This is a genomic window from Streptomyces sp. ISL-99 (assembly GCF_018614005.1).
In the GTDB taxonomy this organism is placed as follows: domain Bacteria; phylum Actinomycetota; class Actinomycetes; order Streptomycetales; family Streptomycetaceae; genus Streptomyces; species Streptomyces flavidovirens.
The window spans coordinates 1-56,251 of the sequence record NZ_JAGGPC010000029.1 but is presented as its reverse complement, the minus strand read 5'-3'; the positions used below and the strand labels follow the sequence as shown (position 1 = coordinate 56,251).

General features: G+C 70.9%; 53 protein-coding genes (1 of these 53 cut by a window edge). 12 read left to right on the top strand and 41 right to left on the bottom strand.

Annotated elements, in window-relative coordinates:
* From J7E91_RS17840 to infC, 9 genes are all read right to left on the bottom strand, one after another.
* A protein-coding gene (locus tag J7E91_RS17840) for a lipopolysaccharide assembly protein LapB (RefSeq protein ID WP_214905462.1) crosses the window boundary here: on the bottom strand, positions 1-529 show its start. 812 nt of this gene lie to the left of the window's left edge; only the first 529 of its 1,341 coding nucleotides appear in the window; it begins with the start codon at positions 527-529; its stop codon lies beyond the left edge, outside the window.
* Between the two features lie 271 nt (positions 530-800).
* Positions 801-1,838 (bottom strand): PP2C family protein-serine/threonine phosphatase, encoded by a 1,038-nt coding sequence (locus tag J7E91_RS17835; RefSeq protein WP_308376729.1) that lies wholly within the window; start codon positions 1,836-1,838, stop codon positions 801-803.
* Positions 1,839-2,100: 262 nt separating this feature from the next.
* Positions 2,101-4,629, bottom strand: a complete 2,529-nt coding sequence (gene pheT / locus J7E91_RS17830) for a phenylalanine--tRNA ligase subunit beta (protein ID WP_214905457.1) — start codon at positions 4,627-4,629, stop codon at positions 2,101-2,103.
* The gene (pheS, locus tag J7E91_RS17825; RefSeq protein ID WP_214905455.1) at positions 4,629-5,756 is read right to left on the bottom strand and encodes a phenylalanine--tRNA ligase subunit alpha; all 1,128 of its coding nucleotides are present in this window, start codon (positions 5,754-5,756) and stop codon (positions 4,629-4,631) included. Before pheS ends, pheT begins: the two co-directional genes overlap by 1 nt.
* 144 nt (positions 5,757-5,900) lie before the next feature.
* Positions 5,901-7,031 carry an ATP-binding protein gene (locus tag J7E91_RS17820; RefSeq protein ID WP_214905452.1) on the bottom strand — a complete coding sequence of 377 codons (1,131 nt, stop codon included), beginning with the start codon at positions 7,029-7,031 and terminating at the stop codon, positions 5,901-5,903.
* 94 nt (positions 7,032-7,125) lie between these two features.
* The gene (locus J7E91_RS17815; RefSeq protein WP_214905450.1) at positions 7,126-7,980 is read right to left on the bottom strand and encodes an RNA methyltransferase; all 855 of its coding nucleotides are present in this window, start codon (positions 7,978-7,980) and stop codon (positions 7,126-7,128) included.
* A 141-nt stretch (positions 7,981-8,121) separates the two neighbouring features.
* Positions 8,122-8,508: a 50S ribosomal protein L20 gene (gene rplT, locus J7E91_RS17810; protein ID WP_028815427.1), complete on the bottom strand. Its 387-nt coding sequence runs from the start codon at positions 8,506-8,508 to the stop codon at positions 8,122-8,124.
* A gap of 104 nt (positions 8,509-8,612) precedes the next feature.
* Positions 8,613-8,807, bottom strand: a complete 195-nt coding sequence (gene rpmI, locus J7E91_RS17805) for a 50S ribosomal protein L35 (RefSeq protein ID WP_028815428.1) — start codon at positions 8,805-8,807, stop codon at positions 8,613-8,615.
* A 123-nt stretch (positions 8,808-8,930) separates the two neighbouring features.
* Positions 8,931-9,596, bottom strand: a complete 666-nt coding sequence (infC, locus tag J7E91_RS17800) for a translation initiation factor IF-3 (RefSeq protein WP_244283350.1) — start codon at positions 9,594-9,596, stop codon at positions 8,931-8,933.
* Positions 9,597-9,972: 376 nt separating this feature from the next.
* Between infC and J7E91_RS17795 the strand changes: the two genes are divergently transcribed.
* Positions 9,973-10,335 carry a DUF1844 domain-containing protein gene (locus J7E91_RS17795; protein WP_028815430.1) on the top strand — a complete coding sequence of 121 codons (363 nt, stop codon included), beginning with the start codon at positions 9,973-9,975 and terminating at the stop codon, positions 10,333-10,335.
* 35 nt (positions 10,336-10,370) lie between these two features.
* On the opposite strand, the gene J7E91_RS17790 is transcribed toward J7E91_RS17795, so the two are convergent.
* The 3 genes from J7E91_RS17790 to J7E91_RS17780 all read right to left on the bottom strand — a co-directional run bounded on the left by J7E91_RS17790 (position 10,371) and on the right by J7E91_RS17780 (position 13,665).
* Positions 10,371-11,102, bottom strand: coding sequence for an SseB family protein (locus tag J7E91_RS17790; protein ID WP_214905447.1), 732 nt, complete (start codon positions 11,100-11,102; stop codon positions 10,371-10,373).
* 119 nt (positions 11,103-11,221) lie between these two features.
* The gene (gene mycP / locus J7E91_RS17785; RefSeq protein WP_214905444.1) at positions 11,222-12,439 is read right to left on the bottom strand and encodes a type VII secretion-associated serine protease mycosin; all 1,218 of its coding nucleotides are present in this window, start codon (positions 12,437-12,439) and stop codon (positions 11,222-11,224) included.
* On the bottom strand, positions 12,436-13,665 hold the full coding sequence (locus tag J7E91_RS17780; protein ID WP_251015838.1) for a hypothetical protein: 1,230 nt from the start codon (positions 13,663-13,665) through the stop codon (positions 12,436-12,438). Before J7E91_RS17780 ends, mycP begins: the two co-directional genes overlap by 4 nt.
* A 985-nt stretch (positions 13,666-14,650) precedes the next feature.
* Between J7E91_RS17780 and J7E91_RS17775 the strand changes: the two genes are divergently transcribed.
* The gene (locus J7E91_RS17775) at positions 14,651-15,853 is read left to right on the top strand and encodes an amino acid deaminase/aldolase (protein ID WP_214905441.1); all 1,203 of its coding nucleotides are present in this window, start codon (positions 14,651-14,653) and stop codon (positions 15,851-15,853) included.
* Positions 15,854-15,903: 50 nt separating this feature from the next.
* Here the strand turns inward: J7E91_RS17775 and J7E91_RS17770 are convergent, their stop codons facing one another.
* Genes J7E91_RS17770 through J7E91_RS17760 form a run of 3 tightly spaced genes read right to left on the bottom strand, consistent with a single transcriptional unit; the run spans position 15,904 to position 19,467 of the window.
* On the bottom strand, positions 15,904-16,710 hold the full coding sequence (locus J7E91_RS17770) for a 3-oxoacyl-ACP reductase (RefSeq protein ID WP_214905438.1): 807 nt from the start codon (positions 16,708-16,710) through the stop codon (positions 15,904-15,906).
* Between the two features lie 4 nt (positions 16,711-16,714).
* A complete protein-coding gene (locus J7E91_RS17765; RefSeq protein WP_374224734.1) occupies positions 16,715-18,091 on the bottom strand; it encodes an aldehyde dehydrogenase in 1,377 nt (458 codons plus the stop codon).
* Positions 18,092-18,099: 8 nt separating this feature from the next.
* Positions 18,100-19,467: a glutamine synthetase family protein gene (locus J7E91_RS17760; protein ID WP_214905435.1), complete on the bottom strand. Its 1,368-nt coding sequence runs from the start codon at positions 19,465-19,467 to the stop codon at positions 18,100-18,102.
* Positions 19,468-19,544: 77 nt separating this feature from the next.
* Here J7E91_RS17760 and J7E91_RS17755 point away from each other — a divergent pair, with 77 nt between their 5' ends.
* The 3 genes from J7E91_RS17755 to J7E91_RS17745 all read left to right on the top strand — a co-directional run bounded on the left by J7E91_RS17755 (position 19,545) and on the right by J7E91_RS17745 (position 22,614).
* Positions 19,545-20,273 carry a FadR/GntR family transcriptional regulator gene (locus J7E91_RS17755; protein ID WP_214905432.1) on the top strand — a complete coding sequence of 243 codons (729 nt, stop codon included), beginning with the start codon at positions 19,545-19,547 and terminating at the stop codon, positions 20,271-20,273.
* Positions 20,274-20,384: 111 nt separating this feature from the next.
* Positions 20,385-21,860, top strand: coding sequence for an ethanolamine permease (gene eat, locus J7E91_RS17750; protein ID WP_214905429.1), 1,476 nt, complete (start codon positions 20,385-20,387; stop codon positions 21,858-21,860).
* A 31-nt stretch (positions 21,861-21,891) separates the two neighbouring features.
* Complete coding sequence (locus tag J7E91_RS17745; protein WP_214905426.1) at positions 21,892-22,614, top strand: gamma-glutamyl-gamma-aminobutyrate hydrolase family protein; 723 nt, start codon at positions 21,892-21,894, stop codon at positions 22,612-22,614.
* A 391-nt stretch (positions 22,615-23,005) separates the two neighbouring features.
* Here the strand turns inward: J7E91_RS17745 and J7E91_RS17740 are convergent, their stop codons facing one another.
* Positions 23,006-23,449 carry a hypothetical protein gene (locus J7E91_RS17740; RefSeq protein WP_214905423.1) on the bottom strand — a complete coding sequence of 148 codons (444 nt, stop codon included), beginning with the start codon at positions 23,447-23,449 and terminating at the stop codon, positions 23,006-23,008.
* 36 nt (positions 23,450-23,485) lie between these two features.
* Complete coding sequence (locus tag J7E91_RS17735) at positions 23,486-24,364, bottom strand: LysR family transcriptional regulator (protein WP_251015861.1); 879 nt, start codon at positions 24,362-24,364, stop codon at positions 23,486-23,488.
* 226 nt (positions 24,365-24,590) lie between these two features.
* On the opposite strand from J7E91_RS17735, the gene J7E91_RS17730 reads away from it, so the two are divergent.
* A complete protein-coding gene (locus J7E91_RS17730; RefSeq protein WP_214905418.1) occupies positions 24,591-25,730 on the top strand; it encodes a TDT family transporter in 1,140 nt (379 codons plus the stop codon).
* Here J7E91_RS17730 and J7E91_RS17725 read toward each other — a convergent pair.
* The 4 genes from J7E91_RS17725 to J7E91_RS17710 form a co-directional block, all read right to left on the bottom strand.
* Positions 25,669-26,379, bottom strand: coding sequence for a helical backbone metal receptor (locus J7E91_RS17725; protein WP_214905415.1), 711 nt, complete (start codon positions 26,377-26,379; stop codon positions 25,669-25,671). The genes J7E91_RS17730 and J7E91_RS17725 overlap by 62 nt on opposite strands.
* 15 nt (positions 26,380-26,394) lie before the next feature.
* Positions 26,395-26,976 carry a helix-turn-helix domain-containing protein gene (locus J7E91_RS17720; protein ID WP_214905412.1) on the bottom strand — a complete coding sequence of 194 codons (582 nt, stop codon included), beginning with the start codon at positions 26,974-26,976 and terminating at the stop codon, positions 26,395-26,397.
* Positions 26,977-27,159: 183 nt separating this feature from the next.
* Positions 27,160-29,001, bottom strand: coding sequence for an ABC transporter permease/substrate binding protein (locus J7E91_RS17715; RefSeq protein WP_214905409.1), 1,842 nt, complete (start codon positions 28,999-29,001; stop codon positions 27,160-27,162).
* Positions 28,994-30,202: a glycine betaine/L-proline ABC transporter ATP-binding protein gene (locus tag J7E91_RS17710; RefSeq protein ID WP_214905406.1), complete on the bottom strand. Its 1,209-nt coding sequence runs from the start codon at positions 30,200-30,202 to the stop codon at positions 28,994-28,996. Before J7E91_RS17710 ends, J7E91_RS17715 begins: the two co-directional genes overlap by 8 nt.
* Before the next feature lie 239 nt (positions 30,203-30,441).
* Between J7E91_RS17710 and J7E91_RS17705 the strand changes: the two genes are divergently transcribed.
* Both J7E91_RS17705 and J7E91_RS17700 read left to right on the top strand, forming a co-directional pair.
* Positions 30,442-31,347 carry a 5'-3' exonuclease gene (locus J7E91_RS17705; RefSeq protein ID WP_214906011.1) on the top strand — a complete coding sequence of 302 codons (906 nt, stop codon included), beginning with the start codon at positions 30,442-30,444 and terminating at the stop codon, positions 31,345-31,347.
* Positions 31,348-31,408: 61 nt separating this feature from the next.
* Positions 31,409-32,251, top strand: a complete 843-nt coding sequence (locus J7E91_RS17700; RefSeq protein ID WP_214905403.1) for a siderophore-interacting protein — start codon at positions 31,409-31,411, stop codon at positions 32,249-32,251.
* Between the two features lie 52 nt (positions 32,252-32,303).
* Here J7E91_RS17700 and J7E91_RS17695 read toward each other — a convergent pair whose 3' ends face one another.
* The gene (locus J7E91_RS17695) at positions 32,304-32,945 is read right to left on the bottom strand and encodes a MerR family transcriptional regulator (protein ID WP_214905400.1); all 642 of its coding nucleotides are present in this window, start codon (positions 32,943-32,945) and stop codon (positions 32,304-32,306) included.
* 180 nt (positions 32,946-33,125) lie between these two features.
* Here J7E91_RS17695 and J7E91_RS17690 point away from each other — a divergent pair, with 180 nt between their 5' ends.
* A complete protein-coding gene (locus J7E91_RS17690; RefSeq protein ID WP_214906008.1) occupies positions 33,126-34,046 on the top strand; it encodes a hypothetical protein in 921 nt (306 codons plus the stop codon).
* Between the two features lie 146 nt (positions 34,047-34,192).
* Positions 34,193-35,557, top strand: coding sequence for a deoxyribodipyrimidine photo-lyase (locus J7E91_RS17685; RefSeq protein WP_214905397.1), 1,365 nt, complete (start codon positions 34,193-34,195; stop codon positions 35,555-35,557).
* 54 nt (positions 35,558-35,611) lie between these two features.
* On the opposite strand, the gene J7E91_RS17680 is transcribed toward J7E91_RS17685, so the two are convergent.
* The 12 genes from J7E91_RS17680 to J7E91_RS17625 all read right to left on the bottom strand — a co-directional run bounded on the left by J7E91_RS17680 (position 35,612) and on the right by J7E91_RS17625 (position 47,605).
* Positions 35,612-36,253, bottom strand: coding sequence for a TetR/AcrR family transcriptional regulator (locus J7E91_RS17680; RefSeq protein WP_214905393.1), 642 nt, complete (start codon positions 36,251-36,253; stop codon positions 35,612-35,614).
* Between the two features lie 260 nt (positions 36,254-36,513).
* Positions 36,514-39,336 carry an RNA helicase gene (locus J7E91_RS17675; RefSeq protein ID WP_214905390.1) on the bottom strand — a complete coding sequence of 941 codons (2,823 nt, stop codon included), beginning with the start codon at positions 39,334-39,336 and terminating at the stop codon, positions 36,514-36,516.
* A 73-nt stretch (positions 39,337-39,409) separates the two neighbouring features.
* Positions 39,410-40,372 (bottom strand): twin-arginine translocase subunit TatC, encoded by a 963-nt coding sequence (gene tatC, locus J7E91_RS17670; RefSeq protein WP_214905374.1) that lies wholly within the window; start codon positions 40,370-40,372, stop codon positions 39,410-39,412.
* Positions 40,373-40,423: 51 nt separating this feature from the next.
* Positions 40,424-40,714 (bottom strand): Sec-independent protein translocase subunit TatA, encoded by a 291-nt coding sequence (tatA, locus tag J7E91_RS17665; RefSeq protein ID WP_214905357.1) that lies wholly within the window; start codon positions 40,712-40,714, stop codon positions 40,424-40,426.
* 215 nt (positions 40,715-40,929) lie between these two features.
* Entirely contained in the window at positions 40,930-41,127 is a 198-nt protein-coding gene (locus J7E91_RS17660) for a hypothetical protein (protein ID WP_214905354.1), read from the bottom strand.
* A 17-nt stretch (positions 41,128-41,144) separates the two neighbouring features.
* On the bottom strand, positions 41,145-41,399 hold the full coding sequence (locus J7E91_RS17655; RefSeq protein ID WP_214905351.1) for a phage terminase large subunit family protein: 255 nt from the start codon (positions 41,397-41,399) through the stop codon (positions 41,145-41,147).
* A 14-nt stretch (positions 41,400-41,413) separates the two neighbouring features.
* Positions 41,414-42,376, bottom strand: coding sequence for a YafY family protein (locus tag J7E91_RS17650; protein ID WP_214905348.1), 963 nt, complete (start codon positions 42,374-42,376; stop codon positions 41,414-41,416).
* Positions 42,377-42,392: 16 nt separating this feature from the next.
* A complete protein-coding gene (locus J7E91_RS17645; protein WP_214905345.1) occupies positions 42,393-43,349 on the bottom strand; it encodes a YafY family protein in 957 nt (318 codons plus the stop codon).
* A 128-nt stretch (positions 43,350-43,477) separates the two neighbouring features.
* Positions 43,478-43,849: an FKBP-type peptidyl-prolyl cis-trans isomerase gene (locus J7E91_RS17640; RefSeq protein WP_214905343.1), complete on the bottom strand. Its 372-nt coding sequence runs from the start codon at positions 43,847-43,849 to the stop codon at positions 43,478-43,480.
* Positions 43,850-43,893: 44 nt separating this feature from the next.
* The gene (locus J7E91_RS17635) at positions 43,894-44,844 is read right to left on the bottom strand and encodes an FKBP-type peptidyl-prolyl cis-trans isomerase (protein WP_214905338.1); all 951 of its coding nucleotides are present in this window, start codon (positions 44,842-44,844) and stop codon (positions 43,894-43,896) included.
* 118 nt (positions 44,845-44,962) lie between these two features.
* Positions 44,963-46,324, bottom strand: coding sequence for a Pup--protein ligase (gene pafA / locus J7E91_RS17630; protein WP_214905335.1), 1,362 nt, complete (start codon positions 46,322-46,324; stop codon positions 44,963-44,965).
* A gap of 9 nt (positions 46,325-46,333) precedes the next feature.
* Positions 46,334-47,605: an MFS transporter gene (locus J7E91_RS17625; protein WP_214905331.1), complete on the bottom strand. Its 1,272-nt coding sequence runs from the start codon at positions 47,603-47,605 to the stop codon at positions 46,334-46,336.
* Between the two features lie 121 nt (positions 47,606-47,726).
* Here J7E91_RS17625 and J7E91_RS17620 point away from each other — a divergent pair, with 121 nt between their 5' ends.
* Positions 47,727-48,782, top strand: a complete 1,056-nt coding sequence (locus tag J7E91_RS17620; RefSeq protein ID WP_214905329.1) for a LacI family DNA-binding transcriptional regulator — start codon at positions 47,727-47,729, stop codon at positions 48,780-48,782.
* 71 nt (positions 48,783-48,853) lie between these two features.
* Here J7E91_RS17620 and prcA read toward each other — a convergent pair whose 3' ends face one another.
* The 6 genes from prcA to arc all read right to left on the bottom strand — a co-directional run bounded on the left by prcA (position 48,854) and on the right by arc (position 54,938).
* Entirely contained in the window at positions 48,854-49,603 is a 750-nt protein-coding gene (prcA, locus tag J7E91_RS17615) for a proteasome subunit alpha (RefSeq protein ID WP_051338729.1), read from the bottom strand.
* Positions 49,604-49,657: 54 nt separating this feature from the next.
* A complete protein-coding gene (gene prcB / locus J7E91_RS17610) occupies positions 49,658-50,503 on the bottom strand; it encodes a proteasome subunit beta (protein ID WP_214905325.1) in 846 nt (281 codons plus the stop codon).
* Complete coding sequence (locus J7E91_RS17605) at positions 50,455-51,060, bottom strand: endonuclease VII domain-containing protein (RefSeq protein ID WP_214905322.1); 606 nt, start codon at positions 51,058-51,060, stop codon at positions 50,455-50,457. The genes prcB and J7E91_RS17605 overlap by 49 nt, the downstream gene beginning before the upstream one ends.
* 5 nt (positions 51,061-51,065) lie before the next feature.
* Positions 51,066-51,284 (bottom strand): ubiquitin-like protein Pup, encoded by a 219-nt coding sequence (locus tag J7E91_RS17600; RefSeq protein ID WP_214905319.1) that lies wholly within the window; start codon positions 51,282-51,284, stop codon positions 51,066-51,068.
* A gap of 125 nt (positions 51,285-51,409) precedes the next feature.
* Positions 51,410-52,921 (bottom strand): depupylase/deamidase Dop, encoded by a 1,512-nt coding sequence (dop, locus tag J7E91_RS17595; protein WP_355719831.1) that lies wholly within the window; start codon positions 52,919-52,921, stop codon positions 51,410-51,412.
* 250 nt (positions 52,922-53,171) lie between these two features.
* Positions 53,172-54,938 (bottom strand): proteasome ATPase, encoded by a 1,767-nt coding sequence (gene arc, locus J7E91_RS17590; protein WP_214905316.1) that lies wholly within the window; start codon positions 54,936-54,938, stop codon positions 53,172-53,174.
* A gap of 241 nt (positions 54,939-55,179) precedes the next feature.
* Between arc and J7E91_RS17585 the strand changes: the two genes are divergently transcribed.
* Positions 55,180-55,500: a ferredoxin gene (locus tag J7E91_RS17585; RefSeq protein WP_028815463.1), complete on the top strand. Its 321-nt coding sequence runs from the start codon at positions 55,180-55,182 to the stop codon at positions 55,498-55,500.
* 4 nt (positions 55,501-55,504) lie between these two features.
* On the opposite strand, the gene J7E91_RS17580 is transcribed toward J7E91_RS17585, so the two are convergent.
* Positions 55,505-56,074: a hypothetical protein gene (locus J7E91_RS17580; RefSeq protein WP_214905989.1), complete on the bottom strand. Its 570-nt coding sequence runs from the start codon at positions 56,072-56,074 to the stop codon at positions 55,505-55,507.
* Between the last annotated feature and the right edge of the window lie 177 nt (positions 56,075-56,251).

Below are 56,251 nucleotides of genomic sequence, written 5' to 3'. Positions count from 1 at the left end.
GGGTAGCGACGCCGCCCGCCTTCCGGTACATCAGCTCGTAGTGCGCCCTGGCGGCGCGCAGCATCTGTATGTCGGCGACGCTGACGCGCGTCTGTCCCTTGCGCGAGACGTCCGCGTCCTCCGGCGGGTTCTCCCACTCCCACACGGGCATCACCGCCGGCGTCCCGGTCACCGCCGGGGCGCCGAGGATGTGCGGCCGCTGCTGCTCGTCGGAGCGCCACAACGCGGTGGCCCGTTCCACGAAGCCCGTCAGCGGGGAGCCGTGCGGCATGGCCGCCTCGCCCGGCTGGCCGAACCCGATGTCGTCCAGCGTTATGGGCCGGTGCAGCCGGGCCGCGAGCACTTCGCAGATCAGGTCGGGCACCTGGCCGCGCGGCCGCTGGCCCTTCAGCCACCGTGCGACGGCGGTGTGTTCGTACCTCAGCGCCAGACCTCTCGCGCTGCCCGCCTGGTTCACACGGGCGGCGAGGCCGGCGTGGGAGATGCCCGCCTCGTCGAGCAGGGCGTCGAGCAGGGTATTCGGCTGCATGGCCTCTCCGGTGGCTCGGTGGAATCAGCGTAGTGGAGGTTGTTTCACACGGGGTGTGAACCGAGTGCCCGCGTTCGTGCCCCGCGTGCTCTCCCGCACCACACCCCGGGTCCGATTGACTTCACTTCGCCTCTCAAAGAGGTGGCCGGGCCGCCGGCTCCCCCTCGTACAGTGCGGCGGCCCGTTCCCGCACCGTCCGCCCTGCCGGTCTGCCCGACACTCCGCGGCAGGGCGGACGGAGCCCGTCCAGCGGTTCCGGAGCGACGGCCGGTCACCGATTGGAGGATTCCGCGCACGAGCGGCGCAGCCCCTGATCCCCGGGCTGCGCCGGCACGCACCTGCGGTCGTTGCGCAGGACGAGCAGGGCGACGTCGTCGGTGAGCCGCCCGCCCGTGTGCCGCAGCAGCTCCGTGTGAACGCGCTGCACCACCACGGCCGGTGAGACCGGCGAGCCCAGCGCCGCGGCCTCGGTGAGGGCACGTCGCAGGCAGAAGAACTCCCCGGCGGCGTTCCTGGCGTCCTCCGCCCCGTCGGTGTGCAGGACGAGGGTCTCGCCGGGAAGCAGGCGCATACACCGGCGGGCGGACAGGCCGTCGGGCAGCGGGAACAGGCCGAGCGGCGGCAGCACGTCCCCGCCCGCGATCGGCTCGGCGGCCCCGCGCAGCCGGTAGGGCCACGGGTGGCCGCAGTTGAGCGCCTGTACCTCCCCGTCCTCATGGATCTCCAGCAGCAGTACGGTGACGAACTCCTCGGCCAGTGGGTTGTCGGGGTCCGCACCGCTCACCGACGGGTGCTCGGACCGCGACCTCTCCCGCAGATGCCGTTGCAGCGCCCGCTCCAGCTTCCGCATGACACCCGCGAGTTCGGCCTCGTCGTGCGCCGCCTCCCGGAAGCTGCCGAGCAGGGCTGCCACCGCTCCGATGGCGGCGAGCCCGTGCCCCCGTACGTCGCCGATGACGACCCGCACCCCGTGCACGGTGGCCACCGCCTCGTACAGATCGCCGCCGACCGTCGCCCCGCGGCTCACGGACAGCTGTCCCGCGGCGAGGGCGAGCCCGTCGAGCCGGGCCGGCAGCGGCCGCAGCAGCACCTGCTGGGCGGCGCGCGCGATCTCGCGGGTACGGCGCAACTCCCGCACGGGGCCCAGCCGTACGCTTGTCAGCAGATACGCGACCAGCGCGAGGAAGGCCGCGCACGTCACGAAGCGGGGCGCCATCCCGTCGTGGGAGTCGAACGGGCAGGCCAGCTCCCAGACCGTCGCGGCGACGAGCCAGACGGCGGGGAGCCCGAAGACAAGGGCACGCCGCACATGAGGAACGCACGCGCGCCGCACGCCCCGCCAGGTTGTTGTACGGATCATCCCGACGGCCCCCTAGGCCCTGGCCCTGTACGACGCTGCCTGTACGACGCTGCCTGTACGACGCTGGCCCTCGTCGGCCGGAATGATTGTGTCGACGGTACGTACCTGTTTGCCTACCTCATCCCCACTTCTCACCCGAATGAGTGAGGGGCGCACCCGTGACTCCGGACACGCCCCTCAGCACTACCGCTTCACTGCTGCTTCAACAGTGCTACGCCCCGCGCAGCACCGCGCCCGTGCGCTCGCCGGCGAGCGCGACGGCGGCGTCGCGGGCGGCCGAGGCCTCCTCGACGGTCAGCGTGCGGTCGGCGGCGCGGAAGCGCAGCGCGTACGCGAGCGACTTCTTGCCCTCGCCGAGCTGCTCACCCGTGAACACGTCGAACAGCCGGAGCGATTCGAGGAGTTCACCGGCGCCTTCGCGCAGCGCCGCCTCGACGTCCACCGAAGCGACATCGGCGGAGACGACGAGCGCGACGTCCTGGGTCGCCACCGGGAAGGTGGAGATCCGCGGCGCCTGGAGGGCTCCCGTACCGGCCTGCTCCAGCAGGTCGGTCTCGATCTCCATGGCGCAGGTGCGCTCCGGCAGGTGGAGCGCCTTGATGACGCGCGGGTGCAGCTCACCGGCGTGCCCGACGAGGGTCTCCTCGCCGTTCACCGTGACGTACAGCGCGGCGCAGCGGCCCGGGTGCCACGGCGCGTGCTGGTCGCCCCGGACGATCAGCTCGGCACCGGCCTCGCGGGCGAGCGTACGAGCGGCCTCGACGGCGTCCGCCCAGTTGCCCGGGCGGCCCTTGCCCCACCAGCCGGCCTGCTCGCGGGCGCCCGCGAGGACGACGGCGGCGCGGTGCGGCTGACGCGGCAGCGTGGAGTTGAGAGCGGCGATCTCCTCGTCGGTCGGCCGGCGGTCGACGGGCAGCCGCGCGGCCTTGTGCTCGTCACCCGTCGGCCTGAAGACGAGGCCGGTCTCGAAGAGCGCCAGGTCGTGCGAGCCACGGCCGTCGTTGCGGCGCAGCGCGCCGAGGAGGCCGGGCAGCAGCGTGGTGCGCAGCGCCGGCTCCTCGTCGGAGAGCGGGTTGACCAGCTTGACCGTACGGCGGCGGGCGTCGTCGGCGTCCAGGCCGAGCTGGTCGAGCACGGCGTCGCCGATGAACGGGTAGTTCAGCGCCTCGACGTAACCGGCGCCCGCCAGCGCCCGGCCGATGCGGCGGTGCAGCCGCTGCCGATCGGTGAGCCCGCGGCCCGAGGGCGGCGTCGGCAGGGTCGACGGGAGGTTCTCGTACCCCTCCAGCCGGATGACCTCTTCGGCCAGGTCGTTCGGGAAGGCCAGGTCGGGGCGCCAGGACGGCACGGTCACGACCAGCTCGTCCTGCCCGTACACGTCGCAGCCGACCTCCTGGAGGCGGCGTACGACGGTCTCCCGGCCGTACTCGACACCCGCGACGCGGTCGGGGTGGTCGGCGGGCATGGAGATCGTGCGGGGCGCGGAGGGCGCGATGACCTCCGTGACACCCGCCTCGGCGGTGCCGCCCGCGAGCAGCACCAGCAGGTCGACGGTCCGCTGGGCCGCCGCGGAGGTGGCCTGCGGGTCGGTGCCGCGCTCGAAGCGCTTGGACGCCTCGGACGCGAGCTTGTGGCGGCGCGCCGTACGGGCGATGGACAGCGCGTCGAAGTGCGCCGCCTCGATGACGACCTCGGTGGTGCCGCTGACGGCCCCGGTCTCCGGGTCGGTCACGGAGTCCGCGATCTCGGTGTTGGCGCCGCCCATGACACCCGCGAGGCCGATCGGGCCGCGGTTGTCGGTGATCACCAGGTCCTGGGCGTCGAGGACACGCTTGGTGCCGTCGAGCGTCGTGAACTTCTCACCCGGCTCGGCGCGGCGCACACCGATCGGCCCGTCGATGCGGGACCGGTCGTACGCGTGCAGCGGCTGCCCGAGCTCCAGCATCACGTAGTTGGTGACGTCGACGGCGAGGGAGACGGGCCGCATCCCGGCCTTCTGCAGCCGGCGCCGCAGCCAGATCGGGGAGCGCGCCTCGGGCTCCAGGCCGACGACCGTACGGGCGGTGAAGCGGTCGCAGCCCTGCGGGTCGGCGATCTTCACGAGGTAGCCGTACGAGTTGGGCGCGGGTACGTCCAGCAGCGCCGGGTCGCGCAGCGGCAGCCCGTACGCGATGGCGACCTCGCGGGCCACGCCGCGCATCGACAGGCAGTAGCCGCGGTCGGGCGTGACGGCGATGTCGAGGACCTCGTCGACGAGTTCGAGCAGCTCGATGGCGTCGGTGCCGACCTCGTACTCGGGCGGCAGCACGATGATGCCGTTGCTGCCGTCGTCGCCCATGCCCAGCTCGTCGCCGGAGCAGATCATGCCGTGCGAGGTCTTGCCGTACGTCTGGCGCGCGGCGATCGCGAAGTCGCCGGGCAGGACCGCGCCGGGCAGGACCACGACGACCTTGTCGCCGACGGCGAAGTTACAGGCGCCGCAGACGATCTCCTGCGGCTCGCCGGTGCCGTTGGCCATGCCGACGTCGACGGTGCAGAAGCGGATGGGCTTCTTGAACTCCGTCAGCTCCTCGATGGTGAGGACCTTGCCGACGACCAGGGGCCCCTTGAGGCCGGCGCCGAGCTGCTCGACCGTCTCGACCTCCAGGCCGGCGGACACGAGCTTGGCCTGCACGTCACGGCCGGTCTCGGTGGCGGGGAGATCGACGTACTCCCGCAGCCAGGAAAGCGGGACCCGCATCAGATCTCCATCCCGAAGGGCCGAGTGAACCGGACGTCACCCTCGACCATGTCTCGCATGTCTTCTACGTTGTGGCGGAACATGAGCATCCGCTCGATGCCGAACCCGAAGGCGAACCCGCTGTACTTCGCGGGGTCGACGCCGCAGGCGGTGAGCACCTTGGGGTTGACCATGCCGCAGCCGCCGAGCTCGATCCAGCCCTCGCTGCCGCAGGTGCGGCAGGGACGGTCCGGGTTGCCGACGGACTCGCCGCGGCAGACGTAGCAGACCATGTCCATCTCGGCGGACGGCTCGGTGAACGGGAAGTAGTTCGGGCGCAGCCGGGTCTTCATGCCCTCGCCGAAGAGCGCCTGGACCATGTGGTCCAGGGTGCCCTTGAGATCGGCCATGGTGAGGCCCTCGTCGACGGCGAGCAGCTCGATCTGGTGGAAGACCGGGGTGTGCGTGGCGTCGAGCTCATCCGTGCGGTATACGCGGCCGGGGCACACGACGTACACGGGCGGCTCACGGTCGAGCAGCGCGCGGGCCTGGACCGGGGAGGTGTGCGTGCGCAGCACGACACCGGAGTCATCCGTCTTCGCGCCATCTGCGCCCTGCACGAAGAAGGTGTCCTGCATCTGGCGCGCCGGGTGGTCCGGCACGAAGTTGAGGGCGTCGAAGTTGAACCACTCCGCCTCGACCTCGGGCCCCTCGGCGACCTCGTAACCCATGGCGACGAAGACGTCGGCGACGCGCTCCATCAGCGTGGTCAGCGGGTGCCGGGCGCCGGCCGGAACGCGGTCGTACGGCAGTGTGACGTCCACCGCCTCCTCGACCAGCACGCGCTCGTCACGCTCCGCCTCCAGGGCGGCGAGACGGGCGGCGAGGGCCTTGTTCACGGCGCCGCGGGCCATGCCCACGCGCTTGCCGGCCTCGGCCTTGGCGGCCGGCGGCAGGGCTCCGATCTCACGGTTGGCGAGCGAGAGCGGTGAGGTGGGGCCGGTGTGCGCGGTCTTCGCGTGGGTGAGCGCGTCGAGATCCGCCGCGGCGTCGAAGGCGGCGAGCGCCTCGTCCCGCATGCGCTCGATCTCTTCCGGTTTCAGCGCCTCGACCTCAACAGGGTCGTACGACTTATTGGGTGCGGACATCTCTTCCCGTACTTCCGATTGGCTGGTACTGCCTTTGCCGGGGACACCCCCGGACCCCCGTGGCCCCCGCTCGACGACTGAGGACGCAAAGGTGCCAAAGGTCGAGTCTAAAGGCCGCGAGGGGTGAAGAAGCCCGTGGGCTGCTCAGGCGAGATAGGCCGGAGCGCCGACGGGCAGAATAAATCGGAACTGGGCGCCGCCGCCGGGCCCGCGGCCGACGGTGATCGAGCCGCCGTGCGCCTCGACGATGCCCTTGACGATGTACAGACCGAGGCCGGTACCGCCGCGCTTGCTGCCCCGCCAGAACCGGGTGAAGACGCGCCCCATCGACTCCTCGGGAATGCCGGTGCCTTCGTCGCTCACGGTGACGGCTGTTCCCTTCGCTGAATCGTCGGCGGTCTTGATCGGGGCTGCGCTCACCTCGATGGTGACCGTTCCTTCCCCGTGCCGCACCGCATTTTCCAGCAGGTTGCCGAGCACCTGGTCGATCTTGTCCGGGTCTGCCCAGCAATCAGGCAGCGGCTGCTGGATACGGACCAGGAAGCGGTCCGGGGGCTGACCGTTCGAGATGTGCGCCTGGACGTGCCGGCCGACGGCCGTCGGAAGGTCCACGGGCTGCCTGCGCACTTCCAGCCGCCCGGAGTCGATCCGGGAGATGTCGAGCAGCTCGGCGATCAGCCGGGTGATGCGGCTCGCGTCGGCGTCGACGGTCTCCAGCATCAGCTTCTTCTGGTCGTCGGTGAAACGCTCCCATTTGGCGAGCAGCGTCGCGGTGAACCCCTTGACCGAGGTCAGCGGGGAGCGCAGCTCGTGGGCGACGGTGGCTATCAGCTCGGCGTGGCTGCGCTCGGTGCGGCGCCTGGCCTCGGTGCCGCGGATCGAGACGACGACCCGCCGCACGGGGCCGGTCGGCTCGTGGCGTACGTACCGGGCCGAGACCAGCACCTCGCGGCCGCCGGGCAGCAGCAGGTTGCGTTCGGGCTGTCCGGCCCGGATGGCGAGTCCGCCGTACGGGTCGGTGAGGTTCCACCAGCGCCGGCCTTCGAGGTCTTCGAGGGGCAGCGCGGTCTCCAGGGGCCTGCCGAGGGCGGCTTCCCTGGGGATGGCGGTGATCCGCGCCGCTGCGGCGTTGAAGCAGACGACACGGCCGCTCTCGTCGGCGACAACGAGGCCGTCGGGGAGGTCGTCGGGATCGATCCCGTGACCGCCGTCCTGCGCGTACGGACGCGGTAACGCGTCGCCCGCCTTCGACAGACCGCTCGTGCCGACAGCCATCCCCGTATCCCACCTCTTCCGAAGAGCAAGGGGGTACCTCCCTGCTCGAGCGGAGCCGAGAGCTTGGGGGAGGGCCCCCGAGCCCGCCACACTACTAGCTCGGGGTAACGCTGCGGCACCCTCCGGAAGCACGCTGCGCACGAGCGGAGGCATAGAGGCACACGGCGGCGGCTGTGGCGAGGTTGAGGCTTTCGGCCCTGCCGTGGATCGGAACGCGCACCACGGCGTCCGCGAGTGCGCGGGTCTCCTCCGGCAGGCCCCAGGCCTCGTTGCCGAAGACCCAGGCGGAGGGCCCGCCCATGGTACCCGCGTCGAGCTCGTCGTCGAGGTCGTCGTCGCCCGCTCCGTCGGCCGCCAGGATGCGTACGCCCGCGCTCTTCAGCCCGCTGACGGCCTGCTCGACGGGGACGCCGACGGCGACCGGCAGGTGGAAGAGCGAGCCGACCGACGCGCGTACGGACTTGGGGTTGTAGAGGTCGACGGACGCGTCGGTGAGGACGACGGCGTCGGCGCCGGCGGCGTCCGCGCAGCGCAGCACCGTACCGGCGTTCCCGGGGTCGCGGACGTGCGCGAGGACGGCGACGAGCCGGGGCTTCGCCGCGAGGATGTCCTCGAAGGGCGAGTCCAGGAAGCGGCAGACGCCGACGATGCCCTGCGGGGTGACGGTCTGCGAGACCTCGGCCAGCACCTCGTCGGGTGCCAGGTGCACGCGGGCGCCGGCGGCGTGGGCGGCGTCGACGATGCCGGCGTACCGCTCGGCTGCCTCGACGGTGGCGAAGAGCTCGATCAGGGTCGGTTCGCCGTCGCTGCGGTGCTCGACCGCCTCGCGCACGGCCTGCGGCCCCTCGGCGATGAACCGGCGCTCCTTGCCGCGGAAGCTCCGCTTGGCCAGCCGCTTGGCGGCGGCCACGCGCGGGGATCGCGGGGAGATCAGCTCGGGGGTGCCCATGGTCGGCGGCTCACTTCTCTGCGTATCTCTGCGGACGAAAGGGGTCGTTCTCGTCGTGCTCACGTCGGCTCACAACGCACTGGACCCGCAGGCGGCGAACGCCTGCGGGTCCAGTGGACGAAGAGGTGCTGCCTGAGGGAATCAGGCGGCGGTCTTCGGGGCGTTGACGTCGCTCGGGAGCGCCTTCTGGGCGACCTCGACGAGCGCGGCGAACGCGTTGGCGTCGTTGACCGCGAGCTCGGCCAGGATCTTGCGGTCCACCTCGATGTTGGCGGCCTTCAGACCCTGGATGAGGCGGTTGTACGTCATGCCGTTCTGGCGGGCAGCGGCGTTGATGCGCTGGATCCACAGCTGACGGAAGTCGCCCTTGCGCTTCTTGCGGTCGTTGTAGTTGTAGACCAGGGAGTGGGTGACCTGCTCCTTGGCCTTGCGGTACAGGCGCGAGCGCTGACCGCGGTAGCCCTTGGCCGCCTCGAGGATTGCCCGGCGCTTCTTGTGGGCGTTGACTGCCCGCTTGACGCGTGCCACTTGTTAACTCCTTGTAGCGGGGCCGCGGTGGAACTCACACGGCCCGGAAACGAATTGGTCTCGGTCGTTCCGACGGGGGGCTCCGGTCACCCGGAGCCACGACGTCACTTGCCGAGAAGCTTCTTGATCTTCGGGGCGTCCGCCGGGGACACCACGACAGCGCCGGTCAGCGAGCGGGTCTTCTTGGAGGACTTGTGCTCCAGGAGGTGGCGCTTGCCGGCCTTCTCGCGCATGACCTTGCCGGAGCCGGTGACCTTGAAGCGCTTGCTGGCACCGCTGTGCGTCTTGTTCTTCGGCATAGCGCCGTTCTCTCCTCGTCAGTGGCGCTCCCCCGGTGCGTTCACCGGAGAGCGGGAGCGTCAGTAGTTGGTATGGGGCTTCCTGGCCGAACCCCGGGGCCGCCTGGATGGCAGCCCCGCGGATCACGCTTCGGAAGGGGTCTCGGTCTGTGCCTCGGCCGGAGCCTCGGCGACCTCGTCCGTCGACTCGGCCTGCTCGGCCTCGTCCGCGCCGTGACCCTGGCGTTCGGCCTTGCGGGCCGCCTGGGCCTCGCGCGCCTCGGCCATGGCCTCGGTCTTCTTCTTGTGCGGGCCCAGAACCATGATCATGTTCCGGCCGTCCTGCTTGGGATTCGACTCGATGAAGCCAAGGTCCTCGACGTCCGAAGCCAGACGCTGAAGCAGTCGGAAGCCGAGCTCGGGGCGGGACTGCTCACGACCACGGAACATGATCGTGATCTTGACCTTGTCGCCCTGCTTGAGGAACCTGACGACATGACCCTTCTTGGTGTCATAGTCGTGCGGGTCAATCTTCGGCCGGAGCTTCATTTCCTTGATGACCGTGTGCGCCTGGTTCTTGCGCGCCTCACGGGCCTTCATGGCCGACTCGTACTTGAACTTCCCGTAGTCCATGAGCTTGCACACGGGCGGACGGGCGGTCGCCGCGACCTCGACCAAGTCGAGGTCGTACTCCTGCGCAAGCTCCAGGGCCTTCGCAAGAGGCACAATGCCGACCTGCTCGCCGCTGGGTCCGACGAGTCGCACCTCGGGAACGCGAATCCGGTCGTTAATGCGGGGCTCAGCGCTGATGGATCCTCCTCAGTAGCACCACACGACTGTCTGGCAGACAGCCGCGTAACGTCTGTTTCGTGAGACCAACCTCAGGGAGCCATGAAAAATGCCCCGGACGGGAACACAGGCGGGGCTCCTGGATATACCGGAGCACCACCGCGCATCAACCGCGGGGCGCATCATCGAGCGGTGCTCCATCGTCCGTACGGAACGATGGGGACCGCCTGACCGGTGACCCGCCGTCCGTGAGGACAGCCAGGTGGGAGATCGGAGCCTCCACTTGTGGGCCGGGCACACAGGTGTCCGGCCGGTCGTTACACAAGGTTAGCAGCTCCGGCGGGAAGGGGCGAACCCGTGGGGAGAGCCTCGCTCGCCTGGGCATATCGTGTGCGTCATGAGTGACGCGACCTCCCCCAGTGAATCCCCCGACTTCGACGCCATGACGCGCGACATCGCGGAAGTACCGGCAGTCGAGGTGATCGTGACGGTGGCGGTCAACCTGATGAGCGCCGCCGCCGTGAAGCTCGGCCTCACCGAGGACGGCGACCAGCACAAGGACCTCGACGAGGCCCGCAAGCTGGTGCACGCCCTGGCCGGTCTGCTGGACGCGAGCGCGACCGAGATCAGCTCCTTCCACGCGGCGCCGCTGCGCGACGGGCTGAAGTCGCTGCAGCTGGCGTTCCGCGAGGCGTCGGCGGTGCCGGACGAGGTGGGGCAGGGTCCGGGCGAGAAGTACACGGGCCCGGTCTACGGCTGACCGAGCGGTACCAGTCACCCGTTACCCGTTATCAGTTACCCGCGTACGAACAAGGGCTCGCCCGGAGGCGTGACCCCGGCCGGCAGCAGTGCCAGGTCGAGGCCGCGCACCAGGCGGGCCCTCAGCGTTTCGTCGGCGGCCAGTGCCCCGGCGACGCGGCGGGCCGCCTCGCCCGGTTCGGCGCCGGGGGCCAGGACCAGCGCGAGGGTGCCGTCGGCGGCGCCCGGCCCGAGGTGGGCGCGCAGGACCGCGGGCTCGGCGGCGACAGCGGCCCGTACCGCCTCGGTGACGGCCGGGTCGTCGAGCGGCACCGCGCTGGTGCGCCCCTCGGCGGCGGCGAGCAGCGCGGACCCGGTGAGCTGGTACGGCACAGGACCGGCCAGATCGAGGACCAGCGTGTCGGCCCGCTCGTGGGCGACGGCCTGGAGCGCCTGGTGCAGCGGTACGGCGACGGGGCGCGCCTCGGGATTCCAGCGGGCCAGGGCCTCGGTGGAGGTGAACGCGGGCAGGGCGCGGCGCTCCCCCGCCTGGAGGGTCGGCACGGCCATGTCGCTGGTCTTCTCGCGGCGCAGGCCGTTCTCGTCCGTCTCGACTTCACCGAGTACGGCGACGACGGGGACCAGGAGCCGGGCGCCGGCCAGCGCTTCGAGCACCCGCGGCTCGGCCGCCGGGTCCTCCGCCCAGGCGGCGAGCGCCGCGGTCAGCCGGGGGTCGGCGGTGCCGTCGTCTTGGGAGAAACCGGGGTCCGGGATGTTCTTGAGCGCCACTCCACGAGACTAGCCGCCGGGTCGGGGCGGCTTCCCCACGGGGCCCGCGGGCACCGCCGCTGCCACGGATGTCTCCTGCGTCGGCGCTGTGGGCGGGGATCGCGGTGGTGGAGCGGGTGTCAGTGGAAGTGGCGGGGGGCGGCGGGCCGGCTGGTGCGCCAGAGAGCCACGGAGCCGGCGAGCAGGAGTACGCCGATGCCGCCCACTGCCGGGGCGAGCCAGCCCGCCGGTTCGTCGGCGTCGCGCAGGGGGCCGGGGCCGGCGCCGAAGTACTTCTTGCCGTGCGGGGCCGGGGTGGGGCGCAGGCCCGCCGGGCGGAGCTTGCCGCCCGCCTCGATCGCGGCGGCCGGGTCGACGAAGCCGTAGCCGCGGTCGTCGTCGCGACCGCCCTCGGGTGCGTTGTGGGCGGTGTCCGCGAGGAGCTTCTTGACCTGGGCGGGCGTCAGGTCCGGGTGCGCGGAGCGTACGAGCGCGGCGGCGCCGGAGACGAAGGCGGAGGCGGCGCTCGTGCCCCAGCCCTCGTAGTAGCGGCGGTCGGGGTCGGCGATGATCACGTCGACGCCGGGGGCGCTGACGGTCGCGTACCAGCGGCTGGTGGAGAAGGACGCGTGGGTGCCGGAGCTGTCGACGGCGGCCACCGCGATCACGCCCGGATAGGCGGCGGGGTACGAGATGTGGTCGCCGTCCTCGCCGCTGTTGCCGGCGGAGGCGACCACGACGGCGCCCTTGGCGAGGGCGTACTGGACGGCGGCGTCCTCGGCGGGCTCGGGGTGGGCGGACTTGCTGTCGTCGCCGAGGGAGAGGTTGATGACGTCGGCGCCGTGGTCGGCGGCCCAGCGGATGCCTTGGGCGAGGGCGTTGCCGCGGGTGCTGCGGGCGCGCTTGCGCGCGGGGTCGCCGCCTTCCAGGATGACGCGGACCGGAAGGATCTTCGCCTCCGGCGCGATGCCGACCACGCCGTCGGCGCGGCCGGGGCCGTTGCCGTGGCCCGCGATGATCCCGGCCATGGCGGTGCCGTGGCGGGCCCAGGCGCGGTCGCCCTTCCCCGCGCCGAAGCCTATGAAGTCCTTGCCTGCCAGTACGCGGCCTTCGAGGTCGGGGTGGCTGCCGTCCACGCCGGTGTCGAGGACGGCGACGGTGATGCCCTCGCCCTTGGTCGTACGCCAGGCCTCGTCGGTGTGGAGTGCGTCGAGCGCCCACTGCTGGGCCCGGATGCTGTCGGCGTGAGCGGCGGGCGCGGGCAGCAGGGCGAGCGCGGTGGCGACGAGGGCGGCGGCGAGGGCGCGGGAGCCTGTGCGGCGGGCGGCGCGGGGGGTGGCGGCCCTTTCGTTGTTCATCGGGGAGGCTCCGTGGCCGGGTGTGCGGTCCTGCGGAGGCCGCGTTCGACGCGGTCGGCGATGCCCTTGGCCTCATGGCCCAGGCCCGCCTGCGCGGGGGCGTTCGTCGCGCCGGGGACGGTGGCCCGGCCGGCGGGCTGCGGGTCGGCGACGGTGCGGCCGTCGGCGAAGCCGGAGACGGCGTACACGACGACAGGTACGTCGGTGAGCACGCGCACCGTCCAGCTCGCGCGCTGCCGGTCGCCGAAGCCTGCGGCGACGGTCCCCTCGGCGGAGTAGGTGCGCGGCATGAGGTCGGTGCGGTCGGCGAGGCCCTCGTTGCTGAAGCGGGCGCGCAGGGCCTTCATGGCCGGTGCGTCGGCCTCGGTGAAGAGCATGCCGACCGTGGTGACGCTGCTGGTGGTGGCGTCGGTGTAGGTGGCGCGCACGAGGCGCAGGCAGCCGACCGGTTCGAGCGCCTTGAGCAGCAGCGGGTCGAGGGCTTGCGCGCAGCCACTGTCGGGGGCGACGGCGACGCGCGTCCAGACGCGGTCGGCGCCGCCGGGGCCCGCGCCGTCGCCTTTGATGGTCGGCGGGAAGAGCGTGTCGACGGGGGCGCTGTGCCAGAGGCCGCGTGCCTCGGCGTAGCCGGTGGGAGCGGCGGCCCCGGCGTCGGCGCCGCCGGTGAGCCAGCTCCCCGTAACGGCGCCGCCGACCAGGCCGGCTCCGAGTACGAGGCAGGCCGCGGCGGCCACGACGCGTGCGGGGCGGCGCGTACGGACGGGCCGCAGCCGGGTGGTGGTCTCGGCCGGCGTCTCGGGTACCCCCCAGTGCTGCGGCGCGGCAAAGTGGGCCGGCGGCCGGGGCGCACCGGGCTGCGGTCCCAGGTCGACGGCTCCCACGGGCTGCCGCCGGGTGGCGCGGTGCGCCGGCGTTACGGGCGGAGCCACGGGCGGCGGCGGAACCTGCGCCGGCAGTGGCCCCGGCGAGCCGGGCACGGGCCGCAGCCGCGCGGTGATCTCGGCCGGTACGGCGTCACCCCCGCCCGCAGCCCCGGGGCCGTCCTGCCGGGCCCCCTCACCGGCACGGCGCCCGGCACCCTGCGGGCCACCGGCGGCGGCCGGGCTCCCGGCGTAACCCCGCACGTCACCTGCGGCGCGCACGGTGCCAGACGGCGCGGGCGCGCCGGGGAACAGCCCGGTGGCGGCATCGGGCCCGGCCTGACTGCCCGCAGCGGGCGAAGGCATCGGTCCGGGATGGCGCGGCGTGCCGGCAGCGGGCACGGCGGGCGCCGCGGTGGTCGCGGCCTGGTCCCCGGCAGGCCGGGCGGAACGACCCGCCGCACCAGCCGCAGGCCCACTCCCGGCGCCCAGAGCGGCAGCGGGCGAAGGCATGGGGCCGGGGTGGCGCTGTGCGGCACCGTGCGCGGCCGGGGTGCCCGCGTGCGCGGTGCCAGCAGCCGGCCCACCGGGACTGGCTGCGGCGGGCGAAGGCGCTGAGCCGCGATCACGCGGGACGGCACCCGCGCGCCCGGCGCCGGACAGCGGCGGTGCGTGGTGAGGTGACGCAGCGGCCGGGGGCCGGCTCCTCACAGACGCCTGCCGCTGCACCGGGGTCGCGCTGGCGCCGGACGAGAACTGGGGCGCGGTCTGCGCCTGCGTCGCGGACGGGAACTGGCGCGCGGGCTGCGCCTGCGTCGCGGACGGGAACTGGCGCGCGGGCTGCGCCTGCGTCGCGTCTGCGACGGACGAGGACCGGGGCGCGGGCTGCGCCGGAAGTATGCCGGGGGTGGGTGCGACGTGCGTCGCAGGGGTGGCCGGGGCGGGTGCGGGCCGCGCCGCAGGGGTGGCCGGGACAGGTACGCCGTGCGCCGCAGGGGCGCCCAGGGCGGGTGCGACGTGCGTCGCAGGGGTGGGCTGTGGTGGGTGGGGCGCGGTGGCGCCGGAGGTGGGGCGGGGCGCTGGGGTGGCCGGGGGCGGTGGGGTCTTGGGGTGGGGTGGGAGAGGGGCACGGTGTGCCTCGGTGCTCATCCGCCCCCCTGTTCGTGGTCGCCCGGCCTGTGCCCCGCGATGCCCGATCGCCTTTCGGGGCAGGTCCGTTCGAGTCGTCCTCACCGCTTGAGCGTCACTCTACGGGCTGCGGCGGGTCGGACAGGAACCAGTCCCCGGCCTCGCGGCATCTGACCGGATGATCCCCCTACCCAGCGGTAATCCGCTCTGGCAAGCTCTGGCCATGACACCGCGTGCTGCCGACCGGGCCAGGTACGACCGGGCCACCGCTCACCTCGACGCTCCCGTCGCCGTTGTCGACCTCGAGGCGTTCGACGACAACGCCGCCGACCTGGTCCGCCGGGCGGCCGGGAAACCGATCCGGGTGGCGAGCAAGTCCGTACGCTGCCGGGCGCTCCTTGAGCGCGTGCTGGCGCGGGACGGGTTCGCGGGCGTCATGTCGTTCACGCTGGCGGAGTCCCTGTGGCTCGCGCGCTCCGGGTTCGAGGACGTTCTGCTCGCCTATCCGTCCGCGGACAGGGGCGGGTACGCCGAGCTCGCCGCCGATCCCAAGCTCGCCGCCGCCGTCACCGTGATGGTCGACGACCCGGCGCAGCTGGGACTGATCGACCGGGCCAGGGACGGCGGCCGTGAGGAGATCCGGGTCTGCCTTGAGCTGGATACGTCGTGGCAGCCGCTCGGGGGCCGCGTCCGGATAGGCGCGCTGCGTTCGCCGCTGCGCGAGCCCGCCCAGCTGGCCGAGCTGGCCCGCTCGGTGGCCCGCCGTCCCGGATTCCGCCTGGTCGGCATCATGGCGTACGAGGGTCATGTCGCCGGGGTCGGGGACGCGGTCGTGGGGCGGCCGTTGCGGTCGCGGGCGATCAGGGTGATGCAGAACGCGGCGCGCAAGGAGCTCGCGGTCCGGCGGGCGGCCGTCGTGCGGGCGGTACGGGCCGTCGCGCCGGACCTGGAGTTCGTCAACGGCGGCGGCACGGGCAGTGTCCAGCACACCGCCGCCGAGCGCGCCGTGACCGAGATCGCGGCGGGCTCGGGGCTGTACCTCCCCCGGCTCTTCGACAACTACTCGTCGTTCACGGGACGGCCCGCCGCCCTCTTCGCGCAGCCCGTCGTCCGCCGGCCGGGCGTGGGTGTGGTGACGGTGCTCGGCGGCGGCTATCCCGCCTCGGGGGCTGCCGGCCCCGACCGGTCGCCCGTCCCGTATCTCCCGGAGGGCCTGCGGTACGACCCCCAGGAGGGGGCCGGTGAGGTGCAGACGCCGCTGCTCGGCTCCCCCGCCGACGATCTGCTGATCGGCGACAAGGTGTGGTTCCGGCACGCGAAGGCGGGCGAGATGTGCGAGCGGTTCGACGAACTCCAGCTCATCGAGGGCGATGCGGTTACGGCGACCGTACCGACGTACCGGGGAGAAGGGCGGACCTTCCTGTAGGGCCGGAGGCCGGGCGGGCCCAGGGGTCCGCCCGGCCTCCGGTGCGCGGGTTAGAGCGGGGTCACGTACGCGCCCGCGATTCCTCCGTCGACCAGGAAGTCCGTGGCGTTGATGAACGACGAGTCGTCGCTCGCCAGGAACGCCACCGCCGCCGCGATCTCCTCCGCCTCCGCGAAACGGCCGACGGGGATGTGCACGAGCCGGCGCGCCGCCCGCTCCGGGTCGCTGGCGAACAGCTCCTGGAGGAGGGGGGTGTTGACCGGGCCGGGGCAGAGCGCGTTCACGCGGATGCCCTCGCGGGCGAACTGCACGCCCAGCTCGCGCGACATGGCGAGAACCCCGCCCTTGGACGCGGTGTACGAGATCTGCGAGGTCGCCGCGCCCATGATCGCGACGAACGACGCGGTGTTGATGATGGAACCGCGGCCCTGGCGCTGCATGTAGGGGATGGCGGCCTTGCAGCAGAGGTAGACGGAGGTGAGGTTGACGTCCTGGACGCGCTTCCACGCATCGAGGCCCGTGGTCAGGATCGAGTCGTCGTCGGGGGGCGAGATGCCCGCGTTGTTGAAGGCGATGTCGACCGAGCCGTAGGTGTCGTACGCCGTCTTGAAGAGCGCGTCGACCTGCTCGGCGTCGGTGACGTCGACCCGTACGAACGTCCCGCCCACCTCGTCGGCCGCGGCCTTGCCCGCGATCTCGTCGATGTCGCCGCAGACGACCCGCGCCCCCTCGGAGGCCAGGCGGCGCGCGGTGGCGAGGCCGATGCCGCTGCCGGCGCCGGTGATGACGGCGGTACGTCCGACCAGGCGGCGGCAGACGATGGAGTCGGTCGGGTCGGTCGCGTCAATCGCAGTCATGGTCTCAGGCCTCCGTGCTGATGAAGATGTTCTTGGTTTCGGTGAAAGCGGTGAGTGCGTCGGGGCCCAGTTCGCGGCCGAGTCCGGACTGCTTGTAGCCGCCGAAGGGGGTCGAGTAGCGGACGCTGCTGTGGGAGTTGACGGACAGGTTGCCCGCCCGGACTCCCTGGGAGACGCGCAGGGCCCGGCCCACGTCCCGCGTCCAGATGGAGCCGGACAGGCCGTACTCGGTGGCGTTGGCGAGGCGGACCGCGTCCTGTTCGTCGTCGAAGGGCAGGACGACGGCGACGGGGCCGAAGACCTCTTCCGTCGCGGCGGGCGCGTCCGGGCCGGTGCCTGTGAGGACGGTCGGCGCGAACCAGAAGCCGGGGCCTTCGGGGGCGTTGCCCCGGATGGCCTGCGCGCCCTCGGGGACGTACGAACGTACGCGCTCCAGCTGGGCCCTGGAGATCAGCGGGCCCATCTGCGTCTTGTCGTCCGACGGGTCGCCCACGACCACGGCCTCGATCGCCGGCGCGAGGAGCTCCAGGAAGCGGTCGTACGCCGTGCGCTGGACGAGGATGCGCGTACGGGCGCAGCAGTCCTGGCCGGAGTTGTCCAGGAAGGACATCGGGGTGGCGGCGACGGCGGCCTCGATGTCGGCGTCGGCGAAGACGATGTTGGGGCTCTTGCCGCCGAGTTCCAGGGTGACGCGCTTCACGCGGTCGGCGCACTTGGCCATGATCTGCTTGCCGACGCGGGTGGAGCCCGTAAAGACGATCTTCGCTACGCCGGGGTGCTCGACCAGGGCGTTGCCCGCCACGTCACCGGCTCCCGGAAGGACCTGGAACAGGTTCTCGGGGAGCCCCGCTTCGAGGGCGAGTTCGGCCAGCCGCAGGGCCGTGAGCGGGGTCGTCTCGGCGGGCTTGAGGATGACGGCGTTGCCCGCGGCGAGGGCGGGTGCCGTGCCCCAGGCGGCGATCGGCATGGGGAAGTTCCAGGGCGCGATGACCCCGATGACGCCGAGCGGTTCGAGGAGGGTGATGTCCAGGCCGCCAGCGACGGGGATCTGCCGGCCGCTGAGGCGTTCCACTCCCCCGGCGGCGAAGTCGAGCAGGTCGCGTACGTTGCCCGCTTCCCAGCGGGCGTTGCCGAGGGTGTGGCCGGCCTCGCGGACCTCCAGCCCGGCCAGTTCCTCGATGTGTTCGTCGACCTTGGCCGCGAAGCGGCGCAGCAGTCGGGCGCGGTCGGCGGGGGCGGCGGCCGCCCAGGCGCGCTGCGCCCCGGTGGCCCGTACGACGGCCGCGTCGATGTCGGCGGCGGTGGAGGCCGCGACGGTGGCGATGACCTCTTCGGTGGCCGGGTTGAGGATGCGGTGCTCGGATGACAACTCGGATGACAAGGCGGGCCTCACAGTCGTTCGAAGGAGCGGCGGAGCTCCCAGTCGGTCACCGCGGAGTCGAACGCCTGGAGTTCGACCCGCGCCATGTTGCGGTAGTGCGCGACGACTTCGTCGCCGAAGGCGGCCTTGGCGATGGGGCTGTTCTCCCAGAGCTCGGCGGCCTCGCGCAGCGACGTGGGTACGTGCTCGTAGTCGCCGGTGTAGGCGTTGCCCGTACAGACCTCGGGGAGTTCGAGTTTGTGCTCGATGCCGTAGAGGCCGGCCGCGACCAGGCCCGCGACGGCGAGGTGCGGGTTGACGTCGCCGCCGGGCAGCCGGTTCTCGAAGCGCATGGAGCGGCCGTGGCCGACGACGCGCAGCGAGCAGGTGCGGTTGTCGTGGCCCCAGGCGACGGCGGTCGGGGCGAAGGAACCCGGCTGGAAGCGCTTGTAGGAGTTGATGTTGGGCGCGTAGAGGAGGGCGAAGTCGCGCAGGGCGGCCAGCTGTCCGGCGAGGAAGTGCCGCATGACGGGTGACATCCCGTCGGAGGCGGCGTCGTCCGCCATGGCGTTTCGGCCGTCCGCATCCTGCAAGGAGAGGTGGATGTGGCAGGAGTTGCCTTCGAGCTCGTTGTACTTCGCCATGAAGGTGAGCGAGACGCCCTCCTGGGAGGCGATCTCCTTGGCGCCGGTCTTGTAGATCGCGTGCTGGTCGCAGGTGACGAGGGCCTCGTCGTACTTGAAGACGATCTCGTGCTGGCCGGGATTGCACTCACCCTTGGCCGACTCGACGGTCAGGCCCGCCGCGGTCATGTCGTTGCGGATGCGGCGCAGGAGGGGCTCGATGCGGCCGGTGCCCAGGACCGAGTAGTCGATGTTGTACTGGTTCGCGGGCACGAGGTCCTTGTAGCCGCGGTCCCAGGCCTGCTCGTAACTGTCCTTGAAGACGATGAATTCGAGCTCGGTGCCGACGTGGGCCGTGTAGCCGAGCTCGGCGAGGCGCTCCAGCTGGCGGCGCAGGATCTGGCGGGGCGCGGCGACGACGGGGGAACCGTCGTTCCAGGCCAGGTCGGCGATGAGCATGGCCGTTCCGTCGTTCCAGGGAACGCGCCGCAGGGTGGAGAGGTCGGCGTGCATGGCGAAGTCGCCGTAGCCGCGGTCCCAGGACGCCATCTCGTATCCGTCGACGGTGTTCATCTCGGTGTCGACGGCGAGAAGGTAGTTGCAGCCCTCGGTGCCGTGGTCCAGTACGTCGTCGAGAAAGAACTGGGCGGCGAACCGCTTGCCCTGGAGACGCCCCTGCATGTCGGGGAAGGCCAGGACGACTGTGTCGATCTCACCGCTCGCCACGAGGGCGCGGAGCTCCTCAAGAGCGAGCGGGGGTGTGCGGTCTGCCACGGAAAGTTCCTCCTTCGGTCAGCCGGAAGCCATAAGGTATGACCGAAGACCATTGATTGGGAAGGGGAAACCGCAAGGTGGCGAGCGAAATCGATTCTGCGGACCGTTTGACGCCCGTATTGCGGCCCGTGCGGGCGGGCAACGGATTCGAGGAGGCGCTGGAGCAGATCCTCCAGGTCCTGCGCCTGGGCCTGGTGCCCGTCGGGGAGCGGCTCCCCGCCGAGCGTGAGCTCGCCGACCGCCTGCGGATCAGCCGGGTCACGCTGCGCGAGGTCCTGAAGGTCCTCCAGGACCAGGGCCTCGTCGAAAGCAGGCGCGGCAGGTACGGCGGTACGTTCGTGCTGCCGCACCCGGACGCCTCCGGGGAGGGCGAGCTGCGCCGGCGCGTGGAGTCCGTCGACGTGGAGGACGCGCTGCGCTTCCGCGAGGTGCTGGAGGTGGGCGCGGCCGGGCTGTGTGCGGCGTACGGGCTGGACGAGGACGGTGCGCGGCGGCTGCGCGCGGCGCTCGCCGCGACGCACGACGCGCCGCTCGCGGACTACCGCAGGCTCGACACCCTGCTGCACCTCACGCTTGCCGAGCTGTCCGGGTCGCCGACGCTGACCGCGCAGTACGCCGCCGTACGGGCCACGGTGAACGGGCTGCTCGACTGCATCCCGCTGCTGGTGCGCAATCTGGAGCACTCCCAGCAGCAGCACACGGCGCTGGTCGAGGCGGTGCTCGACGGTGACGCGGACGGCGCGCGCGAGGTGATGCGTGAGCACTGCTCGGGCACGGCCGCCCTGCTGCGGGGCTTCCTCACGTAACGCCGGGCGATGCGGATCCGTAACAGCGGCTTAACGCACAGGTCTTGCGCTGGGACCGGCCGGACCACAAAGGTATGGCATCCCACCATTGACCCGAGGCAGGAGCGGCTCATGGCCGACAGCACCGACTCGCGCACCCCACCCATCCCTGCGGCACCAGCCTCCCCCGGTGCCGATGCCGACGCCGGTTATCTGCAACGGCGCACGCTGCGCCGCGGCAGCGCCGGCTGGCTGCTGCTCACCGGACTCGGCGTCGCGTACGTCGTCTCCGGTGACTTCTCCGGCTGGAACATCGGCCTGGCCGAGGGCGGCTTCGGCGGGCTCGCCATCGCCACCCTCCTGATGGGCGTGATGTACGCCTGCCTGGTCTTCTCACTCGCCGAGCTGTCCGCAATCCTCCCCACGGCGGGCGGCGGTTACGGCTTCGCCCGGCGCGCGCTCGGCACCTGGGGCGGCTTCCTGACCGGCACCGCCATCCTCATCGAGTACATCCTGGCGCCCGCCGCGATCTCCATCTTCATCGGCCAGTACGTCGAGTCGCTGAACCTCTTCGGGCTCACCGCCGGATGGCCGGTCTACCTGGCCTGCTTTGTTGTCTTCATCGGCATCCACCTGTGGGGCGTCGGTGAGGCGCTGCGCTTCAGCCTCATCGTGACCGCCATCGCCGTGGCGGCGCTGCTGATCTTCGCGGCCGGCGCGTTCACCGAGTTCAGCGCGGACGGCCTCAACGACATCCCGGTCGACAAGGACGCGCTCGGCGCCAACTCCTGGCTGCCCTTCGGACTGCTCGGCATCTGGGCCGCCTTCCCCTTCGGGATGTGGTTCTTCCTCGGTGTGGAGGGCGTCCCGCTGGCCGCCGAGGAGGCCAAGGACCCGGTGCGTTCCATGCCGCGCGCCCTCGCCATCTCCATGGCCGTACTCGCGCTCCTCGCCCTGATCACCTTCTTCGCCGCCACCGGCGCGCGCGGCTCCGCCGCCGTCCAGGACGCGGGCAACCCGCTGGTCGTGGCGCTCCAGGGCGACGGCGATCCGACGCCGCTCAGCCGGTTCGTCAACTACGCGGGCCTGGCCGGGCTCGTCGCTTCCTTCTTCTCGCTCATCTACGCCGGTTCGCGGCAGCTCTTCGCGCTCTCCCGGGCCGGTTACCTGCCCCGCTTCCTGTCCCTGACGAGCCGCCGCAAGGCCCCGTACCTCGGGCTGCTCATCCCCGGTGCGATCGGCTTCGCGCTGGCGGCGGGGACCGGTGACGGCGCACGGATGCTGAACATCGCGGTCTTCGGCGCCACCATCTCGTACGCCCTGATGGCGCTCTCCCACATCGTGCTGCGCCGCCGCGAGCCCGGCCTCCACCGCCCGTACCGCACGCCGGGCGGCGTCCTCACCTCGTCCGTGGCCTTCGCGCTGGCGCTGTCCGCGCTGGTGGCGACGTTCCTGGTGGACAAGGACGCGGCGTTCATCGCGCTCGGCGTCTACGTCGTCGCTCTCGCCTACTTCGCGTTCTACAGTCGGCACCGGCTCGTCGCCGCGGCTCCCGAGGAGGAGTTCGCCGCCCTGGCCGAGGCCGAGGCCGAACTCGAACGCGACTGACTCTGACCCCGTACGACCGACCGGAGGATCCGTGTCCAAGCCGCTCATCGGCATCAGCACCTACCTGCAGCCCGCCAAGTGGGGTGTCTGGGACATGCCCGCCGCGCTGCTCCCGGCCGGCTATCCGCGCCTCGTGCAGGCCGCCGGCGGTCTCGCGGCGATGGTGCCGCCCGACTCGCCGTCGTACGCCGAGGAGGTGGTGGCCCGCCTCGACGGGCTGGTCGTCGCGGGCGGCGCGGATGTCGAGCCCGTACGGTACGGCGCCGAGCCGGACCCCCGCACCGGGCCGCCGGCCCGCGAGCGGGACGCCTGGGAACTCGCCCTGATCCAGGCCGCCTTGGCGTCCGGTACGCCGCTGCTCGGCATCTGCCGGGGCATGCAGCTGCTGAACGTCGCGCTCGGCGGCACGCTCGTGCAGCACCTGGACGGCCATACCGCAGGCCCCGGCGTGTTCGGCCGGCACCCGGTGCGGCCGGTGCCCGGCACGCGCTACGCGTCGGTCGTACCGGAGGAGACCGGCGTACCGACGTACCACCACCAGGCGATCGACCGGATCGGTGCCGGCCTGGTGGTGTCGGCGTACGCGGCGGACGGGACACCGGAGGCGCTCGAACTGCCCGGCGGGCAGTGGGTGCTCGGGGTCCAGTGGCATCCGGAGATGGGCGAGGACCTGCGGGTGATGGAGGCGTTGGTGACGTCCGCCACGGCCGCCGTAGGCCGCTCGTCACTGCACGAGCGACAGCTCCAGGCCTGACGAGGCATCGCCGGTACCGCGCGGCGCGGGCGTCGCCCGCGACCAGTACCCGGGCCGTTCGCCGGACCGTACAGGCCCATTCGCATCCGCCCCGACGTCCGGCGCACCTGCGGGCGCCGGGGCGGGCGTCGGGCCGACGGTCGGCGCCTGCCGCGCCATAACGCTGGGGACGCGTCCGCTCCGACGGTCGGCGCAGCTGCTCGGGCACAGGGCCGGCGTCGGGCAGGCGCTGCGGCGGTCGGGGCCTGTCGCGCCGTGGTGCCGACGGTGCTTTGTGTCCGGTCAGAACTGAGCCGGGGCCGTCCGGTCGTGCTCGGTGTCGGTCTTGGGCGGCGGCATGGCGTGTGCGTAAGCGCCGTCGTCGAGGTCGCGGCTTCGCTTTCGGGCGCGGTCAGATACGGCCTGCCAGCAGGCGGGTGACCGGGCCCAGGCTGCGCTGTTGCGCCTTGCGGCCCGCCACGAACGAGACCGCTCCGATGGCCACCGCGCCCGCGCCGGCACCCGCGATGACGGCCTTGCGGGCGTTGATCAGCACCCAGGCCGTGGACGCGGTCGACGCGACCTTGCCGGCCGCGGACTCCAGAGCCTGACGGCTCACCTCGACTCCCTTGATTCCGGCGGCCTTCGCGGAACCGGCCATGTCAGTGGCCTTGGCGGTGGTGTCGGAGGCGGCGGCCTTCGCGGTGCCCGCAGCGTTCGCGGCCTTTCCGGAGGCGCCGTTGGCCGTGGCCTTCGCGGTGCCGGTCGCGTTCGCGGCCTTTCCGGTGGCGCCGTTGGCAGCACGGGTCGCTGTTGTGTTGGCCTTGTCCTTGGTGTTCTTGTCCTGTTCAGTCATGGCCTTCGGGTATCCCCTCAGAGCCGTGACAAACAGTCAGCCCTTCTCCGGAGCGGGCCGGGTCAGCCCCAGCAGGTCCCGGGCGGGCCCCGTGGGCCGCGGGCCCGTCGGCCAGACCGCACGCAGATCGCGGCTCAGCCGCACGCCCTCGACCGGGACTTCGACCAGGCGGCGGGAGGCCAGCTCCTCGCCCACGGCGAGTTCGCTGAGCACGCTGGGGCCCGCGCCGCTGACGGCCGCCGCCTTCACCGCTGTCGTGGAGGCGAGTTCGAGGAGGGGGTCGGCGAGGCCGCCGTACCCGGCGAGCGCCGCGTCCAGCACCTGCCGGGTGCCGGAGCCCTTCTCCCGCAGGATGAGTGACGCCTCGGCCAGTTCCCGCGCGTCCACCGGACGGCGCCTGCGCGCCCAGGGGTGGCTCTTGGCCGCGACCACGACGAGCCGGTCGTGACCGATGACGACGCCGTCGAGCCCGTCGGGTACGGCCAGGCCCTCCACGAAGCCCAGGTCCGCCTCGCCGCTGAGCAGGCGCTGCGCGACCGCGGCGGAGTTTCCCGCGAGCAGCGAGACCGCCGTACCCGGGCGCTGTCCGTGCAGCGCGATCAGCCAGCCCGGCAGCAGGTACTCGGCGATCGTCATACTGGCCGCGACCCGCAGCCGCGAGTCCCGCCGCCCGCGCAGCGCCTGCGCCCCCGCGTCGAAAGCCTCGGCCGCCTCCACGACCCGGCGCGCCCAGTCGGTGACGAGCGCGCCCGCCTCGGTGAGGCGCGAGCCGCGTGGCGAACGGTCGACGAGGGCGACACCGAGCTGCCGTTCCATGGAGCGGATACGGCTGCTCGCGGCGGGCTGGCTGATGCCGAGCTCCCGCGCCGCGCGCCCCAGGCTGCCGAGCCGGGCGACACCGAGCAGCAGTTCCATGGCACCGAGGTCGGGCACACGGTGGGCGAGCGGCGCCCTTTCCCCGGAGGCGGAGGCGGAGACGGAGGCCGGGCCGTGGCCGGGTCCGTGGCCACGACCGGGACCAGGGCCGGCACCGGGACCTCGACCGGGGTCAGGGTCGTTGAGGTGGCTCATAACATCAGCTTATGGCCCCATAGAAGGACCGTCCCTGGTGGGGGGCGCGTCGTATGTCCAGTGTGGGCGTATGGCCACCTATGCACAGCCGCGCCGCCTCCTCGCCGCCCCCCGCCTGCCCGCGCTGCGCCATCTCGGCCCGAACTGGTACGCCACGGTCATGGGCACCGCCATCGTCGCCAACGCCGGCGCCGCCCTCCCCTTCGCCGTCCCCGGCCTGCACCCGGTACTCACCGTCGTCTGGGGGCTGTCGGCCGTGCTGCTCGGCGCGCTGCTGCTCGCGCGCGCCGGCCACTGGGCGTACCACCGCGACCAGGCGGGGGCGCACCTCCTCGACCCCGCCGTGGCCCCCTTCTACGGCTGCCTGGCCATGGCGCTGCTCTCGGTCGGCGGCGCCACCGTGGCGGTCGGCAGGGACATCGTCGGCCTCGGAGCCGCCCTTGCCGCCGGCGCGGTGCTGTGGGGCGTGGGGACGGCTGTCGCTCTGGCGGTCGCCGTCGCGATCCCGTACCTGATGGTCGTACGCCACCGGGTGAAGCCCGGCAGCGCCTCGCCCGTGTGGCTGCTCGCCGTGGTGGCGCCGATGGTGTCGGCGGCGCTCGGCCCGCAGATCGTCCCGCGTCTGCCCGAGGGGCAGTGGCGGGAGGCGATGCTGCTGGCCTGTTACGCGATGTTCGGGCTCAGCATGCTCGCGACGCTGCTGATGCTGCCGCTGATCTTCGGCCGTCTCGTCCACGGCGGCCCGCTGCCGCTCGCGCTGACGCCGACGCTCTTTCTCGTACTGGGCCCGCTCGGCCAGTCCGTCACCGCGGTCAACTCCCTCGCGGATGTGGCCCCTGGGGCCATAGGAGCGCCGTACGCCGACGCGCTCGGCGCCTTCGCGGTCCTCTACGGCGTGCCGGTGATGGGCTTCGCGCTGCTGTGGCTGGTGCTCGCCGCGGCGATGGTGGTCAGGGCGGCCAGGAACGGCATGGGGTTCGCCATGACGTGGTGGGCGTTCACCTTCCCCGTCGGTACGTGCGTGACGGGCGCCGCCGGGCTCGCCCGCCACACCGGGCTCGACGCCCTCGGCTGGCTGTCGGCGGGTCTGTACGCGGCGCTGGTCCTCGCCTGGGCGGTCGCGGGCGTGCGTACGCTGCGCGGTCTGGTCAGCGGAGCGCTGCTCGCAGCACCCGCGGCGCCTCGGCCAGTGACGGCCCGTACCAGGTGAGGTGGCGGCCGCTGACGAGCGCGGCGGGCAGTCCGGGGAAGGCCTCGGGCCCGTCGTCGGCCGTGAAGCGGTAGGGCTCGTCCGGCAGTACGACGAGGTCCGCCCCGGCGGCGCGCAGTTCGTCGAGGGGGACGCGCGGGTAGCGCTCGGCGTGGCCGGCGTAGAGGTGGTCGACGCCGAGTCTGGCCAGCAGGTCTCCGGCGAAGGTGTCGCGGCCCAGGACCATCCATGGCCGACGCCAGACGGGCACGACCGCCTTCAGCCGTGGGCCGCCCGTTTCCACGTCGTCCCAGGCCGCCTCGGCCGCGTCGAGCCAGGCGGGGCGGGCCTTCAGACCGCAGCCGTCGAGCAGGACCCGCTCCAGCTCGGCGAGTGCCTCGGGCAGGTCCCGGATCACGGTGACCATGACGGTGAGCCCGGCCTGCCGGAGGGCGGCGAGATCGGGCTCGCGGTTCTCCTCCTCGTTGGCGACGACGAGGTCCGGGCGCAGCCGTACGACCGCCTCGACGTCCGGGTTCTTGGTGCCGCCGATCCGTACGACGCCGAGGTCCGCCGGGTGGGTGCACCAGTCGGTCGCCCCGACCAGCAGGCCGGGCGCGCTGGCGGCGACGGCCTCCGTCAGGGACGGCACGAGCGACACGACGCGCACGGGGCCCGCCCGCCGTCAGCCGTCGTTACGGGCGTCGGCGTCGCCGGGGTCGTCGTGCCCGACGGTTCCCGCCGCCGCGACCACGAGGATCCGGGTGCCCGCCTCGGTCGCCCGCCACCGGTGCCGTACGCCACCGGAGAGGAACAGCGTGTCACCGCGTTCCAGCCGGTACGCCCGCCCTTCGGCCTCCACCTCGGCGGCGCCGTCGGCGATGTACATCAGCTCGTCGCCGTGGTGCTGGAACTCGCGTCCGGTGTCCTGTTCCCCGGTGTACTCGGTGGCCCGTAGCTGGTGCCTGCCGCGCACCACGCACCGCACGGCCGCCTCGCCGTCGCCGCCGTCGTCCTGCCCGGCCCGTACGACATCGACCGTACGCCCCGAGTCGGCGGCGGCGATCAGGTCGGCCGCCGAGGTTTCCAGCGCCTGGGCCACCCGCTCCAGGGAGCGGGTACTGGGTCTCGCCCGCTCGTTCTCGATCTGGCTGAGGAACGGCACCGAGAGCCCGCTGCGGGCCGCGACCGTGGCCAGGGTGAGGGCCAGGGACTTGCGGCGCCTCCGGACGGCCGTACCGACTCGAAGTGTTTCCTTGTCGTCCATCGCTCCGGCTCCCTCCCTGTCTCGTGGTCGTCAGCACTGGGTGCAGCCTACGCAGCTTCGCTCGCCGGTTTCGTACATACGTCAGGGAAGACCCCCCTGTCCAGGACACCACTGAGGGGCGGGCCTCGCCACAAGACGATGCCCACCCCTCGGTGGAGCTGCGGTGATGCGTCCGTGCCCGGCTCAGCCGGCGGCCGACGCCTTCTTGGAGGTCTTGGCGACGGGCGCCCACTGGTCGGCGAGGCCGGGGTTCTCCCCCAGCCAGGCGCGGACGGCGTCCTGCTCCTTGCCCTTGCCGCCCGCCTGGATCTTCGCTTCGAGACCGGTGAGCTGCTCCTCGGTCATCTTGAAGCCCTTGAGCCACTTCCCGACGGCCGGGTTCTCGTCGGAGAAGCCCTTGCGGGTCAGCGTGTGCACGCCGTCGCCCTTGCCCCAGGCCCCCTTCGGGTCCTTGAGCTTCTTCAGGTCGTAGGTGCTGTACGCCCAGTGCGGGGACCACAGCGTGGTGACGATGGGCTCCTTCTTGGCGTACGCGCGCTTCAGCTCGGCGAGCATGCCGGGCGTGGAGCCGTCGACGACCTTGTACTCGCCCTCCAGGCCGTAGTCCTTGAGGACCTTGTCCTTGAGGAGGCCCATCATTCCGGCGCTGGGCTCGATGCCGATGATGCGGCCCTTGAAGGTGTCCGACTTGCCCTTGAGGTCTTCGAGCGAGTCGATGCCCCTCACGTACGAGGGGACGGACAGCTCCAGGGAGGTCGGGCCGTACCAGGAGCCCATGTCCTCCAGCTTGTCCTGGTACTTCGCCCAGTACTTCTCATGGGTGACGGGGAGCCAGGCGTCGGTCTGGATGTCGATCTGGCCGGTGGACTGGCCGGTGTAGAGCGAACCGGCCTCGTACTGCTTGGCGTCGACCTCGTAGCCGCGCCGCTCCAGCAGCTCCTTCCAGAGGAAGGTCGAGGCGATGCCCTCGTCCCACGGGATGTAGCCCATGGAGATCTTCTTGCCCTTGCCGACGTTGCCGGGGTCGTCGGCGTTGGCGGTCTTCGTGCCGCCGAACATGCTCAGACCGCCCGCGACGAGGGCGAGTACGACGACTCCGGCGATGGCGACGGCGGGCTGGGGCCGGTAGTTCCAGACCTTCACGCCGCCCGACTTGCTCATGGCCTTGGCCTTGGCCTTGGCCAGGGCGCGGCGGCCGAGCGGGGAGACCTGGTGGCCGAGCGCGCCGGTCATCCGGTCCAGGTACATGGCCAGGATGACGATGGACAGACCGGCCTCGAAGCCGAGACCGACGTCGATGTTGCCGAGCGCGCGGTAGACCGCGCCGCCCAGGCCGCCGGCGCCGACCATGCCGGCGATGACCACCATGGACAGGCCCAGCATGATGACCTGGTTGATACCGGCCATGATCGTCGGCAGCGCGAGCGGGAGCTGCACGCGCAGCAGGGTGTTGCGGGGGCTGGTACCGAACGCCTGGGCCGCCTCGACGAGGTCGCCGTCGACCTGGCGGATGCCGAGCTCGGTCATGCGTACGCCCGGCGGCAGCGCGAAGATGATCGTCGCGATGATGCCGGGGACCGCGCCGACGCCGAAGAACAGCACGCCGGGGATCAGGTAGACCATCGCCGGCATGGTCTGCATGAAGTCCATGACGGGGCGCGTCACGGCGCTCACGGTTTTGGACCGCGCGGACCAGATGCCCAGGGGTACGGCGATGACCAGCGTGATGATGGTCGCGACGAGGACGAGGGAGAGGGTCGACATGGCGTCGTCCCACATCTCGATCGAGTCGATGAGCGCGAAGCCGGCGAAGGCGAGGGCGCCGGCGGTCAGGCCGCGCAGCCAGCAGGCGATGACGGCCAGGATGCCGGCGAGCAGCAGCGGTTCGGGGGCGGCCAGGACGGTGTAGATGCCGTCCTGCATGCCGCTGATGACGGTGCTGGCCGCGTCGAAGACCGGGGAGAGGTGTGTCTGGAGCCAGTCGACCGCGTCGTTGACCCACTCGCCCATGGGGATCCTAGGCATCGGCGGTCACCTTGCTCGCGGAGTCGTCGGCTGCGGAGTCACCGGATGTGGCGTCCTCGGCCGTGGCGTCCTCGGCCGTGGTGTCGTCAGCCGTGCTGTCGTCGGCCGTGGTGTCCCGTGGGAGCTCCGCCGACGTCATCGGCTCGCCGAGGACCGCGAGCAGCGTGGCTCGCGATACGACGCCGATGAGCGCGCCGTCGGCGTCCGTCACGGCGACAGGCGCACCGCTGGTGGAGCAGGGGGTGAACAGTTCGAGGACTGGGGTGTCCTCGGTGACGGTCGCGGGGGCGGCGTTCAGCACGTCCCGCTCGTCGCGCAGCTCCTGGCCGTCGTCCGTGTGCGTACCGAACGCGGACTCGGGACCGGCCATGATGGCGCCCGCGGTCAGGACCCGGGAGCGGTCCACGCCCTGGGTGAAGGAGGCGACGTAGTCGTTGGCCGGGGTGACGAGGATGTCCTCGGCGGTACCCAGCTGGACTATGCGGCCGTCGCGCATGACGGCGATGCGGTCGCCGAGGCGCATGGCTTCGTTGAGGTCGTGGGTGATGAAGACGATGGTCTTCTTCAGCCGCTTCTGGAGTTCGAGGAGCTGGTCCTGCATGTCGCGGCGGATCAGCGGGTCGAGGGCGCTGAACGACTCGTCCATCAGCAGGAGGTCGGCGTCGGTGGCGAGCGCGCGGGCCAGGCCGACGCGCTGCTGCATACCGCCGGACAGCTCGTCGGGCCAGGACTTCTCCCAGCCCTTGAGGCCGGCGAGTTCCAGGGCCTCGGTGGCCCGCTTCTCGCGTTCGGCGCGCGGTACGCCCTGCACTTCGAGGCCGTAACCGGCGTTCTCCAGCACGCTGCGGTGCGGGAACAGCGCGAAGTGCTGGAACACCATGCTGATCTTCGAGGAGCGTACGGCGCGCAGTTCGGCGGGGCTCAGTGCGGTGAGGTCCTGGCCGTCGAAGAGGACCTGGCCCGCGGTCGGCTCCAGCAGCCCGTTGAGCATCCGCAGCAGCGTGGACTTGCCGGATCCGGACAGTCCCATGACCACGAAGATCTGTCCCGGTTCCACGGAGAAGGAGGCGTCGATCACCGCTGCCGTCGTCCCGTCGGCGCGCAGCTCGTCGCGGTCCGCTCCGCTCTCGAGCTTCCGTACCGCCTCTTCGGGTCGTCTGCCGAACACTTTGTACAAGTGATCGGCTTGCAGCCTGGACACATATACCTCACGCGTTGAACGAAAACGGCTCGCCGGGCGGTCGGCGAGCCGTGGAGCGGTACGGATTCGGCCCGTTTCACCCATCAAGAAGTTGAAATCACAATGGGTCCACTCCGAGGCCGCGCCTGCCCTCTCTTACAGAAGCCAAACACAAGAGTGATCCACTTCACTTGGCGGTCACTTTCGCGGCGTACGGCATGGAAGGCGTGCGGCATGATCGGGGTGTGACGCGACGCCTGATGCTCCTCGACACCGCCTCCCTCTACTTCCGCGCGTATTACGGAGTCCCGGATTCCGTACGCGCTCCGGACGGCACGCCGGTCAACGCCGTACGCGGCCTGCTCGACTTCATCACCCGGCTCGTCCAGGACCACCACCCCGACGACCTCGTCGCCTGCATGGACGCCGACTGGCGGCCGCACTGGCGGGTGGAGCTGATCCCCTCCTACAAGGCGCATCGCGTCGCGGAGGAGACGGCGACGGGGCCGGACGAGGAGGAGATCCCGGACACGCTCTCGCCCCAGGTGCCGGTCATCGAGGATGTTCTCGACGCGCTGGGGATCGCCCGGGTGGGCGTCGAGCCGTACGAGGCGGACGACGTGATCGGCACACTCGCGGGACTGGCCGCCGGGCCCGTCGACATCGTCACCGGTGACCGCGATCTCTACCAGCTGGTCGACGACGCCCGTGAGGTGCGCGTCCTGTACCCGCTCAAGGGTGTCGGCTCGCTCCAGGTCACCGACGAGGCGTGGCTGCGCGAGAAGTACGCCGTGAGCGGTCCCGGGTATGTCGATCTGGCGCTCCTGCGCGGCGACCCGAGCGACGGACTTCCGGGCGTTCCGGGGATCGGCGAGAAGACGGCCGCGAAGCTCCTCGCCGCGTACGGCGACCTGGCCGGGATCATGGCGGCGGTCGACGACCCGGTGTCCGGGCTCACGCCGTCGCAGCGCAAGCGACTGGACGGGGCGCGGGACTACCTCGCCGTGGCGCCGAAGGTGGTGCGCGTCGCCTCCGACGTACCGCTGCCGGACTTCGATCCGGCGCTGCCGAGCGAGCCGCTCGACCCGGCCGCGCTCGACGAGCTGGCGGCGCGGTGGGGGCTCGGAGGTTCGCTGGAGCGGTTGCTCACGACTCTCCATGGTTAGACTGCTGACTTAGGTAAGCCTAAGCAAGCGTCTGAGCAAGCGAGAGTCAGGGGAGAGCGCCGTGGCAGAACGACCGGCCCGCAAGACACCGCAGGCCCGCGAGGCACAGGTGGTGCGCACCGAGCGGATCGCGCGGCACATGGTGCGCGTCGTCCTGGGCGGTGAGGGGCTGGCCGGCTTCGCCGCCGACGAGTTCACCGACCACTACATCAAGGTGCTGTTCCCTCCGGCGGGCGTGGTCTACCCGGAGCCGTTCGACATGGCCCGCGTCCGCGAGGAGTTCCCGGCCGAGCAGTGGCCGGTCACCAGGACGTACACGGTGCGCGCCTGGGACGCCGTACAGCGTGAACTGACGGTCGACTTCGTGGTGCACGGCGACGAGGGTCTGGCCGGTCCGTGGGCGGCGCGGGCACAGCCCGGCGAGACGGTGCGCTTCCTCGGCCCCGGCGGCGGTTACGCCCCGGACCCGGCGGCCGACTGGCATCTGCTGGTGGGCGACGAAAGCGCGCTCCCCGCCATCGCCGCTTCCCTGGAACGGATGCCGGAAGGCGCCGTGGTGCACGCCTTCGTCGAGGTGGCGGGCTTCGAGGAGGAGCAGAAGATCGCCACGCCCGACGGGGTGGCGGTGACCTGGCTGCACCGTGGCCAGAACCCCGTGGGCGAAGCTCTCGTCGCCGCCGTGCGCGGCCTCGACTTCCCGGCGGGCGACGTCCACGCCTTCGTCCACGGCGAGGCGGGCTTCGTGAAGGACCTCCGCCGCCATCTGCGTCTGGACCGCGGAATCGCGCGGGAGCGGCTGTCCATCTCGGGCTACTGGCGGCTCGGCCAGGACGACGACGCCTGGCGCGCGGTCAAGCGCGAGTGGAACGAGCAGGTCGAGCGCGAGCAGGAGTCCGCCGCCTGATCCCCCGCCCCACCCTTGTCCGTACGGACACCACTCGGCCCCTCGCCGGTAGTCAGCGGGGGGCTTTGCCGGCTCCGTAGATACGAGCCGACTCGTCCACCTGCGCGAGCCTGCGCAGCGCGATGAACACCGCGTCTCCGAGCACCGTGCCGATCACCACGCTCTCCACCAGGTCGTCCATCGCGGCCCGCCCCGCGACGTACCCGAGGTCCGCGCGGGCGACGGCCTGCGCCGCGTCGGCGTAGTCGTCGAGCACGCGGGCGAAGCCGCCGTGCCCGAGCCGGCCGAGTGCGGCCAGCGCCGCCGCCAGCGCGTCGGCGGCCGGATGGTCCGGGTCGACCTGCCAGCCACGCCGGGCCATCAGGGCGTCCACCTCGGCCCGGGCGGCCACGGCCTCGTCGTCGGCCTCCTCGCCGTACCGCGTGATGATGCTGTTCGTCGCCTCGCCCAGTACGCCGTGCACCGACCGGGCCGGATCGTCGGCCGCCGCGAGCACCTCCCGGATGGCGGCCACCTTCAGCCCGCCCACGTCGAGCAGCGCGCGGATCAGCCGCAGCCTGCGCTCGTGCGTCTCGTCGTAACTCGCCTGGTTCGGGCTGGTCAGCTGCCCGGGGGGCAACAGCCCTTCCCGTACGTAGTACTTGACGGTCGGTACGGGGACCCCTGTTCTGCGACTCAACTCACCGATGCGCACTTGGCGTTCACCTCTCCGTGCTGCTTGCCAGCCCCCATCCCATCATAGATAGTTCCACTATCGGATAGCGGATAGAGGCACTATCTATAACGGGGAAGGGAACCCACTCCCATGGTCACCACGACTGCATCCCGTCCATGGCTCGCCTGGCACCGGCCACTGCTCGTCTTCTCCGCCGTGATGGTTGTTCTGGCCGTCGTCTCGGCGGTGGGAATGGCCGTCGACGACCGGGTCCTGGCGGGCTCGGCGATCTGGTTCAAGCCCCTCAAGTTCTCGGTGTCGCTGCTGATGTACGCGATGACGCTGGCCTGGATGCTGTCGCTGGCCACACGCGGGCGCCGGGTGGGGTGGTGGGCCGGCACGGTGGTCGCCCTGACCGGTGCGATCGAGATGGTCATCATCGTCGGCCAGGTGATCCGCGGCCGGCGAAGCCACTTCAACTACGAGACCGCCTTCGACGGGCTGCTGTTCAACATCATGGCCGTGACAATCGTGACGCTGTGGATCGGCTCACTGGTCATCGCCGTGCTGCTCTTCCGCTCGCGACTGCCCGACCGCGCGTCGGCCTGGGCGATACGGCTCGGCGCGGTCATCGCGCTGGTGGGAGCGGGTCTGGGCAACCTCATGACGCAGCCCACCCCCGAGCAGCAGGCGGCGGGCGGCCGGGGCGTGTCCGGCGTGGTCGGCGCGCACACCGTCGGCGTACCCGAGGGCGGTCCCTCGATGCCGTTGACGGGCTGGTCCACGACCGGCGGGGACCTGCGCATACCGCACTTCGTCGGTATGCACGCCCTTCAGCTGATCCCGCTCTTCCTGCTCCTCCTCGTCGCCCTCGCCCCGCGCCTGGCCCGGCTGCGCGACGAACGCGTACGGCTGCGGCTCGTCCTGGTGGCCTCCGGTTCGTACGCCGCCGTCCTCGCCCTGCTCACCTGGCAGGCACTGCGCGGCCAGGCACTGATACACCCGGACGGCGCAACGCTGACGGCCGCGGCGCTCATCGCGGTCGGCGCGGTCGGCGCGGTCGCGGGAACGCTCGTATCGCTGCGTACCACTGCCTCACGGGAGGCATCGGACGTCCCGGAGAAGGAGCTTGCGGCATGACCGGCCTGTGCCGGTCTTCCTGGCCCTGCGCGTGGTCCTGCGCGCGGTGCGGACGAAGGCGACCATAAGGGGTGGAACGATCTTCGCCCAGGACCAGTCCGCCTCCGCGCCTGCCCTGTGCGGCACAGAGGAAAGGGACCGCGCGTATGAGCGTCGCAGTGGTGCTGTTCACGTCGGACCTGCGGCTGTACGACCAGCCGGTGCTCGCCGCGGCGCTGCGCCGGGCCGACGAGGTGGTGCCCCTGTTCGTACGGGACCGGGGCGTGACGGAGGCGGGCTTCGACGCGCCCAACCGGCTTGCCTTCCTGGCCGATTGCCTGGCCGCCCTGGACGCGGGGCTGCGCGAGCGGGGTGGGCGCCTTGTCGTCCGTACGGGCGATGTGGTGGAACAGGTCTGCCGCGTGGTGGCCCGGTCCGGCGCCCGGGAGGTGCATCTCGCCGGCGGGGTCAGCCATTACGCGGCGCGCAGGGAGGAACGGCTGCGGACCGCTCTCGGGAACGTCCGGTGCGCGCTGCACGTCCACGACGCGGTGATCACGGCGGTGCCGCCCGGGCACATCACGCCGGCCGGCAAGGACCACTTCGCCGTCTTCACGCCGTACTTGCGCAAATGGGAAGCGGCCGGTGTGCGCGACGCCGTGCCGGCTCCCCGGTCGGTGCGCGTCCCGGACGCCGTCGAAAGCGATCCCCTGCCGTCACGCCGCGCCGTCACGGGAACGTCGCCCGGTCTCGCGAAGGGCGGTGAACAGGAGGCTCGCAAGCGGCTGCGCGCCTGGCTGGCGGACGGCGTCGAAGCGTACGAGGAACGTCATGACGACCTGCCGGGTGATGCCACCTCCCGACTCTCACCGCACCTCCACTTCGGCTGCCTCTCCGCGGCCGAACTGATCCACCGCGCGCGGCGCAGGGGTGGCCCGGGTGCGGACGCGTTCGTACGGCAGCTCGCCTGGCGGGACTTCCACCACCAGGTCCTCGCGGCGCGCCCTGCCGCGTCGTGGTCCGACTACCGTCCGCGCGGCGATCAGTGGCGTACGGACGGCCAGGAGATCGCCGCCTGGCAGGAGGGCCGCACCGGATATCCCGTGGTGGACGCGGCCATGCGCCAACTGCGGCACGAGGGGTGGATGCACAACCGGGGCCGGCTGCTGGCGGCGAGTTTCCTGACCAAGACGCTGTACGTCGACTGGCGCGTGGGCGCCCGGCACTTCCTGGATCTGCTGGTGGACGGGGACATCCCCAACAACCAGCTCAACTGGCAGTGGGTGGCGGGTACCGGAACCGACACGCGCCCCAACCGGCTGCTCAACCCGCTCGTCCAGGCCAGGCGTTTCGACCCGAGGGGCGACTACGTACGGCGCTGGGTGCCCGAACTCGCGGGGCTCGCGGGAGCGGCCGTCCACCAGCCCTGGACGGTGACCGGGCCGGAGCGGGCCCGGATCGACTACCCGGATCCGGTCGTGGACCTCGCCGAGGGACGTACCCGCTTCGAGCGGGCGCGCGGCCTGCAATGACCACGGCGCCCCGCCCGCCGGCCGATCCACGGGCTCTGCGCGGCGTCGGGCGCTTCAGCCCGCCGGGCGCTCCGCGATGCCCGCGACGCGCAGCGCGGCGTCCGCCGTCGCGGCGGCGAAGGCTTCGGGCGGGCGGTCGGGGTCGCAACGATGGATCAGGATGACGCCCTCGATGAGCCCGAAGACCAGGTCGGTACGGAGCGCCAGTTCACCCGGGTGGAGTTCGCCGCAGGCCTTGGTCGCGGCCAGCAACTGTCCGTAGGCGTTCTTGAGATCGTCGCGCACCTGGCGGAAGCCGGAGAACGCCTCGGTGCGCACCTCCGGCAGCAGATAGAGCGCGCCGAGGTTGTGCGCACCGCCGCACAGCAGCTCGACGTCGGAGCGGCAGAGCTGCCAGAGCCTGGCCTCCGCCGACGCGGTGTCGTCGGCGAGCAGGCGGCGGGCGAGGGCCAGGGACGGCGCGACCGTGGACTCCAGCAGGCCGGCCAGCAGTTCTTCCTTGCCGGCGACATAGTGGTACATCGTCGCCTGGCGCATCCCGGCGCGCTCGGCGACGGCGCGGGTCGTCGTGGCCGCGTAACCGTGGGTGGTGAACAACTCGGCCGCCGCTTCGAGGAGTTCCTCGCGCGGCGTCAGCCCGTTGTCCCGCCGCTGCTGGGCACGCGGCCGTCCGACCCGTCGTCCTGTGGTGCTCATGATGCCGATCGTCGCATACCAGCGCCCCGCCGACGCGGGCCCCGGATTCGTGGGGATCGCGACCGACCGGCTGCGGGAAGAGCGACTTCCCGGTGATCCGCGGCCGGTGCAGAGCGGGCAACGGGCGCGCGAACGCAACCACGCGTCACACAGGGCCTGTTGACCCCACCGACACCACTGCGCCGCCCCCCTCCAGCCTCAGACGCGAGGCCTCGCGGGGAGCGGCGCACCAGTAGCACCTGGAGCCCGGCGAAGAACCGTCAGCCCACCGACGAGTACGCGACCACGCCACGCAGCACGGCGTCGACCGCCTTGCGCGCGTTCTTCGTGACCGTGCTCCCCTCGGCCGACGACGGCGCGGCCGCCGCGATCTGCCCCAGTACGTCGATGACCTGCTTGCACCAGCGGACAAAGTCCCCCGCCGGCATCTCCGCCTCGCGCAGCACCTCGTCGAGCCCCTTGCCCGACGCCCACATGTACACCGCCCAGGCGAAGCCGAGATCGGGCTCGCGCTGCCCGACGCCCTCCGCCTGGTTGATCTTGAACTCCTCCTCCAGGGCATCGAGCCTGCCCCAGATGCGGACCATCTCAGCCAGCGCGATCTTCGCCGGCCCGGTCGGCACCTTCGGCGCGACCGCGTCGTCCGCCTGGCGCGCCTCGAACACCAACGCCGAGACGCACGCCGCCAGTTCGGCCGGCTTGAGCCCTTCCCACACGCCCTCGCGCAGGCACTCGGACGCCAGCAGGTCGAGCTCGCCGTAGAGCCGGGCCAGCCGCTTGCCGTGCTCGGTGGCCTTGTCACCGCGCAAATAGTCCAGCTCGGTCAGCAGGGCGTAGATCCGGTCGAAGGTACGGGCGATGGTGTTCGTCCGTCCCTCAATGCGCCGCTCCAGCTGCTTCGTGTCCCGCTGGAGGCGGTGGTAACGCTCGGCCCACCGGGCGTGGTCCTCACGCTCGTCGCAGCCGTGGCACGGGTGCGCGCGCAGCTCGGCACGCAGCCGCGAGATCTCACGGTCGTCAGCCGCCGCCGCGCGCTGCTTGCGGTGCCGCTCGGGCGCGATGTGCCCGGCCTTGGTCCGCAGCGCGGAGGCCAGATCACGCCGCGACTGCGGGCTGCGCGCGTTGAACGACTTCGGGATGCGCATCCGCTCCAGCGCCTCCACCGGCACCGGAAAGTCGATCGACGCGAGCCGCTTGACCTGCCGCTCGGCGGTCAGGACCAGAGGCCGCGGCCCGTCGTGCTGATCGAATCCGCGGTGTCCGTTGGCCCGCCCGGCGGGCAGCCCCGGATCCAGCACCAGCGCCAGACCGGCGAACTTACCGGTGGGCACGTGGATGATGTCACCGGTCTTGAGCTTCTCCAGCGACGCGGCCGCAGCGACCCGCCGCTGCACAGCGCCCTGCTTGGCCAGCTCGGTCTCGCGGTCCTTGAGGTCGCGGCGCAGCCGCGCGTACTCCTCGAAGTCCCCGAGGTGACAGGTCATGCCCTCCCGGTAGCCCTGTATGCCCTCTTCGTTCTTCTGGACCTGCTTCGAGATCCCGACGACCGACTTGTCGGCCTGGAACTGCGCGAAGGAGGTTTCCAGCAGCTCGCGCGAGCGGTGCCGCCCGAACTGCTCCACCAGGTTGACCGCCATGTTGTACGACGGCCTGAAGCTGGAGCGCAGCGGGTACGTACGCGTCCCGGCCAGTCCCGCGAGCGCCCCCGGATCCATACCGCGCTGCCAGAGCACCACGGCGTGGCCCTCGACGTCGATGCCGCGCCGCCCCGCCCGGCCGGTGAGCTGGGTGTACTCGCCGGGGGTGATGTCGGCGTGCTGTTCACCGTTCCACTTGACGAGCTTCTCCAGCACCACCGAGCGGGCCGGCATGTTGATGCCGAGCGCCAGCGTCTCGGTCGCGAAGACAGCCTTGACCAGCCCCCGTACGAACAGCTCCTCGACGACCTCCTTGAAGGTCGGCAGCATCCCGGCGTGGTGCGCGGCGATGCCCCGCTCCAGGCCTTCGAGCCATTCGTAGTACCCCAGGACGTGCAGGTCCTCGCCGGGGATGGAGGCCGTCCGCTCCTCGACGATCTCGCGCACCAGCATGCGCTCGTCCTGGTCGTTGAGGCGCAGGCCCGCGTACATGCACTGCTGTACGGCGGCCTCACACGCGGCCCGGCTGAAGATGAAGGTGATCGCGGGCAGCAGGCCCGCGCTGTCGAGCCGCTCGATGACCTCGGGCCTGGCGGGCGTCCAGATACGGCTGCGCTGCCTGCGCTCCCGCTCCCGGTCCGCCTCCCGCATGTTTCCGCGGCCGCGGCCGCGCGCGAAGGACGGGGTGCCGTTCTCCATGCGTGCCATGCGCACCAGGTCGGGGTTGACCTCGCGCCTGCCGCCCCGGCCGTCGTCGGACTCCTCGAAGAGGTCGTACATCTTGCGCCCGGCGAGCACGTGCTGCCACAGCGGCACGGGCCGGTGCTCGGAGACAATCACTTCGGTGTCACCGCGGACGGTGTCCAGCCAGTCGCCGAACTCCTCCGCGTTGGACACGGTCGCCGACAGCGACACCAGCGTCACCGAATCGGGGAGGTGGATGATCACCTCTTCCCAGACGGCGCCGCGGAAGCGGTCGGAGAGGTAGTGCACCTCGTCCATCACCACATAGGCGAGCCCGCGCAGCGCCTGCGATCCCGCGTACAGCATGTTCCGCAGGACCTCGGTGGTCATGACGATCACCGGGGCGTCGGGGTTGACGCTGTTGTCACCGGTCAGCAGCCCGACCTTGTCGGCGCCGTAGCGCCTCACCAGGTCCTGGAACTTCTGGTTCGACAGCGCCTTGATGGGCGTGGTGTAGAAGCACTTGCGCCGCTCGGCCAGAGCCAGGTGCACGGCGAACTCGCCGACGATGGTTTTGCCCGAGCCGGTCGGGGCGGCCACGAGCACGCCCTTTCCGGCTTCGAGGGCTTTGCATGCCTCGATCTGGTACGGGTCCAGCTCGAAGTCGTACAGCTCGCGGAAGGGTGCAAGCGCGGTGGCCTGCTCGGCCGCGCGGGTCCGGGCAGCGGCGTAACGCTCAGCTGGGGAGAGTTCCTCTGTCATCTTGTCTTCGAGCCTACCCGCCAGGTATGACAGTCAGCCCGATCTTTATCGCAGCCCGGCGGGACCCTGAAAGTCAGGTGACGTCGTCGTAGCCGTTCAGCTGCTTGCGTGCCTGCCCCGAGCTCTCGGCACCGGCCTGCTCGGGCAGCGCGCGCGAGGCGGACACGGCTTCGACTTCCCCGACGGCCTCGGGACTGAGGTCGAGTGCCGACGCCTCGTCGTCGTCCAGCTCGGCGTCCGGATCGTTTCGCCGCCGGCGCTTGTCATTGAGCAGCGAGAAGCCGACCGCGATGAAGTAGAGGACGGCCAGTGGGCCCGCCAGCAGCAGCATCGAGATGGGCTCGCCACCAGGGGTGGCGATGGCCGCGAAGGCGGTGAGGCCGACGAGCATTCCGCGCCACCAGCGCAGCATGCGCGCGCCCGTGAGGACGCCGGTGATGTTGAGCAGGATGAGCAGCAGCGGCAGCTCGAAGGCAAGACCGAAGACGATCACCATGCGGGTGATCAGGTCGAGGTAGTCGTCGAGCGGCAGCAGGTTCTGCGCGTCGTCGGGCGTGAAGCTGAGCATGATCTCAGCGGTCTGCGGGAGGATCGCGTACGCCAGGTAGGCGCCGCCCGCGAAGAGCGGGACCCCCACCGCCACGAAGGCCAGCGAGTAGCGCTTCTCGGTGCGGTGCAGGCCGGGCGCGACGAACGCCCAGAGCTGGTAGAGCCATACCGGGGTGGCCACCAGGACGCCGGCCATCAGCGAGACCTTGAGCGCGATGGTGAAGGGCGACAGCAGACCGTTGGTCGTCATCGACGCGCACGGCTTGCCGTTGCGCATGGTCATGGCGCCGTCCACACAGCCCACCGAGGACAGGATGGGCTGCATCAGGAACCTGAAGATTTCCCGCTGATAGAACGCTGCGACAACCACCATGACAACGATGGCCAGTACAGACTTCAGCAGTCGGTTACGCAGCTCACGCAGGTGCTCGGCGAGCGGCATACGCCCCTCGTCGTCCTTCACCTGCTTGCGGGCAGACTTGAGCAACCCACGCCCCTCGTCTCGTGCGGCAGCTGTATCGGATTCGACTGAACCGCGTCAGCTCTGAGTGGTGTGGGTCGGGTCGTTCACCGGACGCGCGCTGGTCACATCGCCGGGCGCGGCCTTGATCGTCCGCGGTGCGGGAGCCTGCTGGTCGGGCGTCGCCGGGGCGGCGTCGGCCGGAGTCGTGGCCTCGTCGTCCTTCTTCATCGCCTTGGCCTCGCTCTTGAGAATACGAGCGGACTTGCCGAGTGAACGCGCCATGTCCGGAAGCTTCTTGGCACCGAAGAGCAACAGAATGACGGCGAAGATCAGAACGATCTCGAGGGGCTTCAGATTGCCGATCATGTGCGACTTCCTTCTCACTGAGGCGGCTGGGGTGGAACTGCGGGGCTGTCCCTCCGGTCGGACCGATGTCCGCCCTTCATGCTCAAGCGATCGTAACCCGTAGGAGTAAACGCGGGGCAATGCCCATGCGTACTCCGGATTGCGACCCGCGCCTCATTGCAGGAGTCGCTCGGCCAGCCTACGCCCCCGCCCGCGCCCGGCGGCGGGCCGCGCTCCTACCGCCACGCCTCGCCGGTGCGCGCCAGGTCCTCGGCCGCGCGTTCCAGGTTCTCCGCCGCCTTGTTGATGTCCCTCGAGGTCTCGGCGACCTGGCGCCCGAGGCGCTGGACCTCGACGAACACCCGGATCGCCAGCACGCCCAGTACGGCAAGACCACAGAAACCAAAAGCGATTGCGAGCATCGGCCAGAGCATGCGCAGAGCCTAGACGGTCAGACCGTGGAGTGGAGTCGCAGCGTCCGTACGCCGCCCCCCGTGAGCAGCTCGACGATCCGCTCCCCCGCCGGTTTGCGCACCGGCGCCTCGCACTCGGGGCAGGTGAAGGAGTAGAAGGTCGTACGGCGGCTGGCGCCGATCGCGAGGCGCAGCGAGCCCGCGGACAGTTCGAAGCGGGCTCCGCAGTCGGGGCAGCCCGCCTTGAAGAGGACGGGGCCCACCTGGGTGGGAATACCGGGCAGTAGCGACATGTCCACCAATCTCCTCAGACCTGACCGGCGCTCTCGTACGCCGCGAGCGCCTCGCGGGCCGCTTCCCGCGCGCTGACCGCCAGCTCCGGGGGCGACACGATGTGCCCGTCCCTGCCGAGCCGCAGCGCGAGCCGCCGCAGCGAGGCCGGTTCCGGCGTACGCAGCGTGATCCGCAGGCCGCCGTCGGGCAGTTCCTCCGCGCTGTCGTGCGGGTAGTACTCGGCGACCCAGCGCCCGCCCGGCCCGACCTCCACCACCACCTCGGGGTCGTCCGCCGCGGGCTGCACGAGCCCCTCCGACAGGTCACGCAGCTCGATCTCCGGGGGTACGGACGGCTCGTCGAGCAGTCTGATCTCGGCGACCCGGTCGAGCCGGAACGTACGCCGTGCCTCGGAGAGCCGGCACCACGCCTCCATGTAGGTGTGCCCCACGGCGAAGAGCCGGATCGGGTCGACCTCGCGCTCGGTGAGCTCGTCGCGCGCCGGTGAGTAGTAGCGCAGCCACAGCCGGCGCCGCTCCGAGATCGCCCGGTCGACGTCCGCGAAGACCCCGCCCTCGGACTCGAAGGTCACCGAGAACCTGGAGCTGGCGCCCGCCGCCTCGCCCGCCGCGGCCTCCAGCTTCGCCGTGGCGCGCAGCAGCGCCTGCCGGTCACCCTCACGCAGGCCGGGAAGCGTGGAGACGGCGCGGGCGGCGACGAGCAGCGCGGTGGCCTCGTCGGCGGCGAGCCGCAGCGGCTCGGCGACGTCGTCCGGGTTGTGCCACCAGATCCGGTCGCCGTCGGTGTCGATGTCGAGGAGGTCGCCGCCGCGGAAGCTGGTCCCGCACATGGGCAGGACGTCGAGGTCGGAGATCAGCTCGTCCTCGGTGATGCCGAAGGCGCGGGCGACATCGCTGACGTGCGCGCCGGGGCGCTCCCGCAGGTACGTCACCAGGGAGAGCATCCGCCGGGTCTGGTCGATCGCGTTCGTGGCCATGGTCTCGTGGCCCCCCTCAGTCCTTGGCCACGGCGCGCAGCCGGTCCACGACGTCCGCCCGCAGATCAGCGGGCTCCAGTACGACGACCTCGGGGCCGAGCTCGACGAGCCAGGCGTCGAGCCCGTGCCCGTACGGGATCGCCAGCTCGTCCCAGCCGTCACCCAGGTCCCGTACGGCGGTGGCCCGGGCCCGCAGCGGGTAGCCGGAGCCCTGGCGCAGCTTGATCAGGGCGCTGCGGGTCGCCGTCTCGCCCGCCCAGCTCTCGACGGTCTCGCGTACGGTCACGACGTCCGGCACCTCGGCCGTGAAGGACCCGGCGCGCGAGCGCACCTTGCCGGTGATCCGGGAGAGCCGGAAGACCCGCTCGGCGCCGCGCTCGCGGTCCCAGCCGGCGAGGTACCAGTGGCCGCGCCAGCACTCCAGCGTCCACGGCTCGACGTGCCGGGTCTCGGGGCGGGCGGCGTTGGCCTTGCGGTAGTCGAAGACGACGGGCCGCCGGTCACGGCAGGCCAGCATCAAGGGCTCGAAGGCCGTCTCGTGCACCGGGATGCGGGGTTCGAGGGCGCTCTGGTGGCCTTCGTACGGGTCCTCCGCCTCGGGCATGCCCGCCGCGCGCAGCTTCTGCAGCGCGCCGCTGGCGGCGCCGGCGAGGCGGGCCTGCTGCCAGACCTTGGCGGCGAGGCCGAGGGCGGCGGCCTCCTCGGCGTCGAGGGTGATGGCGGGCAGGCGGTTGCTGTCGCGGCGGGCCAGGTAGCCGGCGTCGCCGTCGAGGTTCTCGACGGTCTCGATGACCAGACCGAGTTCGCGCAGATCGTCCTTGTCGCGCTCGAACATGCGGTTGAAGGAATCGTCCGTGCCCGCTTCGAGGTAAGCCTCGATGGACCCCCGCAGTTCCCGCTTGCTGAGCGGGCGCCGGGTCCCGAGCAGGCACAACGCCAGGTTCATCAACCGTTCGGCCTTGGCAATCGCCATCGGCACCCTCTCTCTTGCTCTACGACCGTCGACCGTACCGCCCCGGGGTGTCGCGGCAAAAGCCGAGGGCCCATGCCGGACGGCATGGGCCCTCGTACCGCTCTCACTTGATCAGAGAGCGACCTTGATCAGACCGCGACGAGGTCGCAGACGAAGATCAGCGTCTCGCCCGGCTTGATGACGCCGCCGGCGCCGTGGTCGCCGTACGCGAGGTGCGGGGGAATGATCAGCTCGCGGCGGCCGCCGACCTTCATGCCCTGCACGCCCTGGTCCCAGCCGGCGATGACGCGGCCGGCACCGAGCGGGAACTGCAGCGGCGTGCCGCGGTTCCAGCTCGAGTCGAACTCCTCGCCGGTGGAGAAGGCCACACCCACGTAGTGGACCTTGACGTTGTGGCCTGCCTTCGCGACCTCGCCGTCGCCCTCCCAGATGTCCCTGATCTGCAGGTCCTTCGGCGGCTCGCCACCCGGGAAGTCGATCTCGGGCTTCTCGATGCTCACGGAAAATGCTCCTCTGTACTACGAACTGGGCAACCTGGACAGTCTTACATCACCGCGAGAATGTCCACCTGGAACACCAGCGTCGAGTTGGCGGGGATGGACTGCTGCTTCTTGTCACCGAAGGCCTGGTCCGGCGGGATGACGAGGAGCACGCGGCTGCCGGCCTTCTTGCCGACCAGGCCGTTTTTGAGGCCCTTCAGCGTGACCTGCGGCAGCGCGAACTGCTGGGTCTTGCCCTGGGCGTACGTGCTGTCGAAGAGCTTGCCGTCCTTCCAGATCAGCCCCTGGTAGGCGACGGACACCGTGTCGGAGTCCTTCACCACCGCGCCGTCGCTCTCCAGTACGTAGGTGGAGACGAGCTTCTTCGGCGGGTCCGACTTCTTCGGCATCGTGACCTTCGGCGCCTTGCCGTCGGTGTTGACGCCGACCTTGGGCAGGTCGATGTTGTCCTGCGCGACCTCGCCGCCCTTGGCGGAGGAGGGGATGCTCTTGGCCTTCAGGATGTCCACGACGAAGACCAGGGTGGCGTTCGGCTTGATCGTGGGGGGCTGGCCCTGCGCGCCGTAACCCATCTCGGGTGGGATGACGAGCTGGACGCGGCTGCCGACCTTGTGGCCCTCCAGGCCCTTGTCCCAGCCGGGGATGACCATGCCGGCGCCGAGGGTCAGCGGGAAGGGCTGCTTGCGGTCGAAACTGTTGTCGAAGGGCTTCGTGGAGTCCCACTGCTGGCCGAGGTAGTTCACCTCGATGGCGTCACCCTTTTTGATGGCCTCAGCATCGTCCTTGCCCTTGCTGAGGACCTCGGACTTGAGTTCCTTGGGGGGATCGCCCTCCCCCTTGGCCAGGGTCGGCTTCTCGCCGAACTTTTCGCCCGCGGTGATCGCCGGCAGTCCGTTCTTTGACGAGGTGGAGTCGGAGCCCTTGTCGTCGCTGCCACACGCCGCTGTCGAGAGCAGCAGCAGGGGGACGACAAGTAGGCCGGCAAGTCGGCGCACGTGTTCCTCAGATCTCAGACGGCACAGTAGTCGCCCGCCACTCTAAGGCGTGGCCCGGGCCCCGCACGAGGAACGTGCGGGGCCCGGGTTGCGTTCCGGAAAACCGGACATGGCCGGATCACATACCGGCGATGAGCTTTTCCACCCGGTCGTCGACCGACCGGAAGGGGTCCTTGCACAACACTGTGCGCTGTGCCTGGTCGTTGAGCTTGAGGTGCACCCAGTCGACGGTGAAGTCCCTGCGCTGTTCCTGGGCCCTGCGGATGAAGTCGCCGCGCAGCCGCGCCCGGGTGGTCTGCGGCGGCACCGACTTGCCTTCGAAGATCTTCAAGTCGTTGCAGATGCGGGCGGCTTGTCCCTTCTTCTCCAGCAGGTAATAGAGCCCGCGCCGACGGTGGATGTCGTGGTAGGCGAGGTCTATCTGGGCGACCCGGGGGTGCGACATGGTCATGTTGTGCTTGCCGCGGTAGCGCTCGATCAGCTTGTACTTCATGACCCAGTCGATTTCGGTGCCGATCCGGTCGAGGTCCTCGGCCTCGATCGCGTCGAGCGCGCGGCCCCACAGTTCGAGGACCTGCTCGACCGTGCCCGTACGGATGCCGCGGCGGTCCACGAAGTCCACGGCCTTCTCGTAGTACTCCCGCTGCACCTCTATGGCGGACGCCTCGCGCCCGCTGGCCAGGCGCACCTTGCGCTGCCCGGTGATGTCGTGGCTGACCTCACGGATGGCCCGGATGGGGTTCTCCAGGGTGAGGTCGCGCATCACCGTGCCCGCCTCGATCATGCGCAGGACGAGGTCGGTGGCGCCGACCTTGAGGAGCATGGTCGTCTCGGACATGTTGGAGTCACCGACGATGACGTGGAGCCTGCGGTAGCGCTCGGCGTCGGCGTGCGGTTCGTCGCGGGTGTTGATGATCGGACGGGAGCGGGTCGTCGCGGAGCTGACGCCCTCCCAGATGTGCTCGGCACGCTGGCTGACGCAGAAGACCGCGCCCCGCGGGGTCTGCAGCACCTTGCCGGCGCCGCAGATGAGCTGCCGGGTGACGAGGAACGGGATGAGGATGTCCGCGAGCCTGGAGAACTCTCCGTGCCGGGCCACCAGGTAATTCTCGTGGCAGCCGTAGGAGTTTCCCGCAGAGTCGGTGTTGTTCTTGAAGAGATAGACGTCGCCCGCGATTCCCTCCTCGTGCAGGCGGCGTTCGGCGTCGACGAGCAGACCTTCGAGAATGCGCTCGCCCGCCTTGTCGTGGGTGACGAGCTCGGTCACGTTGTCGCATTCGGGAGTTGCGTATTCCGGATGCGATCCCACGTCGAGGTAGAGGCGGGCGCCGTTCCGCAGGAAGACATTGCTGCTGCGGCCCCATGACACAACACGGCGGAAGAGGTAGCGCGCCACTTCGTCAGGTGACAGTCGGCGCTGTCCCCTGAACGTGCACGTGACGCCGTACTCGTTCTCCAGCCCGAAAATGCGGCGGTCCATGACTGAACATTACGCCTGATGGCCTGTCCTGAAACCGGGTTCGGCCGCACCGATTCGATCATTTTCGGAAGGCATTACGACGGAGTCTGTGGGAAGGGGCGTGACAACGGGAATCGTGAGAACCCGCCGGGTGGCCAGCAGGACAAGCAGCGCGGCCACTCCGCCGCCCGCCGCGACGGCGAAGCTCGCGGCCGTGCCGCCGTACTCGACGGCCGGTCCCGCGGCGCCGGTTCCCACCGCGGCGCCTACGCCGAAGGTGGTGACCAGCCAGGAGAACGCCTCGGTGACGGTGCCGCGCGGGGCGTGCCGGTCGACGACGATGAAGGCGCAGGCGAGCGCGGGGGCGAGGAAGACTCCGGAGACGGCCGCGAGTACGACCATCGCCGGGACGCCGGGGGTGAGCATGAGTGGCAGGTAACCGGCCGCGAGCAGGGCGACGATGAACCGCAGCCGCCGTTCGGGGGCGCCGGCCCACTGCCGGGCGCCGTACACCACGCCGCCGGCGAGCGCGCCGAGCCCGAGCGCCGCCATCAGCCAGCCGTACACCGCTTCCCGGCCGTGGTCGTCGGCGTACGCGACACCCGCGACGGTGATGGAGCCGAGGGCGAGGCCGACGAAGAAGAAGGAGCCGAGGAGGGCCAGCAGGCCCGGCGAGCGCAGGGCGCCCAGCCAGTGCGCCTCCCGGGGCGCCGAACGCCAGGTGCGCGAAGGCTCGGACAGTACGACGGACAGCGCGCCCAGCACGCCTACGGCGTTGATGACGAGCAGTGCGGCCGCCGGCGACCAGAGCGCCACGAGCAGCGTGACGAGCAAGGGACCGACGGTGAACATGATTTCCTGCGCCACCGCGTCCATGGCGTACGCCCGGTGCACCCGGTCCTCTCGGCCGAGCACATTGGGCCACAGCGCCCGCAGGCCCCCTTCGAGGGGCGGCGTGAAGACGCCCGCCAGGGCCACGGCGGCGTACGTGAGCGGCAGCGGGTCGATTCCGGCGAGGGTGAGCAGGACCATGCCCAGGGCGGACAGTACGGCGGCGGGGAGTTGCACGCGCGGCTGCCCGTACAGGTCCACGGCCCGGCCGAGCAGCGGCTGTCCCACCGCGTTGGCCAGCCCGTACACCGCGGCGAGGCCGCCGGCCAGCGAGTAGCTGCCGCCCTCGGCGCGGGTGAGCAGCACGATCGCGATGGGGGCGGTGGCGTTGGGCAGCCGCCCCACCAAAGTGCCCGCCAGCAGGCGCGCGGCGTACCGCGTCCTGAGCAGTTCCGCGTATCCCGCGGCCATGTCCGCCCCTCTCCGCTCCGGTGCGCACCGAAGTTGTACGTATAACGTGCTGTGCCATACGTACCATGAGCCAGGCCGCGGGTCCACCTCGCGGTCATGAGCCCTTGCTGCGGAGGCACGAGTGACGAGCCCGGACGACTCCCCGGACGAGACCTACGAGGCCGCCGGTGCCGGGACGCCTCACGCGCCGCCGACCAGCAGGGACGTCGCCCGCGCCGCCGGGGTCTCGCAGGCGACCGTCTCGCTCGTGCTCGGCGACAAGTGGCGCGGGCGTGTGTCGGAGCGCACCGCGGATCTGGTGCGCGGGGCAGCGCGGGACCTCGGGTACCGCCCGAACCTCGCCGCCCGGAACCTGCGGCTCGGCAGGACCAGGACCGCGCTGCTCGTCGTACCCGCGCTGACCAACGAATTCTTCGCCCGGGTCTACACGGGCGCCGCCCGCACGGCCGCCGCCCACGATTTCGGCGTCGTCCTCTACCCCTCCCCCGAGGGCGTGGGCCCCGCCCGCGACCCCTTCGCCTCGGCACAGGCCACCCTGGACGGCGTCATCGCGTCGTCCATGGCCGCCGGCGCCCTCGGCGCGATCCGGGGCGCGGGGCTGCCGCTCGTGATGCTCGACAGCGATCCGGCGGACCCGGGCGCCGCCGCGTACGTGAACCTCGACATCGCCGACGGGATGCGCCAGGTGACGGAGCATCTGCTCGCTCTCGGCCACCGGCGGTTCGTCCATCTCGCGTCGGCCGTGGCGTCCTGGACGTTCGATGTACGCGCCGCGGCCCTCCACGACGCGCTGCGCCGGACCCCCGACGCGGTCGTACGCACGGTGCCCGCGCCCCTGGACGTGCACGGCGCCAGAGCGGCCGCCGAACTGGCCCTGACCGGTCCCGGGCCGAGGCCGACGGCGCTGGTCTGCGACGACGACATCGTCGCGGCGGGCGCCTGCAAGGCGGTGCGCCGCCTCGGACTGCGGGTGCCCGAGGACGTCTCGGTCACCGGCTTCGACGACCTCGCTCTGGCGACCGCCGTGGAGCCGGAACTCACCACCGTACGGCTGGCCGCCGAGCAGGTCGGAGAGCGGGGCATGGCCGCACTGCTGGCCGTCCTGGAAGGCCGGCGGCCCGAGGGCGGCGAGATCCCCGTGGAGCTGAGGGTCCGCGGCTCCACCGCACGCGTCTGACGCACCGTCGGATGACGCGTGTGCCCCGGACCGCTGGGCGGCCGGGGCACCGGACGGTGGTGTCGGAGCGGCTACGGCTCCTCGGTGTCCGACGGGGTGTCGGTGGGAGTGGCCGCGTCGCCGTCCGCCTCCAGCAGGCGCGCCAGCTGGCGGCCGACGATGCGCTTGAACTTGCGCTCCTGCGGGCGCGTACGGTCCAGGACCGCCACCTCCAGCCGCTCGGCGGGGATCTCCCGCTCACTGCCGTTGGTGTCCCGCGAGAGCGCCTGCACGGCGAGCTTGAGCGCCTCCGCCAGCGTCATCCCGTCCCGGTGGCGCTGGTCGAGGAAGCTGCTGATCTGCTCCGCGTTGCCGCCGACCGCGACCGAACCGTGCTCGTCCACGATCGAACCGTCGTGGGGCAGCCGGTAGATCTGGTCACCCTCGGGCCGGGCCCCGACCTCGGCGACGACCAGCTCCACCTCGTACGGCTTCTCCGCGTTGCTGGAGAAGATCGTGCCCAGCGTCTGCGCGTAGACGTTGGCGAGGCCACGGGCCGTCACATCTTCACGGTCGTACGTGTATCCCCGCAGATCGGCGTACCGGACGCCGCCGATCCGCAGGTTCTCGTACTCGTTGTACTTGCCGGCGGCGGCGAAGCCGATCCGGTCATAGATCTCGCTGAACTTGTGCAGTGCGCGGGACGGGTTCTCGCCGACGAATACGATGCCGTCGGCGTACTGCAGCACGACAAGGCTGCGACCGCGGGCGATGCCCTTCCGGGCGTATTCCGCCCGGTCGGCCATGGCCTGCTGGGGTGAGACATAGAACGGCGTCGACACCGGCTATCCGTCCCTTTCTGTCGTTATCACGTTGATTCCCAAGGACAGGAGCCGTCAGAGAAGCGCGGCCCGGGGACCGTCGGGCTGCTCCAGCCGCCGCTCGAGGATCGAGCGGGCCAGCTCGGAGGACTCCGCCTCGGTGAGCCGCCGGAATCCCTCTTCGGTGATCACGGTGACGATCGGGTAGATACGGCGGGCCACGTCCGGGCCACCGGTCGCCGAGTCGTCGTCGGCCGCGTCGTACAGCGCCTGGACCACGAGCGTGGTCGCCTGCTGCTCCGTCAGATCGTCGCGGTACAGCTTCTTCATCGACCCGCGGGCGAAGATGGAACCGGAGCCCGTCGCCGCGAATCCGTGCTCCTCGGAGCGGCCGCCCGTCACGTCGTACGAGAAGATGCGGCCCTTCTCCCGGTCGACGTCCCAGCCGGCGAAGAGCGGGACGACGGCCAGGCCCTGCATCGCCATGCCGAGGTTGCTGCGGATCATCGTGGAGAGCCGGTTCGCCTTGCCCTCCAGGGAGAGCTGGGCGCCTTCCACCTTCTCGAAGTGCTCCAGCTCAAGCTGGAAGAGCCTGACCATCTCCACCGCGAGACCGGCGGTGCCGGCGATGCCCACCGCCGAGTACTCGTCGGCGGGGAAGACCTTCTCAATGTCGCGCTGCGCGATCATGTTGCCCATGGTGGCCCGCCGGTCACCGGCGAGCACCACGCCGCCGGGGAACGCTGCGGCGACGATCGTCGTGCCGTGCGGCGCCTCTATGACGCCCTTCATGGGCGGCAGGACACGGTTGCCCGGCAGCATCCCGGGTGAGTGGTCCGACAGGAAGTCCATGAAGGACGAGGAGCCCGGCGTCAGGAAGGCAGCTGGTAGACGCCCGGTGCTACGAGTGTTGGCTTCCACGCGTTTCCCTCCAGGTATGCGATGGCCCGACGCAAGGTATCGGGATCATCCCCCAACTTGCCGATGGCCGAATTGCAGTTGAAGCACAGTACGCCTCGGACCCTACCCGTCTCGTGACAGTGATCCACGTGAACTGCGGGAGCAGCCAGACAGATCGAGCAGACCCCCACCTGCGTCGAGATCATCTCGTCGCGCTCAGCCTCGGTAATGCCGTACTGACGCATGAAGTAGGCCGCTCGGTTCTCGGCCGCGCGACAGGGTTTACACCGAGTGGACAGACCGTCGGAGGCCCTGGCATTCCGGTCCCACTCGCTATGGGGCTTGATCTCTCCACACACGCGGCACAGTTTGTGCTCAGGCGGAACGTCCACCTTCTCGCGCACAGGCTTACCGATTGCCTCCCGGCGGCGCCGGTAATGCGCGGCTCCGTACTCGGCCACGCACTCCCGGCATCGCACCTGAAGACCATCGCGCCTGTTCCTGTCCGCAGCGAAGGACGCAAACGACAGCCTCCGCTTACACCCACTGCACTGCTTCCCCTCGACAGGCTCCGACATGTCTGTTATTGACCGCCTTTTTGCACAAATGAGCGCACGAAGTCCTCTGCGTTTTCCTCAAGTACGTCGTCGATTTCGTCCAGAACCGAGTCGACGTCGTCGCTCAGCTTCTCCTGGCGCTCCTTGAGGTCCTCCGCAGCCTGCGCGTCCTGCGCGGTCTCCTCGGTCTCCTCGGTGGAACGCGTCGCCTTCTGCTGTCCGCCGTCGGTGTCCTTGGTCGCCATCTCTACCTCACCCCGCTCGCTCGGTTCGATGTCCTTGATCAGACCCTACAAGCGGGGTCTGACATCCGCGCCGTACTTTCACAACGCGTGGGGATCACCTCGATGATTCCCACCCGCCGCACCTTTCAGCCGCCCGAAAGGACCCGGACCAGGTCCTCCGCCGTCCTGCACCGGTCGAGAAGCTCCTTGACGTGATTACGTGTACCGCGCAACGGTTCCAGGGTGGGCACTCGCTGGAGCGAGTCCCGGCCCGGCAGGTCGAAGATCACCGAGTCCCAGGAGGCCGCCGCGACGTCGTCCGCGTACTGCTCCAGGCAGCGCCCGCGGAAATAGGCCCGCGTGTCCTCAGGAGGCTTTGTCTCGGCCTTCCGCACCCCACCCTCATCCAGGAGCCGCTTCATCTTCCCGCGGGCCGCCAGGCGGTTGTACAGGCCCTTCTCGGGGCGCACGTCGGCGTACTGGAGGTCCACCAGGTGGAGCCTGGGCGCGTCCCAGTCCAGGTTGTCGCGCCTGCGGTAGCCCTCGAGAAGCTCCCGCTTGGCGATCCAGTCCAGCTCGCCCGAGAGGCTCATCGGGTCGTTCTCCAGCCGGTTCAGTACGTCCTCCCAGCGCCCCAGGACGTCCTTGGTCTGGTCGTCCGCGTCGACGCCGAACCGCTCCTCGACGTACTTGCGCGCCAGCTCGAAGTACTCCATCTGCAGCTGGACAGCGGTGAGTGTCCGGCCGCTGCGGAGCGTGATCAGCCGTTGCAGTGTCGGGTCGTGCGAGACCTGGTGCAGGGTGCGCACCGGCTGGTCGACCGCGAGGTCGACGTTGATGAAGCCGTCCTCGATCATGGAGAGCACCAGGGACGTCGTGCCCAGCTTCAGATACGTCGAGATCTCGGAGAGGTTCGCGTCGCCGATGATGACGTGCAGCCTGCGGTACTTCTCGGCGTCGGAGTGCGGCTCGTCGCGGGTGTTGATGATGGGGCGCTTGAGCGTGGTCTCCAGGCCGACCTCGACCTCGAAATAGTCGGCGCGCTGGCTGATCTGGAAGCCGTGCTCGTGGCCGTCCTGGCCGATGCCCACCCTGCCCGCGCCCGTGACCACCTGCCGGGACACGAAGAACGGCGTCAGGTGGCGCACGATGTCCGAGAAGGGGGTCTCCCGCTTCATCAGGTAGTTCTCGTGCGTGCCGTAGGACGCGCCCTTGTTGTCGGTGTTGTTCTTGTAGAGGTGGATCGGCTGGGCGCCGGGGAGCTGCGCGGCCCGCTCGGCGGCCTCGGCCATGATCCGTTCGCCGGCCTTGTCCCAGAGCACCGCGTCGAGCGGATTGGTCACCTCCGGCGAGCTGTACTCGGGGTGCGCGTGGTCGACGTACAGCCGCGCGCCATTGGTGAGGATGACATTGGCGAGGCCGATGTCCTCGTCGGTGAGCTGACTGTTGTCGGCGGCCTCCCGGGCGAGGTCGAAGCCTCGCGCGTCCCGCAGCGGGTTCTCCTCCTCGAAGTCCCAGCGGGCGCGGCGCGCCCGGTGCATCGCCGCCGCGTAGGCGTTGACGATCTGGGACGAGGTGAGCATGGCATTGGCGTTGGGGTGGCCGGGGACGGAGATCCCGTACTCCGTCTCGATGCCCATTACTCGCCGTACGGTCATGCGGCCCTCCTTGCCCGCGTCGCCCCCGGACGGGGGCGGCACTCAAGTACCGCTGGTTCTCCGGTGCGTGTGCGGTGCCCGGTCCCGCACAGCGCGACTCGGCGGTACCGAAGAGCCAGCCTAGAACGCCTTTGCGCTGGTGGGGAGATCAATTGCGTCATTGCTCTGGTGTGGTCGGTGTGGCGGCGGGGGTGGCTGGAAAGCAGCCGGCTGCGGATGCCCGGGCGGGCACCCGCAGCCGGTCTGCGATCTAGAGGTACTGACCGGTGTTTGCCACCGTGTCGATGGAGCGCCCGGTGTCCGCGCCCTGTTTTCCAGTGACGAGCGTGCGGATGAATACAATCCGCTCGCCCTTCTTTCCGGAGATACGTGCCCAGTCGTCCGGGTTCGTGGTGTTCGGCAGGTCCTCGTTCTCCTTGAACTCGTCCACGCAAGCCTGGAGGAGGTGGGAGACCCTGAGGCCCTTCTGGTTCTGGTCGAGGAAGGCCTTGATGGCCATCTTCTTGGCCCGGTCGACGATGTTCTGGATCATCGCGCCGGAATTGAAGTCCTTGAAGTACAGGACTTCCTTGTCGCCGTTCGCGTACGTGACCTCGAGGAAGCGATTTTCCTCGGATTCCGCGTACATCTGCTCGACGACCGACTGGATCATGCCGTGGACCGCGGCCTCCCTGGAGCCGGTGTGCTCGGCCAGGTCTTCCGCGTGCAGCGGCAGGGTGGAGCGGAGGTACTTCGCGAAGATGTCCTTCGCCGCTTCGGCGTCCGGACGCTCGATCTTGATCTTGACATCGAGCCGGCCCGGCCGCAGGATCGCCGGGTCGATCATGTCCTCGCGGTTGGAGGCGCCGATGACGATGACGTTCTCCAGGCCCTCCACGCCGTCGATCTCGGCGAGCAGCTGCGGGACGATGGTGTTCTCCACGTCCGAGCTGACACCCGAGCCACGGGTGCGGAAGAGCGACTCCATCTCGTCGAAGAAGACGATGACAGGGGTGCCCTCGTTCGCCTTCTCCCGGGCACGCTGGAAGACGAGGCGGATGTGCCGCTCGGTCTCACCGACGTACTTGTTGAGGAGCTCGGGGCCCTTGATGTTGAGGAAGTAGCTCTTCCCCGCGGGCTTGCCGGTCACCTCGGCGACCTTCTTGGCAAGGGAGTTGGCGACGGCTTTCGCGATCAGCGTCTTGCCGCAGCCGGGCGGACCGTAGAGCAGGATGCCCTTGGGCGGCCGCAGTTCGTGCTCCTTGAAGAGGTCGGGGTAGAGGTACGGAAGCTCGACCGCGTCACGGATCATTTCGATCTGGCTGCCCAGACCGCCGATCTTGTCGTAGTCGACGTCCGGGACCTCTTCGAGGACGAGCTCTTCGACCTCGCTCTTCGGGATGACTTCGTAGACGTAACCGGACCTGGGTTCCAGCAGCAGGGCGTCGCCGGGGCGGATGGTGACGTCCATCAGCGGCTCGGCGAGCCGCACCACCCGCTCCTCGTCGGTGTGCCCCAGCACCAGGGCGCGCTCGCCGTCCTCAAGGATCTCCTTGAGGGTGACGATTTCCCCGGCGCGCTCGAACTCCATGGCCTCGACCACGTTGAGGGCCTCGTTGAGCATGACCTCCTGGCCACGCCGGAGCTCTTCGAGCTCCACGCTGGGACTGACGTTCACCCGTAGCTTGCGGCCACCGGTGAAGATGTCGGCCGTGCCGTCCTCGTTCGCCATGAGGAAGACACCGAAGCCGGCCGGCGGCTGCGCGAGCCGGTCGACTTCTTCCTTGAGGGCCACGATCTGATCGCGGGCCTCACGGAGCGTGTTGGCGAGCCGCTCGTTCTGTGCGGACACGCCGGCCAAGTTGGTCTGCAGCTCGACGATCCGCTCTTCGAGAATCCTCGTATGACGCGGAGAGTCGGCGAGCTTGCGGCGCAGGACGGCGATTTCCTGCTCGAGATAGGCAACCTGGCCGGCGGGGTCCTCAGACCCTCGCCCGGGCCGGATGCCGCGGTTGATGTCGTCGTCGTGGGCTGCCACGGTCCTCACCTCCTCCAAGGGGAGCTGGACGCTTCCTGACCCTACCTGGGCGGGTGCGGGTTGAAACCCCTAGATCACAAAGACTCCGGGGTGTGTCCGATCTTCACCCTTGCGTACTCCCTCACACCAGGGGAATACCCACCCATCAACATCGGAAAGCGGCCGGTTGTATCGTCGAAGTGTTCAACACCCGTCAGGGCTGGCTCCAATTGCTACAACCGCGCAGGAAACGGCAGGAGATATGACCGTGCAGCAGAAGGCTCCCACCGACGACGGCGCACAGACCGGCGACCCGCTCGAGGTGTGGATCGATCAGGACCTCTGCACCGGTGACGGGATCTGCGTCCAGTACGCCCCCGAAGTCTTCGAGCTCGACATCGACGGCCTGGCGTACGTGAAGAGCGCCGGCGACGAACTGCTGCAGAGCCCCGGCGCCACAACGCCCGTACCCCTGCCGCTTCTGAGGGACGTCGTCGACTCGGCGAAGGAGTGCCCGGGCGACTGCATCCACGTGCGCCGCGTTTCGGACAGGGTCGAGGTGTACGGCCCGGACGCGGAGTGACGAATCACATACTGCGCGCATCCGGCAGGACGGTCCGGGCGAACTTGCCGCCCTTCCACTGCCACTTGACCTTCTCCTGCCGGTCCGGGCAGCAGCGCGGCACGTCCGGCGACGAGTAGCCGAGCAGCGTCGCGGAGACCGTGCCTCCGCCCACCGCGAAATCGCTGACTCCCATCCCGCCCGCCGGGTCCACCAGCGTCGCCACGACGCGCGAAGGCCCGGTGAGTACGAAGACGCCGCTCGGCGGTGTACCGATTCCCGACACGCAGCGCACGACCGCCACGGTCTCGGGCCGGCCGTCGCCGTCGAGGTCGCCGGAGCCCTGCTTGACCACGGCGGGCTTCTCACCGTGACACTCCAGCGGATACACCGCGCTCGACGCGTCGGGTGCGGGTTCTGCCGCGGCCCTGACCGGCCGGGGTCCCGCCCCCGGGGCCGTCTGGGAGGCAGTGGCGGCTTCGGGCTGGAGCAGGCCGGCCGCGGCGACGACCGCGGCCATGGCGGCGGCGGTGGCGAGCCAGTGCACCGGGCGGGGCCGGGTGTGCGCGAGGTCCAGGGCGGCGGAGGGCTGCACGCGGGGTGTCTCCTGGGGGCTGTGCCGGCAGGGGTGGCGAGCATAGTGCCACACGTCACAGCGCCGCGGAATGGCGGGGTCCGTACCCGTGACGGAAATTCTGGTGACGACGGGCCGGTAACGGAAAAGCGCCGCCGCTGAGTTCCCCGGTCGGTCGGGGAACTCAGCGGCGGCGCT

Excerpts from the sequence above, each read along its gene's own strand:
- tatA (WP_214905357.1), bottom strand. The coding sequence starts at position 40,714 with ATGATCGGCAATCTGAAGCCCCTCGAGATCGTTCTGATCTTCGCCGTC.
- J7E91_RS17645 (WP_214905345.1), bottom strand. The coding sequence starts at position 43,349 with ATGGCGATTGCCAAGGCCGAACGGTTGATGAACCTGGCGTTGTGCCTG.
- J7E91_RS17795 (WP_028815430.1), top strand. The coding sequence starts at position 9,973 with ATGAGTGACGCGACCTCCCCCAGTGAATCCCCCGACTTCGACGCCATG.
- J7E91_RS17735 (WP_251015861.1), bottom strand. The coding sequence starts at position 24,364 with ATGGAACTGCTGCTCGGTGTCGCCCGGCTCGGCAGCCTGGGGCGCGCG.
- J7E91_RS17740 (WP_214905423.1), bottom strand. The coding sequence starts at position 23,449 with ATGACTGAACAGGACAAGAACACCAAGGACAAGGCCAACACAACAGCG.
- J7E91_RS17770 (WP_214905438.1), bottom strand. The coding sequence starts at position 16,710 with ATGACTGCGATTGACGCGACCGACCCGACCGACTCCATCGTCTGCCGC.
- J7E91_RS17720 (WP_214905412.1), bottom strand. The coding sequence starts at position 26,976 with ATGGACGACAAGGAAACACTTCGAGTCGGTACGGCCGTCCGGAGGCGC.
- J7E91_RS17675 (WP_214905390.1), bottom strand. The coding sequence starts at position 39,336 with ATGACAGAGGAACTCTCCCCAGCTGAGCGTTACGCCGCTGCCCGGACC.
- J7E91_RS17730 (WP_214905418.1), top strand. The coding sequence starts at position 24,591 with ATGGCCACCTATGCACAGCCGCGCCGCCTCCTCGCCGCCCCCCGCCTG.
- J7E91_RS17685 (WP_214905397.1), top strand. The coding sequence starts at position 34,193 with ATGAGCGTCGCAGTGGTGCTGTTCACGTCGGACCTGCGGCTGTACGAC.
- J7E91_RS17655 (WP_214905351.1), bottom strand. The coding sequence starts at position 41,399 with ATGTCGCTACTGCCCGGTATTCCCACCCAGGTGGGCCCCGTCCTCTTC.
- J7E91_RS17820 (WP_214905452.1), bottom strand. The coding sequence starts at position 7,031 with ATGGCTGTCGGCACGAGCGGTCTGTCGAAGGCGGGCGACGCGTTACCG.
- J7E91_RS17650 (WP_214905348.1), bottom strand. The coding sequence starts at position 42,376 with ATGGCCACGAACGCGATCGACCAGACCCGGCGGATGCTCTCCCTGGTG.
- eat (WP_214905429.1), top strand. The coding sequence starts at position 20,385 with ATGGCCGACAGCACCGACTCGCGCACCCCACCCATCCCTGCGGCACCA.
- J7E91_RS17660 (WP_214905354.1), bottom strand. The coding sequence starts at position 41,127 with ATGCTCTGGCCGATGCTCGCAATCGCTTTTGGTTTCTGTGGTCTTGCC.
- rpmI (WP_028815428.1), bottom strand. The coding sequence starts at position 8,807 with ATGCCGAAGAACAAGACGCACAGCGGTGCCAGCAAGCGCTTCAAGGTC.
- J7E91_RS17625 (WP_214905331.1), bottom strand. The coding sequence starts at position 47,605 with ATGGCCGCGGGATACGCGGAACTGCTCAGGACGCGGTACGCCGCGCGC.
- J7E91_RS17600 (WP_214905319.1), bottom strand. The coding sequence starts at position 51,284 with ATGGCGACCAAGGACACCGACGGCGGACAGCAGAAGGCGACGCGTTCC.
- J7E91_RS17815 (WP_214905450.1), bottom strand. The coding sequence starts at position 7,980 with ATGGGCACCCCCGAGCTGATCTCCCCGCGATCCCCGCGCGTGGCCGCC.
- J7E91_RS17585 (WP_028815463.1), top strand. The coding sequence starts at position 55,180 with ATGACCGTGCAGCAGAAGGCTCCCACCGACGACGGCGCACAGACCGGC.
- pheS (WP_214905455.1), bottom strand. The coding sequence starts at position 5,756 with ATGTCCGCACCCAATAAGTCGTACGACCCTGTTGAGGTCGAGGCGCTG.
- J7E91_RS17715 (WP_214905409.1), bottom strand. The coding sequence starts at position 29,001 with ATGCCTAGGATCCCCATGGGCGAGTGGGTCAACGACGCGGTCGACTGG.
- J7E91_RS17705 (WP_214906011.1), top strand. The coding sequence starts at position 30,442 with ATGCTCCTCGACACCGCCTCCCTCTACTTCCGCGCGTATTACGGAGTC.
- J7E91_RS17775 (WP_214905441.1), top strand. The coding sequence starts at position 14,651 with ATGACACCGCGTGCTGCCGACCGGGCCAGGTACGACCGGGCCACCGCT.
- pafA (WP_214905335.1), bottom strand. The coding sequence starts at position 46,324 with ATGGACCGCCGCATTTTCGGGCTGGAGAACGAGTACGGCGTCACGTGC.
- J7E91_RS17690 (WP_214906008.1), top strand. The coding sequence starts at position 33,126 with ATGGTTGTTCTGGCCGTCGTCTCGGCGGTGGGAATGGCCGTCGACGAC.
- J7E91_RS17605 (WP_214905322.1), bottom strand. The coding sequence starts at position 51,060 with ATGTCGGAGCCTGTCGAGGGGAAGCAGTGCAGTGGGTGTAAGCGGAGG.
- J7E91_RS17680 (WP_214905393.1), bottom strand. The coding sequence starts at position 36,253 with ATGAGCACCACAGGACGACGGGTCGGACGGCCGCGTGCCCAGCAGCGG.
- dop (WP_355719831.1), bottom strand. The coding sequence starts at position 52,921 with ATGACCGTACGGCGAGTAATGGGCATCGAGACGGAGTACGGGATCTCC.
- J7E91_RS17780 (WP_251015838.1), bottom strand. The coding sequence starts at position 13,665 with ATGCCTTCGCCCGCTGCGGGCAGTCAGGCCGGGCCCGATGCCGCCACC.
- pheT (WP_214905457.1), bottom strand. The coding sequence starts at position 4,629 with ATGCGGGTCCCGCTTTCCTGGCTGCGGGAGTACGTCGATCTCCCCGCC.
- mycP (WP_214905444.1), bottom strand. The coding sequence starts at position 12,439 with ATGAACAACGAAAGGGCCGCCACCCCCCGCGCCGCCCGCCGCACAGGC.